Origin of the sequence: Castellaniella denitrificans (genome assembly GCF_027214045.1) — a bacterium.
Lineage (GTDB): Bacteria > Pseudomonadota > Gammaproteobacteria > Burkholderiales > Burkholderiaceae_B > Castellaniella > Castellaniella denitrificans_A.
Window position 1 is genome coordinate 57,126 of the sequence record NZ_JAPWHE010000003.1, and the last position, 51,032, is coordinate 108,157.

Genomic DNA, 51,032 nt, shown 5'->3' on the forward strand with positions numbered 1-51,032 from the left:
GGTCGGCCCGAACAGGTCGAGCTGGCGGCCGTCAGCGTTTCGCATAGCGCTCGGGATTGAGGCGCCGCATTTCGGCCTCGATCCAGTCGCGCACGGCGTCGTTCAGGGAAGTCGGCGTATGGCCCGCTGGATCGATGGCGGGTCCGAAAGACACGGTCACCAGCCCCGGTGTCTTCAGGAAGGCGTTGCGTGGCCAGCATTCGCCCGCGTTGTGGGCGACCGGGATCACCGGCACCCCGGTGCGGCAGGCCAGCAGTGCGCCCCCCTGTTTGTAGCGGCCGGTCTTGCCGGGCGCTACGCGGGTGCCCTCGGGAAACAGCACGGGCCAGCGGCCTTCTTCGAGGCGTTGGCTGCCGATCTTCACGACCTGGTCGAAAGATTCCTTGCCCTTGGTGCGGTCGATGGGAATCATGCTGAGCAGCGCCAGACTCCAGCCGAAGAAGGGCACGCGGTGCAGTTCCTTTTTGTACACGAAGACCACGTCGCGCGGCAGCTTCACCGCGAAATACAGGGTTTCCCAGGCGGACTGGTGCTTGGACAGGATGATGGCCGGCCCTTCGGCCGGCAGGTGCTCCCAGCCCTGCGCCCGGTAGCGCATGCCCAGGATCCAGCGGGCGCCCCACAGCGCCATGCGCGGCCAGCCCAGGGTCAAGCGGTAGCGCCAGGACAGGGGCAGCGGCGCCCACAGCACGCAGCACAGGGCGTAAGGGATCACCGTGACGACCAGGTAGGTCATGTAGAGCGCGGAGCGCAGGTAGGTCATGGCGCGGCCTTCAGCAGGGCGTCGGCGACGGCGGCCAGATCGTCCTGGATCTGGGTGCCGGCGGGCAGTTCCCCGCTGGTGCCCGAGGTTTCCCAAGTCTTGCGGCCCTTGCCGGTCAGGACCAGCCAGGGGGCGCAGCGCGCGGCGGCCGCGGCGCGCAGGTCGCGCAGGCTGTCGCCCACCAGCGGGACGCCGTCCAGGCGCACGTCCAGGCGCTGGGCGATGTCGTGCAGCATGCCGGGCAGGGGTTTGCGGCAGGCGCAGCCGTCGTCCGGACCGTGTGGACAGCAGAAAATGGCGTCGATACGGCCTCCCGCGTCGGCCACCACCTGGCGCATCCGGGCATGGATCGCACCCAGGGTCTCCATGGTGAACAGACCCCGGGCGATGCCGGACTGGTTGGTGGCCACCACCACGCGCCAGCCGGCCTGGCTGAGCCGGCCGATGGCTTCCGGGCTGCCGGGGATCGGCACCCATTCGTCGGGCGACTTGATGAACGCGTCGCTGTCCTGGTTGATGACGCCGTCGCGGTCGAGGATGATGAGTTTCACCGGGCGAGCCTCGACAGGTCGGCGACCTGGTTCATCAGACCGTGCAGGGACCGCAGCAGCGCCAGGCGGTTGGCCCGCACACGGGGGTCTTCGGCCATGACCATGACGTCGGTGAAGAACGCGTCGACGGCGGCGCGCGCCTGGGCCAGGGTGGCCAGGCTCGCGGTGAAGTCGCCGGCCTGCAATTGGGCGGTGGCCTGCGGTTCCAGGCGTCCGATGGTGTCGGCCAACTGGCGTTCGGCTGGCTCGACCAGCAGCGCGGGATCAAAGCCGGGTTGCGTGTCGTCGGCTTTTTTCAGCAGATTGCTGACGCGCTTGTTGGCGGCGGCCAGGGACTCGGCCTCGGGCAGCGCGGCGAATTGTTCGCAGGCCCGGACCCGCGCCGCGACCTGGTGCAGCGGCGGGCGCAGGGACAGCACGGCATCGATGGACGAACGGTCGAAGCCGGCCGCCAACTGGTTGCGGTAGCGTTCGTAGACGAAGTCCAGCACGGCATCGACCGTGCCCTCGGCCAGGGTGCCGGGTTCGAAGCCGGCCGACGCCTGCGCCAGCAGGGCCGACAGGCGTGCCGGGGAGTCCTGGCTGGCCTGAAGCTGGCCGCCGGCCGTGAGCTGTTCGTAGGCGCTGATCAGGCCCAGGGCCGCGCGGCGCAGGCCGTAGGGGTCGCGTTCGCCCGTGGGGGCCAGGCCGATGCCCCAGATCCCGACCAGGGTCTCGGCGCGTTCCGCCATGAACAGGATGGCGGCCGTGAGCGTGTCGGTGCCGACGGGTTCGTCCAGGCGGATGCGGTACTGGTCGCGCAGGGCGCGCACCACGTCGGCGGGCTCGCCGTCGTGAGCGGCGTAATAGGCGCCCATGATGCCCTGCAGTTCGGGAAATTCGCCCACCATCTGGGTGCCCAGGTCGGCGTGGGCCAGCAGGGCGGCGCGGTCGGCGGATCCGGCCTGTCCGCCCAGCAGCGGCGCCAGCCAGCGCGCCAGCGCGCGCACGCGTTCGGTGCGCCGCAGCTGGGTGCCGAGCTTGTTGTGGTAGACGCTGTTGGCCAGTTCGGCCACGCGCTCGGCCAGCGGCGTCTTCAGGTCGGTCTGGTAGAAGAACTGCGCGTCGGCCAGGCGCGGGCGCACCACGCGCTGATTGCCCTGGATGATGTGTGCCGGGTCGGCCGGCCGCATGTTGCTGACGATCAGGAAGCGGTGGGTCAGCGCGCCGGTGGCCGGGTCGAACAGGGGGAAGTATTTCTGGTTCAGCCGCATCGTCAGGATCAGGCATTCCGGCGGCACGGCCAGGAACGCTTCTTCGAACGCGCCGACATAGACCGTCGGGTATTCGACCAGGGCGGTGACCTCGTCGAGCAGGGCCTCGACTGCGGGATCCTGGCCGATGGTCGCGCCCAGCGAGGCGGAGGATTCGGCCAGTTGCCGGGCGATGAGCGCGCGCCGGTCGGCGAATGACGGCACGACGCGTCCTTCGTCGGTCAGGCGCCCGGCCCAGGTGTCGGCCGACTCGATGGACAGCGGGCCGTTTTCCAGGAAACGGTGTCCCAGGGTGGTCCGGCCGGATTCCAGGCCCAGCGCGCGCACGGGCACGACGTCGGCGCCCCATAGGGCCAGCAGCCGCTGGGCCGGGCGCACGAATTTCACACTGCTGCGCCCGTCGGCCAGCTGGTATTGCATGACCTTGGGGATCGGCAGGTGGGTGACGGCGTAGTCCAGGGCCTGTTGCAGGCCGTCGGCCAGCCGGGCGCCGGGCGCCGTGCCTTCGGCGTAGAGCACCTCCTGCTTGCCGTCGTGTTTGCGGGTCAGGTTGTCGACACCCAGATGCCCCAGGCCCTTGGCCTGGAGTTTCTTCTGCAGTGCGGGGGTGGGTGAGCCCGCGGCGTCCAGTCCGATGGACGCGGGCATGAGTTTTTCAGCGTAGGCCTGGTCGGGCGCCTGATCCAGGACGGCATCCAGCCGCACGGCCAGTCGCCGGGGCGTGGCGTAAGCGGCGCAGGCGCATGGCGAGGCCAGCAGGCCGAGTGCGTCGAGCGTCTTGCGGATGCCTTCCGCGAAGGCCTGGCCCAGGGCGTCCAGCGCTTTGGGCGGCAGTTCCTCGGTGACCAGTTCGACGACCAGCGGGCGCGTGTTCGGATTCATGCTCATGATCACGCGACCTCCCGCAGCATGGGAAAGCCCAGGCGTTCGCGCGCGTCGTAGTAGGCCTGCGCCACGGCGCGGGAAAGGGCGCGGATACGGCCGATGTAGGTGGCGCGTTCGGTGACGCTGATGGCACCGCGCGCGTCCAGCAGGTTGAAGGTGTGGGCGGCCTTGAGGGTGGCCTCGTAGGCGGGCAGGGCGAGCGGGACTTCGATCAGGCGCCTGGCCTCGGCCTCGTAGTCGTTGAAATGGGCGAACAGCATGGCGGTGGAGGCGAATTCGAAGTTGTAGGTGGACTGCTCGACCTCGTTCTGGTGGAACACGTCGCGGTAGTACACGGGCGTGCCGTCCGGACCTTGCGTCCAGACCAGATCGTAGACGGACTCCACCCCCTGGAGGTACATGGCCAGGCGTTCCAGGCCGTAGGTGATCTCGCCCATGGTCGGGTTGCAGTCCAGTCCGCCGACTTGCTGGAAGTAGGTGAACTGGGTGACTTCCATGCCGTTGAGCCAGACCTCCCAGCCCAGGCCCCAGGCGCCCAGCGTGGGGTTCTCCCAGTCGTCCTCGACGAAGCGGATGTCGTGCTGTTGCGGGTCGATGCCCAGCGCGCGCAGCGAACCGATGTAGAGGTCCAGGATGTCGAGCGGCGCCGGTTTGAGCACGACCTGGAACTGGTAGTAATGCTGCAGCCGGTTGGGGTTCTCGCCGTAGCGTCCGTCCTTGGGGCGGCGCGAGGGCTGCACGTAGGCGGCGCGCCAGGGTTCCGGGCCGATGGCGCGCAGGAACGTGGCGGTGTGCGAGGTGCCGGCACCGACCTCCATGTCGTAGGGCTGCAGCAGGGCGCACCCCTGGCGATCCCAATATTGCTGGAGCGATAAAATCAGTTGTTGGAATGTGAGCATGGCTTGGCGGGCCAGGCCCGCGATGGTTTCGTGTCGTCCGGCGGACACGGCCTGGGCCGCTTCCGGAACGGCCATTTTATCCACTTCTCTTTTTTCGGAGAAAACATGAGCGATTGCCTCGACGTGCAGCGCCTGGACGGCGTGCTGATCATGCAGCTCAACCGGCCCCAGGCGCGCAACGCGATCAACCTGGAGACCGCCCAGGCCCTGGCGGCGGCCCTGGATGTCCTGGACAACGATCCCGACCTGCGTTTGGGTGTGCTGACCGGATCCGGTGGGAATTTCTGCTCGGGCATGGACCTGAAGGCCTTCGCCGCGACCGGTCAGCGCCCCTACGTGGGCAGGCGCGGTTTCGCCGGCCTGTGCGAACAGCCGCCCGCCAAGCCGCTGATCGCCGCCGTCGAGGGCTACGCGCTGGCCGGCGGGTGCGAACTGGTGCTGGCCTGCGATCTGGTCGTGGCGGCGCGCGACGCCCGCTTCGGCCTGCCCGAGGTCCGGCGCGGCCTGGTGCCGGGATCGGGCGGCATGCTTCGCCTGCCGTCTCGCATCCCCTACCACGTGGCGATGGAGGCCGTGCTGACGGGCGAGGCGTTCGGCGCCGAGCGCCTGCACCAGCTCGGGCTGGTCAATCGCCTGGCCGAGCCCGGCGCGGCGCTGGACGAAGCCCTGGCGATGGCGCGCGTCATCGCCGCCAACGGCCCGCTGGCGGTGCGCACGGCCAAATCCATCGTTGCGCAGTCGCGCAACTGGCGCCCGGACGAGATGTTCGAGCGCCAGCGGCCCCTGATCGCCCACATCTTCACCTCGGAGGACGCCCGCGAGGGCGCGACCGCGTTCGCCGAGAAACGCCCCCCTGTCTGGAAAGGAAAATGACCACAATCACCGAAGACGATCTGATCCAGTCGATCGAGGACGCCGTCCAGTTCATCAGCATCTACCACCCGCTGGACTATATCCGGCACCTGGCGCGCGCCTACGAACTCGAGGAAAGCCCGGCGGCGCGCGACGCCATCGCCCAGATCCTGACCAATTCGCGCCTGTGCGCGGAAGGCCACCGCCCCATCTGCCAGGACACCGGCATCGTCAACGTCTTTCTGAAGATCGGCATGGACGTGCGTTTCGACACGCGCCGCAGCCTGCAGGCACTGTGCGACGAGGGCGTGCGCCGGGGCTACACCAACCCCGACAATCCGCTGCGCGCCTCGGTGCTGGACGACCCGCTGTTCACGCGCCGCAATACGCGCGACAACACGCCCTGTGTGCTGCACGTCGAACTGGTGCCCGGCGATACGGTGGATGTCCAGGTCGCCGCCAAGGGCGGCGGTTCGGAAAACAAGACCAAGTTCGCCATGCTCAATCCCAGTGAATCCCTGGTGGACTGGGTGCTCAAGACCGTGCCGCTCATGGGGGCGGGCTGGTGCCCGCCGGGCATGCTGGGCATCGGCGTGGGCGGTACGGCGGAAAAGGCCATGCTCATGGCCAAGCAGTCCTTGATGCAGGACATCGATATGTACGAGCTGCTGCAGCGCGGCCCGCAGAACAAGCTCGAGGAACTGCGCATCGAGCTGTACCGCAAGGTCAATGCCCTGGGCATCGGCGCCCAGGGACTGGGCGGACTGACCACGGTGCTGGACGTCAAGATCCTCACCTGTCCGACGCACGCCGCCTCCAAGCCGGTCGCCATGATTCCGAACTGCGCCGCCACGCGCCACGTGCATTTCACGCTGGACGGCAGCGGTCCGGCGGCGCTCCAGCCGCCCGCCTTGTCCGAGTGGCCGGAAGTCCACTGGAAGCCCGACTACAAGGCCTCGCGCCAGGTGAACCTGGACACGCTTACGCGTGAAGAGGTCGCCTCCTGGAAGCCGGGCGAGCGCCTGCTGCTGTCCGGCCGCATCCTGACCGGCCGCGACGCCGCCCACAAGCGCATCCAGGACATGCTGGCGCGCGGCGAATCCCTGCCGGTGGATTTCCGCGGACGCGTCATCTACTACGTCGGTCCGGTCGATCCGGTGCGCGACGAGGTCGTCGGCCCGGCCGGCCCCACCACCTCCACGCGCATGGATGCGTTTACCGATATGATGTTGGGACAGACAGGCCTGCTGGCCATGATCGGCAAGGCCGAACGCGGCCCCGATGCCATCGAGGCCATCCGGCGCCATGGTTCGGCCTATCTGATGGCCGTGGGTGGTTCCGCCTATCTCGTGTCCAAGGCCATCCGATCCGCACGGGTGCTGGGTTTCGAGGATCTGGGCATGGAAGCCATCTACGAGTTCGAGGTGCGCGACATGCCGGTGACGGTGGCCGTCGATGCGCAGGGCACCTCGGTCCACCAGACCGGGCCGCGCGAATGGCGTGACCGCATCGCCGCGCGCATCGTCCCGGCACAGGCCTGAACCGCGGTTTGAACGAAGGGGGATTTCCATGTCTGTGACCTTGATGCGCTCGGCGCTGTTCGTCCCGGCCAGCCGGCCGGAACGCATACCCAAGGCGGTCGCCAGCGGCGCGGACGCCGTGATCGTCGACCTGGAGGACTCCGTCGCGCCCCAGGCCAAGCCCGGCGCGCGCGACGCGCTGGCCCGCCATGCCGCGGCGCACCCCTCGGACCGCCTGTGGGTGCGCATCAACGACGGCACCACCCCCTGGTTCGAGGACGACCTGGCCCTGTGCCGGTCGCTGCCGTCGGTCGCCGGCATCGTGCTGCCCAAGGCCCAGACCGCGGAGCACGTCTACATCGTGTCCGGAGCGGGCAAGCCCCTGATGCCGGTGATCGAGTCCGCCGCTGGCCTGCGGGCGCTGGACCGGATCGCCGAGGCCCACGGCGTGGCGCGGCTGTCTTTCGGCAGCCTGGACCTGTTGGTCGAACTGGGGACGCGGCCGATGACGGAGGCATCCCGGTTCGTGCTCGGGCAGATCCGCTTCGACATCCTGAAGGCCAGCCGCATGCACGGGCTGGCCGACCCGCTGGACTGCGTCCATCCGGACTTCACCGACCTGGACGCGCTGGAACGTTCATGCACGATGGCCCGGGACATGGGGTTCGGCGGGATGATGTGCATCCACCCCGCCCAGATTCCCGTGGCGCACCGCGTCTACCAGCCGCTGCCCGAGGAAACCGACTGGGCGCGCCGGGTGGTGGCTCACGCCGATTCGACCGGCGAATACGCTTTCCGCCTGGATGGACGCATGGTCGACCTGCCCCTGATCGAACGCGCCCGGCGCATCCTGGAACGATCCACATGAAGGCTTATCTGGACCTGGTCCGCTCGATCTTCGACCAGGGTGCCTGGCAGGACAATCGCACCGGCGTGCGCACCCTGAGCCTGCCGGGCGCCTGCCTGCGCTTCGATCTGCGGCAGGGCTTTCCCGCCGTGACCACCAAGCGCCTGGCCTTCAAATCGGCCATGGGCGAACTGGTCGGCTTCCTGCGGGCGGCCGACAGCGCGGCGGACTTTCGCGCGCTGGGCTGCCGGGTCTGGGACCAGAACGCCAATGAAAACCGCGCCTGGCTGGACAGTCCCTGGCGCGATGGTCCCGACGACCTGGGGCCGGTCTACGGCGTGCAATGGCGCCAGTGGCCGGCCTACAAGCTGTTGCCGGCCGCCGACACCGCGCGCATCGAAGCGGCCCTGGGTCAGGGCTACCGCGTGGTCGGTCCGGTCGATGATCAGGGCGGGCCGTGCGTGCTGCTCTACAAGGCAGTGGACCAACTGCGCGCCTGTCTGGACACGCTGATCCGCGATCCGGGCAGCCGGCGCATCCTGTTCCACGGCTGGAACTGGGCCCAGCTCGATGAAATGGCCCTGCCGCCTTGCCATCTGCTCTACCAGTTCCTGGCGAATCCGGCGACGCGCGAACTGTCGTTGTGTCTGTTCATCCGCAGCAACGATGTGGGGCTGGGCACGCCGTTCAACCTGGCCGAAGGCGCGGCCCTGACGCATCTGGTGGCCCGCCTGACGGGCTACGAGCCGCGCTGGTTCACGTATTTCATCGGCGACGCGCACATCTACGAGACGCACGTGGACATGCTGCGCGAGCAGTTGAAACGCGACCCGCTGCCGCCGCCCAGGCTGCGGCTGTCGGACCGCATTCCGGCCTACGCGGACACCGGCCGCTACGAACCGGAATGGCTGGAACGCCTGGAACCCGGGGATTTCACGCTGGAGGATTACCGCCACCATGCGCCGCTGACGGCGCCGATGGCGGTCTAGGAGCGGGCGGGGCTTCCGCTTTGCGGGAGCGGTCGTGGCCGCGCCCGCGTCCCTTTCAGGCGGCGACGATCTCGATCGAATGCGTGATCTCGGCCGTCTTTTCCAGCATGGCGATGGCGGAGCAGTATTTCGTGTGCGACAGTTCCACCGCGCGTTCCACGGCCGCGGCGGGCAGGTCGCGACCCGTGATCCGGAACGCGTAGTGGATTTTCGTGAAGACCTTTGGTTCGGTGTCGGCGCGTTCGGCCGTCAGGGCGACCTGGCAGCCCGTCACGGCATGGCGGCCGCGTTTCAGGATCAGCACCACATCGTAGGCGGCGCAGCCGCCGGCACCCGTCAGCACGGTTTCCATCGGCCGGGGGGCCAGGTTGCGTCCGCCTCCGTCGGGGGCGCCGTCCATCGCCAGGACGTGGCCGCTGCCGGTGCGTGAGATGAACAGCATGCCCTCCGGGCCTTGCCAGTCGATGGTGCATTCCATGGTGAGTCTGTTTCCTGTGTGCGGCCCCGGACAACCGGTGTGGGGGCGGGTACTATACCCGCATCGTAATTAGGGTAATTCAGGCTTGAAATTCTCTGAAAGATTTATCATAGATCAATTCTATGCCTACAATAACGGGTTGCCAGGGCCGGATTTCCAGGCCCTGCACGTTTTTTGTCTCTCATCGGAAGCGCCGTGGATACCGTTACCGTATTACTCCTGACCTTCATATTATCCGTCACAGGGCTGGGTGTGTTCATCTGGTCTCTCAGGCGGAACATGTTCGACGAAAATCCCGAAGCCGCTTCGGTGATCTTTTCGACCGGCGAAATCGGCCATGTCGAGGATCCCTCCGCCACGCCCGAGCAGCGGGCCGGCCTGCAGCAGGTGGTGACGGAAGGCGGCAAGGCCGTCGTCGATGCGTCCCTGGCCGACCGGCTGAAAAAAGAACTGGCCGACCGCCTGGGGGCCGACCAGTCGACCGCCTACGTCACGTTCACCTTTCTGTGCTGTGCCATCGTCTGGCTGGTGCTGGCCTCGACTTTCGGCCTGATCAGTTCCATCAAGCTGCACAATCCCGAATTCCTGACCGAATACGCCTGGCTGACCTTTGGCCGCACACGCACGCTGCATCTGAACATGGTGGCCTACGGCTGGTGTCCGATGGCGGCCTTCGGTGTCGCGATCTGGATGCTGCCGCGTCTGCTTAAGACGCGCCTGTATGGCGGGCGCTTCGCGCTGCTGGGCTGCATGCTGTGGAACGCGGGCCTGATCGCCGGCCTGGGCAGCATCGCCGTGGGGATCAACGATGGTCTGGAATGGCTGGAAATCCCCTGGCAGATCAGCATTCTGCTGGTGCTGGGCGGCGCCCTGATCGCGCTGCCGCTGGTGTTCACCCTGCGCAACCGCAAGGTCGAGCACTTGTACGTGTCGATCTGGTACATGGGCGCTGCGTTGTTCTGGTTCCCGGTGCTGTACCTGGTGGGCAAGCTGCCCGGCGTCCACTTCGGCGTGGAGCAGGCCACCATGAACTGGTGGTTCGGCCACAACGTGCTGGGCCTGTACTACACCCCCATCGCGCTGGCCTCGGTGTACTACTTCCTGCCCAAGATCGTCGGCCGCCCGATCCAGTCCTACAACCTGTCGCTGATCGGCTTCTGGGCGCTGGCCTTTTTCTATGGCCAGGTCGGCGGCCACCACCTGGTGGGCGGCCCGGTGCCGCACTGGCTGATCACGCTGTCGATCGTCCAGTCCATGATGATGATCATCCCCGTGCTGGCGTTCTCGGTGAACCAGCACCTGACGATGCGTGGTCATTTCAAGACCATGTATTACTCGCCCACGCTGCGCTTCATCGTTCTGGGGGCCATGATGTACACCCTCAGTTCCTTCGAGGGTTCCTTCGAAGCCCTGCGCAGCGTCAGCACGGTGGCGCACTTCACTCACTTCACCGTCGCCCACGCCCACCTGGGGCTGTACGCCTTCTTCTCCATCGTGATGTTCGGCGCCATTTATTTCGTGATGCCGCGCGTCATGTCCTGGGAATGGCCGCATCCGAGGCTCATCAGCGTGCATTTCTGGCTGGTGACCCTGGGGATCGGCATCTATTTCGTCAGTCTGTCCATCGGCGGCTGGCTGCAGGGCCTGGCCATGCTGGACGCGACCAAGCCGTTCATGGAATCGGTCCGGGTCACGATGCCCTACCTCGAAGGCCGCACGCTGGGCGGCTCCCTGATGACCCTGGGCCATCTGGTGTTCGCCGTTCACTTCGTGATGATGGCCCTGCGCTACGGCACGAGCCGCGTGGGCCCCGCCCTGTTGCACAACCGTAAATCCTTGCCTGAGTCCCAGGCGATCGCAGGTGCCTGATCATGGAAAGCGAATACAAACTCCTCAGCGGCGCGATGGTGACCCTCGCGCTGGCCACCGCCACCCTGGTGGTGCTGCCCTATATGCAACTGTCCGACGTGCAGCCTCCCGAGGGCCTGAAGCCCTATACGGAACAGCAGTTGCGCGGTCGGCAGGTCTACATCGAGATGGGTTGCGTCTATTGCCATTCGCAGCAGCCCCGCAGCCAGTCCCAGGCGCCTGACTTCCAGCGCGGCTGGGGCCGCGCGCCGGTCGCGGGCGACTACTTCTACGACCATCCCCACCTGCTGGGCACCATGCGCACCGGGCCGGATCTGTTCAACATCGGCGCCCGACAGCCCAGCGTGGACTGGAACCTGGGCCACCTGTACGAACCGCGCGCCTACACGCCGGGCAGCAACATGCCGTCCTTCCCCTTCCTGTTCCGCCTGAAGGACAAGGCGGATCCGGGCGACAAGGTCGTCAACCTGCCGCCCAGTTTCGCGCCGGTCGGCAAGGTCGTCGTGGCGACGCCCGAGGCGCTGGACCTGGTGGCCTACCTGATCGGTCTGGATCACACCTATCCGGTCAAGCCGGGCGCGCAGTTGCCGGAACTGCCCCAGCAGGCCGGCGCCGAAGGAGCCAAGCAATGACCGATTCCCGATTCAACCAGCAGCGCCGCGAGCAGCCCGAACCGCACGAAGGCAGCCGGCCGGTGCCCAAGATCGTGCTGACGGTCATCGGCCTGCTGCTGTTGTGGGCGGTGATCCACCTGTACACCAGTTTCAACCCGATGCCCGCTACCGTCGGCGACGATCGCGTCGTTGCCGACTTCGCGGTCCCGGCGACAGCCGACGGCGGGCAGCTCTACACCGCCAACTGCGTGGCCTGTCACCAGGCCAGCGGCGCGGGCGTGCCGGGGGTGTTCCCGCCGCTGTCCAAGTCCGAATGGGTGGACGCGGCGGATCCGGGCATCATGATCCGCATCCTGCTGCATGGCATCCACGGTCCGCTGACGGTCGAGGGCGCGCAGTACAACGGCGAGATGCCGCACTTCTCCAAGTTCTCGGACGAGGAGATCGCCGCCCTGGTGACCCATGTGCGCTCCAGCTTCGGCAATGCCGCCTCGGCCACCGACGCCAAGACGGTCGCCCAGGTCCGCGAGGAGACCAAGGCCCAGCAGGGCCCCTGGAAGGGCGACGAGGATCTGCGTCCGTTGCTGGGCAAGTAGGCCAGGGCGGGGGCGGGCGTGCGCTGGATTCTCGCGCTGATGCTGGCGCTGGCGGCCGGCCTCGGAGCGCTGTACGGCCTGACCGGCGGCTTCACCGTCCTGACGGCCGAGGACGCCCGGCGCCAGGACGTGGCCCGGCATCCCAGGCCGATTCCCGCCGCCGAAGTGCTGGCCGAGGACGGCCGGGTCCTGGACCTGGGCCAGGATCTGAGCCGCGACGGGCGCATCGCCATCATCAATTTCTTCTATACCCGCTGTCTGTCGCTGTGCCTGGTCCAGGGGTCGCAGACGGAACGCCTGCAAGAGGCGATCGTGGCGCGCGGGCTGCAAGACCGCATCCGTCTGATCAGCGTCAGCTTCGACCCTCGCGACCGCGCGCCGGGCCTGGCCCGCTACGCGGTGCGCATGAATGCCGATCCGGCCGTCTGGCAATTCATGTCCTTTACCCGGGCCGCGCAGCGTGAAGCCGCGCTGGCCCTGTTCGGCATCACGGTCGTGCCGGCGCCCCTGGGCGAGTTCGAGCACAATGCCGCCTTCCACATCGTGACCCCCGATGGCAGTCTGGCGCGCGTCCTGGACCTGGATGAACCGGGGTTGGCCTTGATCGCCGCCGAGGCGCTGGCTGACGCCGGACACGGGGCGGGCTCCGCGGACCGCGCGGCGGACGGCTCGTAGCGAGGGGGCGCCATGGACATGTTCAAACTGAAGCCCGCCGGGTCGATGGCCTGGGGCGTCGCCGCCCTGATCTGTCTGGGCGTGGCTCTGGGGTTGAGCGGCCCGCTCACGGCGCTGATGAGCTTGCACATGCTGGTCCAGATTCCCTTGCTGGTGCTGGCGGGCCTGTTCGCGGAGCGGGCCTGGCGCGCCGGTCATCCGCCGCGGGCCGGCGCGCGGCCCCGGCCGGCCTGGTCCTATAATGAATATGGCATTCCAGGCCTGCTGCTGGTCAGCCTCGTCGGAGCGGGCTGGATGATTCCCAAGGCGCTCGACGACGCACTGACGGACTGGCGCGTGGCGGCGTTCAAGTATCTGGGCCTGCCGGTCTGCGGCTGGGTGCTGGGGGCTTCGCTGCGGCATTCCAACGTGGTCATCAAGCTCTTTTTCCTCGGCAATTTCTGCTGGATGAGCGCGATCGTGGGCATGATCTACCTGGATCAGCCCATCCGCCTGTGCAACGCCTATCTCCAGGACGACCAGGACTGGTCGGGCAGGGGATTGATCGCCCTGGCCATCGTCCTGCCGTCATGCTGGCTGCTGGCCGAGCTCAAGCCGGTCTGGCGCTTCCTCAATCGTTGACAAGGATTTCTCTCATGGAACAGGCGATGCATGGATCGGACCCTCGCGACGTGGCACCGGCCTGGCGCCGTCGTACCGGCTGGCTGGATAAGGCACTGACCGAGGCGGGCCGCGCCCTGCGGGTGCTGGACGGTTCCGTCGCCCACGAGCGGGCGAATCCGGCGGGTCCCGCCGCTGCCGCCGACGATCCGGCGCTCTCCGACGCCGAATCCCGTCACGCCGCCGGACTGATGCGGGTCAACCACGTGGGCGAGATCTGCGCCCAGGCCCTCTACCGGGGGCAGGCGCTGCTGTGCCGGGACGAGGGCGTGCGCCGGGTGCTGCTGCGGGCGGCCGAAGAGGAAGTCGATCACCTGGCCTGGTGCCGGCAGCGCCTGGACGAACTGCACAGTCGTCCGAGCTTGTTCAACCCGCTGTGGTATGCCGGGTCCTTTGGCCTGGGGCTGGCGGCCAGCCGGGCCGGCATTTCCTACAATCTGGGCTTCATGGCGGAGACCGAGCGTCAGGTCGAGGAGCACCTGGACGGTCATCTGAGCGCCTTGCCCGAGCATGACCGGCGCTCGCGGCGGATCGTCACGCAGATGCGCGACGACGAGATCGGCCATCGCGCCACGGCCGAACATCACGGCGCGGCGCCTTTGCCCGCCCTGGTGCGGGGCGCCATGCGCCTGATGTCCAAGGTCATGACGACCACGGCCTACCGGATCTGAGTCCGGCGCCTAAGTGCTTACCCTTGGTTGTTGTGCAGATACGACTAATCACTGGGTATTGTCTATTGACAATAAATTTATCTTGCATCGCAGCAAGTTTTATTTATATAATTTGCTTATCGGATGTCGAAACGTGATTGCAGCGGGAAAACCCCTAGTCACGATGGCTCGGAACCCAGGTTCTTCGCAGACCGGCATGCCCAGGTTGTCTCCTCCACCCTCCTCCTTTGGTGGATTTAGCCCAGGATCTTCGGATCTTGGGCTTTTTTTTTTCAGTCTTCGGCCCCCCACCTTGAGGGGAGGGCTCGTCGAGGCCGTGGCTGCCGGTGCGTGAGACTTACTGAAGAAAGGGGATCTGGGTGAAGATCTGCAGAATGGCGGCGTTGATCAGGTCCACAAAAAACGCGCCGACTAGTGGTACGGTCAGGTAGGCTTTGTAAGAGGGGCCGAAGCGGTCGGTCACGGCCTGCATGTTGGCGATGGCTGTGGGTGTGGCGCCCAGGCCGAAGCCGCAGTGGCCGGCGGCAACCACCGCGGCGTCGTAGTCGGAACCCATGAAGCGATAGGTGATGAAAATCGCATAAAGCATCATTACCACGACTTGCGCCGCCAGAATGACGGTCACCGGACCGGCCAGGCTGGCCAGTTCCCATAAGCGCAGGCTGATCAGCGCGATGGCCAGGAACAGCGATAGCGAGACGTTGCTGAACACATCGATCGCGCGGTCGAACATTTGAAAGCGGAAGATGTGGGTCAGTACGTTGCGGAGCACCACGCCGCTGGCCAGCGCCCAGATGAAGGTGGGCAGTTCGAGCGCCGTGCCTTGGGTCCAGCGTCCGAGCAGGTCGGCACTGGTCAAGCAGGCGGCAAACATGGCCAGAGTCTCGATTGCGGCGTAGGCCGTGATCAGGCGCGGCTGGTCGAAGAGCTCGAACGTCAGGCGGTTCGCTTCCTCGCTTTCCGTGCCTTGTTCATGACGCGGCGTGCCGGAAATAGCCTCGATGCCAGTGCGCTCCCGCGCGTTCCGCACCGGCTCGCGGTGCTGGCTGCGGACCAGGTGGCGCGCCACCGGTCCGCCGATCAGTCCGCCGAACACCAGACCGAACGTTGCCGTGGCGATTCCCAGCGTGGTGGCGCCAGCGATGCCGTATTGCGTTTCCAGAACCGGGCCCCAGGCTCCCGCGGTGCCGTGGCCCCCGGTGAGCGTGATCGAGCCGACCATCAGGCCGATCAGGGGCTTGAGACCCAGTAGCGCCGCCAGGCTTACGCCGATGATGTTCTGCACGACGATGAAAACAGAGACCAGCGCCAGCAGCATGACGAGAGGCTTGCCGCCTTTCTTCAGCCGAGTGAAATCCGCACCCAGGCCGATCGAGGCGAAGAACATCAACATGAAGGTCGTCTGCAGTTCGGTATCGAGTTTGAGCGTAAGACCCGTGGCGGCGTTCAGCAATGTGATGACGAGCGCCGCCAGCAGACCCCCGGCCACGGGCTCGGGGATATTGAACGCGGACAGGAATTTGATGCGGAAGACCAGCCAGTGCCCGATGAGCATCACGAGTGCTGAGGCGATCAGGGTATTGTAACTATTGAGAACGATTTCCATTGGATATCCGGGTGTGTTGCCCGGTTATTGTAACCAACGGTGGCGTCTGCCTCACCGCTCTCGCCAGGCCCCGAGCCGTTCCGACAGGCGGTCGGCCAGTTTGCGGATCGCGTCCCCGGCGCGTGCTTCGAGCGCCGGGTTGGCCTCCAGTGAGCGGATGCTGACCGCCACCCCGGCCACGGCCTCGGGGTGGCGCGAATCGAAGACCGGTGCGCCGAAGCAGTACATGCCGTCGCGCACCGCTTCGCGGTCGGTCGAATAACGCCGCTGGCGGATCCGGCGCAGTTCGGCGATGGCCGACGCGGTGTCGCGCAGTCCATGGTCGGTCAGGGGCGCGGGCCAGCCTCCGGGGAGTGTGTCCAGCAGCTTGCGCACACTGGCATCCGGCAGGGTGCTGAGCATGGCCAGGCCGGTGGCTGTATAGACCGCCGGCAGCCGCATGCCGGGGTGGAACCGCAGGCCGAGGGGATGCTTGCCGTTGCGGCAGGCGATGTACACGACCTCGGCGCCGTCGCGCACCGACAGCGTGATGGTCTCTTCCGGCAGGACGCGCATGTCGTCCCATGACGCGAAAAATTCCTGCGTGATGTCCAGCCGCGCCATGAAGGCATTGGCCCACATCATGACGTGCGGCCCCAGCGCCATCTGGCCGCCATCCAGTCGCGTGATCAGGTTCAGTTGCTCCAGCGTGGCGCACAGGCCATGCAGGCTGCTTTTGGGCAGTTGCAGGGTTTTGGCCAGTTCGGCCAGGGCGACGGGCCGGCCTGCCCGGGCCAGAAGATCCAGCACGGCGGAGGCGCGGGCGACGGCCGGCGCCAGGATTTTATCGGTGCTCATGGCATGGGCCGTCGGCAAAGGGATGAGCCCGCGAGGCGCCCGTCCGGATGCGTCGGAAACGGGGTCTTTCGGCGGATTGACGCCTGACGAGGCCGGCCGGTATGATCATTTCGTTCATTCTAACAAACATCGTTCATTATATTGAACGATCAACTGGGGTACAAGTATGCTGGCACTGAAAAAACCGGACCTGCTGCGTCAGCAGGCCTATCTCAATGGCCGGTGGTGCGATGCGGATTCCGCCGAAACCATTGTCGTCACCAATCCGGCGACGGGCGAAATGCTGGGGGCCGTGCCTCGCATGGGCGCGGCGGAGACCCGCCGGGCGATCGAGGGCGCGCAGGCCGCCTGGGGCGCCTGGCGGGCGATGACCGCCAAGGAACGCGCGGCCATTCTGCGGCGCTGGTTCGACCTGATGACCGCGCACGCCCAGGACCTGGCCTTGATCATGACGGCCGAACAAGGCAAGCCGCTGAGCGAATCCCGCGGCGAGATCGCCTACGGCGCCGCCTTTCTGGAGTGGTTTGCCGAAGAGGGCAAGCGTGCCTATGGCGACGTGATCCCCACGTTCGCCCGGGACCGCCGGATTGTCGTCACCAAGGAGCCCATCGGGGTGTGCGCCGCCATCACCCCCTGGAATTTCCCGTCCTCCATGATCACCCGCAAGGCCGGCGCCGCGCTGGCGGCGGGATGCCCGCTGGTCGTCAAGCCCGCGGAACAGACGCCCTTTTCCGCGTTGGCTCTGGCTGTGCTGGCGGAAGAGGCCGGGGTGCCGGCGGGCGTGTTCTCCGTCCTGACCGGCGACGCCCCCGCCATCGGCGGCGAAATGACGTCCAATGACCTGGTGCGCAAGGTGTCCTTCACCGGCTCCACCGAGGTCGGGCGTTTGCTGATGCGCCAGTGCGCCCCGTCGATCAAGAAACTGTCGCTCGAGCTGGGTGGCAATGCGCCCTTCATCGTCTTCGACGACGCCGACCTGGATGCCGCCGTGGAAGGCGCCATCGCCAGCAAATACCGCAACGCCGGGCAGACCTGCGTGTGCACCAATCGTTTCTATGTGCAGGATGCGGTCTACGACGCGTTCAGCCGCAAACTGGTGGAGGCGGTCGGCAAGCTGCGTGTCGGCAACGGCGTGGAGGATGGCGTCACCCAGGGCCCCCTGATCGACGAGGCCGCAGTGGCCAAGGTCCGGGAACACATCGCGGACGCCGTCGCCCAGGGCGGGCGCATCCTGGCCGGCGGCCAGCCTCACGCGCTGGGGCATACGTTCTTCGAGCCCACGGTGCTGGCCGACGCATTGCCCACGATGAAGCTGGCCCGCGAGGAAACCTTCGGCCCGCTGGCGCCATTGTTCCGTTTCAGCGACGACGCCGAGGTCATCCGCATGGCGAACGATACGGAATACGGCCTGGCCGCCTATTTCTACAGCCGCGACATCGGACGCGTGTGGCGCGTGGCCGAGGCGCTCGAATACGGCATGGTGGGCATCAACACCGGGCTGATCTCCAACGAGGCCGTGCCCTTCGGCGGGGTCAAGCAATCCGGCCTGGGCCGCGAGGGCTCGCACTATGGGCTGGATGACTATCTGGTCGTGAAATACCTGTGCATGAGCGGTCTCTGATTGCCTGACCGGACAGGGCCGCGGCGTGGCTTGTCCACGTCGCGGCCCTTTTGTTGCATCTGTATCCGCTGCGCCGCACCACAAGTTACAAAATTGGCCGATAATTTCGTTTTCCCTGGATCAAAACGAATTGAACGCCTCCCATTTGTCCGCGACGCTCGGCTGGCCTATTATCGGGATCGTCGCCTTCATGGTCGGCGGTCTGATCGTCGTGTCGGAACGCTGGCACGGTCGCCTGACGGGCGACACAGACATGCACAAGCCCCAGGCCATGCATGCGCACGCGGCGCCCCGGGTGGGCGGCCTGGCGGTGGTGGCGGGCAGCCTGGCGGGCCTGCTGGTGCTGGGCCCCAGCAACATGACCCTGACCTGGCTGTGGCCGGCGCTGTTCGTGTCGGCGTTGCCGGTGTTCGTCGCCGGCTTGCTGGAGGACATCACCAAGGACATCGGTTCCGGCAAGCGCCTGCTGGCGGCTTTTGTGTCGGCCGCCATCGCCTGGTGGCTGCTGGGCGGGGTTTCGCGCGTGGGGCTGTCGTGGGCCGATGCGTTGCTGTCCTCATGGCCGATCATTTCGCTGCTGTTCACGATGGTGGCGGTCGGCGGCTGCACGCACGCGCTGAACATCATCGACGGCATGAACGGCCTGGCGGGCATGATCGCCACCCTGATGGCGGTGTCGCTCGCCCTGGTCGCCTGGCAGGTCCAGGACATGCCCATCTTCCTCATCGCCACGGCCCTGGCTTCGGCCACCCTGGGTTTCCTGGTCTGGAATTTTCCTTTCGGCCGGGTCTTCCTGGGCGACGGCGGGGCGTATTTCGTCGGTTTCATGCTGGCCGAACTGGCCGTGCAACTGGTCGTGCGCAATCCCGGGGTGTCGCCGTTCTATGCGCTGGCCGTGCTGTTCTATCCGGTCTTCGAGACCCTGTTTTCCATCTGGCGCCGCAAGTTCAAGCGCGGCGTGCCGGTCGACCAGCCCGACGCGCTGCATCTGCACCAGCTGGTGTTCCGTCGCCTGGTGCGCATCACCTTCAGCCGCGACCGCCGCCATGCGCTGCCGGCGCTGTGCAACGCCATGACCTCGCCCTATCTGTGGGTGCTGGCCCTGATCGGGCTGGTTCCCGCCACGCTCTGGTGGGACAACGCCTGGATGCTGTGTCTCAGCATGGGCGTCTTCGCCGGGGCCTACATCTGGCTGTACATCCGCCTCGTCACCTGGCGGCGGCCGCGCTGGCTGCTGCTGCCGTCCTTGGGCCGCAGCGGACGGCGAGATTAAAATTCCATCCTTTCAAATCGGCGCTGATGCCGGGGAGAACCAAATGAACATTCAGGACGTGCGCCTGGCCGTCGTCGGTCTGGGATACGTGGGCCTGCCGCTGGCGGTCGAATTCGGCAAGCACCGCGATGTGCTGGGCTTCGACATCAACACGCGGCGCATCGATGAATTGCGCGCCGGGCGCGACCACACGCTGGAAGTCGACGGTCCGGAACTCGCCCAGGCGAAGCATCTGCGCTATTCGGCCGATCCCGCCGAACTGGCCGCCGCCAATGTGTTTATCGTCACCGTCCCCACGCCCATCGACGAGTACAAGCAGCCGGACCTGACGCCCCTGGAGCGCGCCAGCGAGACCATCGGCCGCATCCTCAAGCGCGGCGACATCGTCATCTACGAATCCACGGTCTATCCCGGCGCGACGGAAGAGGTCTGCGTGCCGGTGCTGGAACGCATTTCCGGCCTGAAGTTCAACGTCGATTTCTACGCGGGTTACAGTCCCGAGCGCATCAACCCGGGTGACAAGCAGCACCGCGTCTCCACCATCCGCAAGGTCACTTCGGGCTCCACGCCCGAGGTCGCCGACCTGGTCGACGAACTGTACCGCCAGGTCATCACGGCAGGCACGCACAAAGCGCCCTCGATCAAGGTCGCCGAGGCCGCCAAGGTCATCGAGAACACCCAGCGCGACGTGAATATCGCCCTGATCAACGAACTGGCCCTGATCTTCAACCGCCTCGGCATCGACACGCTGGACGTGCTCCAGGCCGCGGGCACCAAGTGGAACTTCCTGCCCTTCCGGCCTGGCCTGGTGGGCGGGCACTGCATCGGCGTCGATCCGTACTATCTGACCCACAAGGCGCAGTCCATCGGCTACCACCCGGAAATCATCCTGGCCGGCCGCCGCCTGAACGATTCCATGGGCGGCTACGTGGTGTCCCAACTGGTCAAGGCCATGACCAAGCGCCGCATCCAGGTGCAGGGCTCGCGCGTGCTGGTGATGGGCCTGACCTTCAAGGAAAACTGCCCCGACCTGCGCAATACCCGGGTCGTGGACATCGTGCGCGAACTGGGCGAATACAGCATCGACGTGGACGTCTACGATCCCTGGGTCGACGCGGCCGAGGCGCAGCACGAATACGGCCTGACGCCGGTCGCCAAGCCGGTCGTGGGCGCCTATGACGGCATCATCCTGGCGGTGGCGCACGAGCAGTTCGCCGCCATGGGGGCCGCCGCGCTGCGCGCGCTGGGCAAACCCGAACACGTGCTGTACGACCTGAAATACGTGCTCGCCGCCGGCGAGTCCGATCTGCGTCTCTGAGGCTCCGGCATGACTTCCCGCTATGAATCCGTCCGGGCCGAACTGCGGGCGCGGCCCCGCACCTGGCTGGTGACGGGCTGCGCCGGCTTCATCGGCTCCAACCTGCTGGAAGCCCTGCTGGGCCTGGACCAGACTGTCGTCGGCCTGGACAATTTTTCCACCGGCTACCAGCACAATCTGGACGAGGTCGAATCCCGCGTCGGCCCCGCGCAATGGGCGCGTTTCCGCTTCATCGAGGGCGACATCCGGGATCTGGACACCTGCGGCCAGGCGGTCAAGGGCGTGCATCACGTGCTGCACCAGGCGGCGTTGGGCTCGGTGCCACGCTCGCTGAACGATCCGATCACCACCAACGCGGTCAATGTCGGCGGCCAGCTCAACATGCTGGTGGCCGCGCGCGACGCCCGGGTCGAGTCCTTCGTCTACGCGGCTTCCAGCTCCACCTACGGCGACCATCCCGGCCTGCCCAAGGTCGAGGATCTGATCGGCAAGCCGCTGTCGCCCTACGCGGTCACCAAGTACGTCAATGAGCTGTACGCCGACGTCTTCGCCCGCGCCTATGGTTTCAAGGCCGTCGGCCTGCGCTATTTCAACGTCTTCGGCCAGCGCCAGGATCCGGATGGCGCCTATGCGGCCGTGATCCCGAAATGGGTGTCGTCCATGATCCGCGACCAGGAGGTCGTGATCAATGGCGACGGCGAGACCAGCCGGGATTTCTGCTACATCGACAACGTCGTCCAGGCCAACATACTGGCGTCCCTGGCCGGCCCCGAAGGGGTCAACCAGGTCTATAACGTCGCCTTCAACGCCCGCACCTCGTTGAATGAGTTGTTCGGGTACCTGCGCGACGTCCTGGGACGCAACGGTGTGGCCTACGCGCGCGCGCCGCGTCACGCCGACTTCCGCGCGGGCGACGTGCGCCATTCCCAGGCCGATATCGCCAAGGCGCGCGGGCTGCTGGGGTACGAGCCGCAGTTCGACATCCTGCGGGGCCTGGAAGTCGCCATGCCCTGGTACGTTCAGTTCCTGAGCTGACCGGGACGTGCGAGCCGGACCGTCATTCGCGAGGCTGACGTGATCGCGCCGTTGAAGCGCCGACTGGCGGGTCTGCACGCCGATCACCGCCGCATCGCCCTGGGGGCGGCCCGCGTGGCCTTTTTCCTGCTGATGGGCAAGGCCGTGGGCGCGGTCAAGGAAATGGCGGTGGCATACCGTTATGGCGTCAGCGACGCCGTGGACGCCTATCAATTCACCCTGACGATCGCCAATTGGCTGCCGGTGACGCTGGTCGGCGCCTGCTCCGTGGTGCTGATCCCGGCCCTGGTGCGCAGCCGCCGGGGCGAGCCCGCCGCGCACGGGCGGTTTCTGGGCGAACTGCAGGCCTGGACCTGGGCGCTGGGCGCCGCCGTGGCCGTCCTCCTGGGCCTGGCCTGGCCCATGGTCCTGGACGTGGCGGGACGGGGCCTGTCGGCCACGGTCCGCGACATGAGCCTGCTGCTGATCCTGGGCTTTGCGCCGGCCGCCTTCTTTACGCTCTGGACGGGCCTGGGCGCGGCGCGCCTGCGGGCGCACGAGCGTCACATCAACACCCTGCTCGACAGCGTGCCGGCCCTGGCGATCCTGGTCTGCGTGCTGGCCGCGCCCGCCGGCGCCGGGATCCTGCCGCTGCTCTGGGGCACGCTGCTGGGCTATGTCATCCAGGCCGTGTGGCAGGACGTCCTGGCGCGGCGCGCGGACCGGGTGCCGGCGCGCCTGCGCCTGAGCCGGCGTGCGCCGCAATGGTCCAGCCTGGCCGCCGCCGCCGGGATCATGCTGGTCGGGCAGCTGGCCATGAGCTTCGTGGGCCCCATCGACCAGTACACGGCGGCGCAACTGGGCGCCAACGCCAACGCGACGCTGGGTTACGCGGCGCGGCTGCTGTCGCTGATGATCGGGCTGGGCGCGGCCTCGGTCGGCCGGGCGGCCCTGCCGGTGCTGGCCGACATCCAGGCCCGGGGGGACGCGTCGCATGCCCGCGCCATGGCGCTGAAATGGTCGTTCGCCTTGCTGGGCATCGGCGCTTTCGCGGTGCTGATCGGCTGGTGGCTGGCGCCCTGGCTGGTGTCGCTGCTGTTCGAGCGCGGCGCCTTCACGGCGCAGGACACGGCCGCCGTGGCGCATGTGCTGCGCTGGGGCATGTTGCAGCTCCCGTTCTATTTCGGCGTGTTGATCCTCGTGCAGTTGCTGGCCAGCCAGAACCGTTACGGCTGGATGGCCGCCATCGCCGTCCTGAATTTCTGTCTCAAGGCCTGGATGAACACTGTGCTGGCGCCGGTCATGGGGACGGCGGGCATCATGCTGGCGACCGCCCTGATGTACGCGCTGTCCTACCTCTGTTACTTGGGCCTGGCCTGGCGCGCAAGCCCGTTGAAGGAATGAATCGAGTGAGCGCGGACCGGATCGACCTGATGATCGTGATCCACTCGCTGCGGGGCGGCGGGGCCGAGCGCGTGGCCGTGGACCTGGCCGCCTGCTGGCAGAGTCGTGGGTGCCGGGTGATGATCGTGACCCAGACGGACGATCGCCAGGACGCCTATCCGCTGCCCGACGGTGTGCGCCGCCATGCCCTGGGGCTGGCGGGCGACAGCGCGGGTCCCGTGGGCGCCCTCTGGGGCAATCTGTTGCGTGTTCTGGCGCTGCGCCGGCTGGTCCGGCGCCACCGCCCGTCCGTGGTGCTGGGCATGATGACCCGGGGGTCGGTGCTGGCGGTGCTGGCGGCGCGCGGGCGCGCCCGCGTGATCGCCACCGAACACGCCCACCCGCCCAGCCTGCCGCTGCCGGCATTCTGGGAACGGTTGCGCCGCTGGACCTACCCGCGCGCCGACGCGGTCGTCGCCCTGACCCGGGGGACGGCGCAATGGCTGGACGAACATTTGCCCGGCGTGCGCGCCCAGGTCATCCCCAACGCGGTGCGCTGGCCTTTGATCGATGGCGAGCCCGTGCTGGAACCGCCGCCGCGCCCGCCGGGCCGTCGCCGGCTGCTGGCCGTGGGCCGGCTGCACCCGGTCAAGGGGTTCGATGGTCTGCTGCGGGCCTTCGCCCAACTGGCGGCACCGTTTCCCGATTGGGATCTGGTCATCCTGGGCGAGGGCGATCAGCGCGGGGAACTGGAAGCCTTGCGCGACGAACTGGGCCTGGACGATCGCGTCAGCCTGCCGGGCCGGGTCGGCAACATGGCGGCCTGGTACGGCGCTTCGGACCTGTATGTGCTCAGTTCCCAGGCCGAGGGCCTGTCCAACACGCTGATCGAGGCCATGGCCTGCGGTCTGCCGTGTGTCGCCACCGATTGCGACACCGGTCCCCGGGAGATCATCCGCGAGGGTCTGGACGGTGTGCTGGTCCGGCCGATCGACGATCCGGACGCCCTGGCGGCCGGACTGGCCGGGCCGATGGCCGACGCCGTGCTGCGGGCGCGCCTGGGCGGCCGCGCCGTCGATGCGCGCGACCGCTTCGGCACCGCGCGCATCATGGCCTTGTGGGAGCAGGTGTTCCAGGGCCGGAGGATCAACTGAGATGCGGCGCCTGTTTCTCGTCAGTTCCATGCACGGCGGCGGCGCCGAGCGCGTGGCCGCGACCCTGGCCAACGCCTGGGCGCGGCGCGGCGACGAAGTCACCCTGGTGTGCTGCTATTCCGGGCGCGGGCGCTGCGATCAGACCCTGGATCCGGGCGTTCGCCTGCTGTGGCTGGCCGACCGGGTGCGAGGTCCCGCCTGGCTGCGCCCCCTGGCCAAGCTTGCCGCCCTGCGGCGCCTGGCGCGGGAATACCGGCCCGACCGGGTGCTGTCTTTCCTGACCAACGTCAACGTGACGGCGCTGCTGGCCCTGTGCGGTCTGGGCCTGCCGATCGTCGTCGGCGAGCGCACCGATCCGGCCCACAGCGTCAACCTGGAACCCAGCCTGCGCCGGCTGCGGCGCTGGACTTATCCCCGGGCGCGCCGCGTCGCCGTGCAGACCCGGCGCGCCGCGCACCATCTGCGGCAGGTCGCGCCGGGCGTGCGCCGCATCGCGGTGATCCCCAATCCGCTCCCCGAGGGGCTGCCTGGTATCCGGCCGCACGAGCCGGCGGGGCCCCGCCGCACGCTGGCCGCCCTGGGACGCTTCAATCCCGTCAAACAGTTCGACCGGCTGATCGAAAGCTTCGCCGCGATCGCCCCGCACTGTCCGGATTGGGACCTGTGCATCTGGGGGGACGGCGCACAGCGGGAAGCCTGCCTGCGGCGTGTCCGCGAACTGGGGCTGGAGGCCCGCATCCGGCTGCCCGGCTTCAGCCGGACCCCCTGGCAAGACCTGTCCACGACCCATGCCTTTGTCCTGAACTCCCGCGTCGAAGGCTTTCCGAACGCGCTGCTGGAGGCCATGGCCCTGGGGCTGCCCTGCGTGGCGACCGACTGTCCTTCCGGGCCGTCCGAACTGACTCAGGGCGGCGTTCTGGCCGAACTGGTGCCGCTGGGCGACGCGGCGGCCCTGGAGCGGGCCTTGCTGCGCGTGATGCGCGCCAGCCCCGCCGAGCGCGAGGCCCGGGGCCGGACTGCGGCGGAGTCGGTGAGGGCCCGCTATGGGCTGGACGCCGTCCTGCGGGCCTGGGATGATGCCTGGACGGACGCGGACGGGACGGTCGGCGCCGAGGACGATGAAGACGCGCCCCGGCCGGCGCGCTGATGGCCTGGATGATGCCGATGGCCGAGGAAACCGCATGAACGGAAACGAAATGGACGCCCCTGCCACTGCTCGATCAACCAAGGGGGCCGTCTCCGTGGCGGCACCACCGTCCCTGAGGGTCATGCACGTGATTTCGGGCCTGCTGCACGGCGGCGCGGAAACGGTGCTGTTTCGGCTGGCCACGGCCCCCGGCGGCACGGTCCGGCATACGGTGGTGTCCATGCGTGGCGAAGGCGTCATGGGCGCCCGGCTGCGCGAGGCCGGCGTCGAGGTGATCTGCCTGGACATGCAGGGCTGGACCGGAAACGTCCACGGCCTGTGGCGTTTGTACCGGCTGCTGCGCGAGCGCCGGCCCGATGTGGTGCAAACCTGGATGTACCACGCCGACCTGATCGCCGGTCTCGTGGCGCGGCTGGCCGGCATCCGCGCCGTGGCCTGGGGCGTGCGCAATTCGGGCGTCAGCCTCGGAGAAAGCAGCCGTTCCTCCCGCATCGCGGCCTGGGCCTGCGCCCGCGTGTCGGCCTGGGTCCCGGGCGTCATCGTCGCTTGCGCCCGCAAGGCGGCCGAAGTCCACCGGGCCTGGGGCTACCGCGCCGACCGGGTGCTGGTCGTGCCCAACGGCTACGACCTGGACGTCTGGCATCCGGACGCCGCGGGCGTCGCCGAACTGCGCGCCCGCTGGGGGGTGCCCGAGGGCGCGCCGCTGCTGGGCAGCGTGGCGCGCTGGAATCCCTTGAAGGACCACGAGAACCTTCTGGCGGCGCTGGCCCTTTCCGTGCGCACCCATCCGGACCTGCGCTGCGTGCTGATCGGGCTGGGGATGTCGCGCGACAACGCGGACCTGATCGCCATGGCGCGTCATTACGGCCTGCTGGACCATCTCATTTTCCTGGGACGTCGCGACGACGTGCCGGTACTGATGCGGGCGCTGGACATCCACGTGTTGTCGAGCAAGGCCGAGGGCTTTCCCAACGTGGTGTCCGAGGCCATGGCCTCCGGCGTGGCCTGCGTGGTGACCGACGTGGGCGACGCGGCGGACATCGTGGGCGAGCACGGCTGGGTCGTGCCGCCCGGGGACGCGTCGGCCCTGGCGGGCGCCATCGACCAGGCGGTGGAAGCCGTGCGCGATCCGCAATGGCCGGCGCGCCGCGACGCTGCCCGGGCCTCCGTCGAACGCCGCTACAGCCTGCGGACCATGGTGGACCGCTATGAAACCGTCTGGCGCCGGCTGGCCGCCGATTTTCCTGCGGCCGGGCCGGGGCGAGGGGCGGCCGACGCGGTGATTTCGGCGGCGCCGGCCTCGGCGCCCCGGCTGCTGTTCTTCATCACCAATCCGGCGTTCCTGGTGTCGCACCGGCTGCCGGTCGCACTGGCCGCCCGTGACGCGGGCTACGAGGTGCACGTTGCGTCCATGGGCGGCCCTGCCGTCGCGCAACTCGAGGCGTTGGGCCTCACGCACCATGTCCTGCCTCTGTCGCGCACCAGCATGCGGCCCTGGACCGAGGCCCGCAGCCTCTGGGCCATCTGGCGCCTGTTTCGCCGGGTGCGACCGGATCTGGTGCATGCCGTCACCCTCAAATCCGTGCTGTACGGCGGTATCGCCAGCCGTCTGGCGGGGGTGCCCGCCTATGTGGCGGCGATTTCGGGGCTGGGCTATGTCTTCATCCAGGGCTCGGGCGCGCGCGCCGCGCTCAAGCGCCTGGCCCTGGTTCTGTACCGCCTCGCCCTGGGGCATGCCAACAGCCGGGTGATTTTCCAGAACGCCTCGGACCGGGACGTGCTGGTGCAAGCCGCAGCGGTGCGGCCGGAGCAGGTCGTGATGGTGCGGGGCTCGGGCGTGGACCTGGATCGTTTCGCGCCGGCTCCCTGGCCGGATGGCCCGGTGACGGTCGCCATGGCCAGCCGGCTGCTGCATGACAAGGGCGTGCGCGAATTCGTCGAGGCTGCGAGGCTGTCCGCATCGCGCGGCGAAGGGCTGCGGTGGCGTCTGGCCGGCAGCCTGGATCCGGAGAATCCCGCATCGGTGACCGCCTCCGAACTCGAGGCCTGGCGGGCCGGGGGGATGATCGAGTACGTGGGCGAATGCGCGGACGTTGCGGGCTTCTACGCGCAGGCGCACATCGTGACGCTGCCGTCCTATCGCGAAGGCCTGCCCAAGTCCCTGATCGAGGCGGCCGCGTGTGGCCGGCCGGTGGTGGCCACGGATGTGCCCGGCTGCCGGGACGCGATCGAACCCGGGGTCAGCGGCGTACTGGTGCCGCCCCGGGATGCGCGGGCGCTGGCCGCCGCAGTCGCGGCCCTGGCCGAAGACGAGGCCTTGCGGACCCGCATGGGCGACGCGGGGCGGGCGCTGGCGGAACGCGATTTCAGCTTGGACCGGATCGTCCGGGCGCATCTGGACGTGTACAGGGACCTGGCGCCTCCGGCCCGCTGAATCTGTTTCCAGCCCGCCGCATGATGATGTGCCACAGACCCCGCCCGAGAGGCGGGGTCTGTACGTTTTGGGGGATCGCGGCCGCGAGTCCGTGTTTTCCCTAGTAGTGCATTTTCCATACGAAACTATAATTTGTATACAAAAATTTGGTTTGTATAAAAAATCCATGGACAGTACACAGAAAAAACAGACAGCACAGTCCGTTTACGAGGATGTCAGGGCGCTGCTCGGCAACATGATGCAGGACATCACAGAGCCGGTTCGTGTCCGGGAAGAAGACCTCGCCAGTCAACTGGGGGTCAGCCGCACACCCGTGCGCGAAGCGCTGATCCGGCTGGAGAGCACCGGCCTGATCAGCTTGCGCCCGGGGCGCGGTGCCTTGCTCTCGCCGGTGACGGACGCGGAATACATCGAGTGGCTGCAGTTGCGCGAGATGCTCGAAGGATTTGCCGCGCACGAGGCCGCGCTGAACGCGTCGCAGCGCGATGTGGAACGCCTGCGGGCGCTGTTCGAGCCTTTTCTGGCGGTGGCGCCCGGAGAGCGGGATGCGGATGCCTATGCGCAGGCCAATGTGACCTTCCACGCGGAAATCATCGCGCTGGCGAACAATCGCCTGCTGGAAAAAGTGTGGGCCGCCTTCGGGCATCGCCAGACGACGTTCCGGCGGCAGACGATCAAACGGCTGCATCGCGGCGAGGATTCCTTGCGCGAGCATCTCGCCATGATCGAGGCGATCGCGCGGCGAGACGCGGCCCTGGCGGAACGGCTGGCGCGCGATCACGTGCATAGCCTGCTCGTGGCTTTCAGGCGGTTCACTCAGGGCGGGGACTCGGCGTCCGACGCCTGAGCCGTCTCATCAGTGTGTGGCAAGAGGTGATCTTAGAATGAAATTCCTGAGTTTTCTTGATCAAGGACGGTCGAGGCTCGGTCTGTTGAAGGACGATGGCAAGGTCGTGGATCTTTCCGCGTTGCTGGCCGCGCGTGCCGGCCACGGCCTGCCGTCCGTGCCGGCCGATGTGGGCGAACTGATCGAATTGGGCGGGGCGGCCCTGGATGCCATCGAGGCCTGCCTGGAGGGGGCGGATGCGTCGGCCGCGGCGGGGCGGGATCTCGCCGAACTGCGCGTGACGGCACCCCTGCGCATGAGAAAGAACCTCTTTTGCGTGGGCCGGAACTACCGGGATCACATCATCGAGGGCAATCTGGCGCGTGGCCGGCCTGCGGATCAGTTTCCGACCGCCATCGAGTTCTTCACCAAACCGCCCACGGCAATCATCGGACACGGCGAGCGGGTGCCGAGGTACGCCAGCCTGACGGACAGCCTGGATTACGAGGTCGAGCTCGCCATCGTCATCGGTCGCCGTGGACGGGACATCGCCCGCGCCGATGCGCTGGACCATGTGTTCGGTTACACGATCGTCAACGACATCACCGCCCGCGACTTGCAGCAGCGCCATGGGCAGTGGTTCAAGGGCAAGGGGCTGGACGCCACCTGTCCCATGGGGCCGGTGGTCGTCCATCGCTCCGCCATCGCCGATGCGAACGATCTCGATATTTCGCTGACCGTGAACGGAGCGTTGCGGCAGTCGGACAACACATCGTCGATGATCTTCGACGTGCGGACGATCATCGAGCAGCTTTCGGCGGGGATGACGCTGGAACCGGGCGATGTCATCGCCACCGGCACGCCCAAGGGCGTGGGCTTCGCGATGACGCCTCCCGCCTGCCTGCGGGCGGGGGATGTCGTCTCGGCCACCGTGCAGCATATCGGCACGCTGACCAATATCGTATCGGAGTGATGCGCCGGCAATCGTGCCGCCATCCGCACACAGGGGAAACACATGACTCTGCCTGAACATCTGGCGCCGTTCGCGAGCGGCGAACTGGCCTCCCGCTATGTCGACGTGGGCACGCTGCCCTGGAAGCCGACGCCCACGCCCGGCATCGACATGAAGATCCTGCTGGACATCCCGGAAACCGGCCTGATGACCGCGCTGTTCCGCTGGCAACCCGGTACTGCCTTGCCGCTGCACGAGCATGTGGAGATCGAGCAGACCTATGTGCTCAGCGGCAGCATCGTCGACGATGAGGGCGAAGTCCGGGAAGGCGATTACGTCTGGCGTCCGAAAGGCAATCGGCACATCGCCCGTTCTCCCCACGGGGCGCTCGTGCTGTCGTTCTTTCTGAAACCGAACAAATTTCTCGAAGGCGCGTTGGCCGGGCAGGAACTGAGGTGATCCGGCCACGCGGGGTGGCGGACTTTAAAAATCAAAGCATAGGAGACGAATCCATGTCGTTCAAAGTGAAATCATCGACCACGGCCTGCCTGACCGCGGCGTTGCTGGCTTGCGTGGCCGGTCAGGCGTCGGCCGACATCCAGGACCGCAACATGAAATTCAGCTACGCGGTCAGCGCCAGCAATCCCGTGGGCCTGGCTGTCCAGAAATTCGTCGATGTCGCTCAAGAGAAGAGCGGCGGAAAGTTCAAGATCACCGGCTATCCCGACGCCCAGTTGGGTAACGAACTCCAGTCCATGTCCTCCGCGCAAGGCGGCATTGTCGAGCTGTCGGTGGTGTCCACGGCCGGCGCCGCCAGCAACGTCAAGGAACTGGGGATCTTCGACCTGCCGTTCCTGTTTCACAGCGTCGAGGAAGCCGACGCGGTCATCGACGGGCCCGTCGGCCAGCGCCTGCTGGAGAAGTTCTCCGCCAAGAACCTCGTGGGCCTGTGCTATTGGGACTACGGCTTCCGCCAGGTCACCAACAGCAAGCATCCGATCCGCAAGCTCGAGGACCTCAACGGCCTGAAGCTGCGGGTCTTGCAGAACCGCATCTACATCGACACGTTCAAGGCCTTGGGTGCCAACCCGCTGCCGCTGCCCTACCCGGAGACCTATACGGCGCTTGAAAGCAAGGCCATCGACGGGCAGGAAAGCTCCTTTCTCGTCACCAAGAGCAGCGGCTACCAGGAAATCCAGAAATACCTGACGGAAACCAAGCACGTCTTCCTTCCCGCCGTCGTGATGGCGAGCAAGCGGTTCTGGGATCGCCTGAGCGCGCAAGAGCGTACCGTGCTGCGCGATTCCTGCGCGGAATCGGTCACGTATTTCCGGGAAGTCAGCCGCAAGATGGAAAAGGATGTCGTCCAGGAACTGGTCGGCGCCGGCATGGAGTTCAACGCGATCGATCCGGCGGAAAAAGCCCGCATGGTCGAGGCGACGGCCTCCGTGACCGCGAAGTACAAGACGGAACTTGGCGCCGAACTCGTCGACGAGACGCTGGCGACCATCCAGAAGGTCCGTGGGCGGCAATAAGGACCCTCGAACCCCGCATGTACGGCCGGCTCGACGAGCGTCCGGTCGGCCGCGCATGCCTTTTTGATTGGAGCGTCCATGTCAAAACTGATCAGGGCCTACGACACGCTGCTGAAAATCATCATCGTCGCTTGCCTCGTCGCCATGGTCGTCATGGTGTTCGCCAACGTTGTGATGCGCTATGCCTTCAATACGGGGTTGCCTGTTTCGGAGGAACTGGCGCGCTGGTGCTTCGTCTGGCTGACCTTCCTGGGGGCGATCCTCGTGTTGCGCGAGCGTTCGCACCTCGGTGTCGACCTCGTGGTGCGTGTCCTGGCACCCAGGGCACGCAAGCTGTGCCTGATCGTGGCCTGCCTTCTCATGATCTATGCCACCTGGCTGATTCTCATGGGCAGCATTGAACAGACGCGCCTGAACTATGAAGCGACGGCGCCAGCCTCCGGGCTTTCGCAGGCCTGGTTCTTCGGTGTCGGGATCGTGTTCGCGGTGTCGACCGGCTGCATCCTGCTGCATCAGTTGCATGTCCTGGTCAGGACGCCTGCCGGCCAACTGAGCGTCGGGACGGAAAACACCTCCCAGGGAGCCGATTGATGACGCTCGCCTTGTTCGTTGTCGTGTTGTTCGCCGGGCTCGCGATCGGGCTGCCCGTTGCCTACGCCTTGATCCTGACGGGCGTCGCCCTGATGTACCAGCTTGATTTTTTCGATGCGCAGATCGTCGCCCAGAACCTGCTCAACGGGGCGGACAGTTTTCCTCTGATGGCGGTGCCGTTCTTCATGCTGGCGGGCGCCATCATGAATGCGGGCGGGCTGTCGAGGCGCATCGTGAACCTGGCCCTGGCCCTGGTCGGGCACATCCGGGGCGGCCTGGGCTATGTGACCATCCTGGCCGCCAGCATCCTGGCGAGCCTGTCGGGCTCCGCCGCCGCGGATGCGGCCGCCTTGTCGGCCCTGCTGGTCCCGATGATGATGAAGGCGGGAAACTCCAGGGGGCGTTCCGGGGGGCTGGTCGCCTCGTCGGGCATCATCGCCCTGGTGATTCCGCCGTCGATCGGCCTGATCCTGATCGGTGTGACCGGAAACATCTCGATCACCGGCCTGTTCATGGCGGGGATCTTTCCCGGCATCCTGATGGCGCTGTGCCTGTGCGCCACTTGGTTCCTGGTCTCTCGCAAGGACGATATCCGGCCATTGCCCAAAGTGCCTGCGAAAGAAGTGCTGGTCTTGCTGGTCGAGAGTTTCTGGGCCCTGCTGCTGCCGGTGATCATCATCGTGGGCCTGCGGTTCGGGGTCTTCACCCCGACGGAAGCCGGGGTCGTGGCCGCTGTCTATGCGCTGCTGGTGGCGACCTGCGTTTACCGCGAACTGCCGCTGCGCGATCTCTACGCCGTCTTCCTGGAGTCGGCCAAGTTGAGCGCCATGGTGATGTTCCTGGTGGCGGGGGCGCTGGTGTCGGGCTGGATGATCACGGTCGCCGGCCTGCCCCAGCAGGTGGTCTCCATCGTGGAGCCGCTCAAGGACTCGCCGACTTTGCTGATGCTGGCGGTCATCGGCCTGGTCCTGGTGGTCGGAACGGCCATGGACATGATTCCGATTGTGCTCATCCTGATCCCCGTCCTGCTGCCCGCCGTAGTGGCCGCGGGTATCGATCCGGTCTACTTCGGCATCGTATTCATGCTGGCGTGCTCGATCGGTCTGATCACCCCGCCGGTGGGCGCCGTGCTCAACGTGGTGGCGGGCGTGACCAGGGCCAGGATGATCGAGATCATCGTGGGCGTCTGGCCCTTCCTGGCGGCGCAGTGCATCGTGTTGTTGTCGCTGGTGCTGTTCCCGCAGCTCGTGCTGGCGCCTTACCGGTGGATCATGGGCTAGGGCCGTGGCTGGCCGCGCCGGAAAACGAAGGAGGCATATCGTGCGTGAGTTAAACGGAGTGCAAGGGTACCGGGTCATGATTTCGGCCGGTGCGTCGGGTATTGGCCTGGCCATTGCGCGCGCCTTCCTGGGGGCAGGGGCGCGCGTGCAGGTCTGCGACCTGTCCGAGGCCGCGCTGCGCGAGGCGGAGCGCGGCCTGCCGGGTATCGGGACGTTTCGCGCGGATGTCTCCGATCCAGCCGCCGTCGATCAGTGGTTCGACCATGCGCTGGAGGCTCTGGGCGGTCTCGACGTGCTTATCAACAATGCGGGGATCGCGGGGCCGACCGTGGCGCTGGAGGATCTGTCCGTGGACGACTGGGACCGTACCCTGAGCGTCAATGTGCGGGGGCATTTTCTTTGCACCCGCCGGGCCATCCCGGCGCTGAGGCGCTCGGGCCGGGGCGCGATCATCAACGCGAGTTCGGTGGCGGGGCGCCTGGGGTATCCGTTCCGCGTTCCTTACGCGGCTTCCAAATGGGCCGTCGTCGGTATGACGCAGAGTCTGGCGATCGAGCTGGGAGGCGATGACATCACGGTCAACGCGCTGCTGCCCGGCATCGTGGAAAGCCGGCGCGTGGACGAAGTCGTGGCCGCGAAGGCCCGCGTCCGGGGTATTTCCGAAGACGAACAGCGGGCCGAGATGCTGGAGCATGTGGCCCTGCGCCGCATGGTGCCCATGGATCACATTGCCGGCATGGCGCTGTTCCTGGCCTCGCCCGCGGGGCGCAGCATCACGGGGCAGAGCATGAATGTGTGCGCGGGTGTGCAGACCTTGCGGTGAGCGCGCCGATACGCGTGGCGGTATCGCGGGCGCAGGCCGGCGAAGCCGATGGATTTCGAGGAGAAGTGGATGAACATCGATTATTTGCAGGAAACTTTCGGCCTGCGGGGGCGGACTGCGCTGATCACCGGTTCGGGGTCGGGCCTCGGCCATGCCATCGCCGCCAGCCTGGGGCAGGCGGGCGCGCGGGTCGTGATCAATGACCTGGACCTGCCACGATGCGAGGCGGCCGTGCGGGAACTGGCGCGGCAGGGTGTGGAGGCCCGGCCCGCGCCGTTCGACGTGTCCGATCATGAGGCGGTGCGGCAGGCCGTGGCGGACCTCGCGGCGGCGGGGTGGGCGGTCGACGTGCTGGTCAGCAACGCAGGGAACCAGAACCGCATGCCCCTGGTCGATCAGGCGCCCGAAGCCTGGCGGTCCCTGTTCAAGGTGCACGTCGACGGCGCCTTCAATTGCGTGCAGGCGGTCCTGCCGCACATGGCGGCCCGGGGAGGCGGATGCATCGTCCTGATGTCGTCCGTGGCGGCGGTGGCCAGCATGCCGGGCATCTCGGCCTACGCTTCCGCCAAGGGGGCGCTGGCCGCACTCACGCGCTCCGTGGCCGTCGAGTATGGTGAAAAGGGCGTGACCTGCAATGCGCTGGCGCCCGGCTTCGTCAGGACGCGTTTCACTGAGGCGCTGCAGGAAAAGGCGCAGTTCAACGCATTCCTGGAGGATTCCGTGCCCCTGAAGCGCTGGGCCGAGCCGGAGGACATCGCGCCTGCCGTTCTGTACCTCGCTTCCCGGGCGGGGCGTTTCGTGAACGGCCACCTGCTTGCCATCGACGGCGGCCTGTTGGCCAGGATGTGAAGGAGGTTCGGGGATATGGACGAATCGGGTACGTTCCTGCATGTCGTGATGATGGCGTTCGAGGAAGGCGTCGACGAGCGCTTCCATCGGCAGGTCGAGGCGCATGCGCGGCGGGTGAGGCGGGAGTGCACGGGTCTCCTGGTGTACCACTATGGCGAGAATGTCGCCGACCGGTCGCAGGGGTTCACGCATGCGACCAGTGCGCTGTTCGTTGATGCCGCCGCGCATGACGCCTATCAGACGAGTCCGGCGCACGTCGAGATGAAGCGATTCATGATGGGGCGCATCGCCCGCATCGCGGTGTACGACGGTCTGATCCCGCCCGGCGCCTGCCCGGGTTGATTGTCCCTTGCCAGCCGCTTTGGCCAGTCCCCGCGCAACCCCTTTTCCGGAGCATCCGCATGTCCGCACTCCACAATTCTTTCAAGGCCGCCCTGCGCGGCGATGGAATGCCGCGCATCGGTCTGTTTCTGGGGCTGTGCAATCCCGACTCGGCCGAACTGCTGGGCGGCACCGGTTTCGACTGGTTGCTGATCGACGGCGAGCATGGTCCGAACGACCTGCGCACGATCCTCGCACAGTTGCGGGCGCTTCAGGGCGGTCAGGCCGATGTCCTGGTGCGCGTCGTCGACCATGATCCCGCGCGCATCAAGCAGATGCTGGACATCGGGGTCCAGTCCCTGCTGGTGCCGATGGTGGAGTCGGCCGAACAGGCCCGCGCCCTGGCGCTGGCCGTCCGCTACCCGCCCGCCGGAGTCCGGGGCGTGGGCACGGCGATGGCGCGTGCGGCGCGCTGGAACGGGGTGCCGGACTACCTGCGGCGTGCCGACGGCGAAATCTGCCTGATCGTCCAGGCGGAATCCCGCGCCGCCCTGGAGGCCCTGGACGATATTCTGGCGGTGGAGGGCGTGGACGCGGTGTTCATCGGCCCCTCGGATCTGGCCGCATCGATGGGGCATTTGGGTCGGCCGGACCATCCCGAGGTCCGGACCGCAGTGCTTGGGGCCATCGAGAAAATCGCCCGGAGCGGCAAAGCCGCCGGTGTGTTCGCCACCCGGCTGGACGCCGCCCGGGCCTACGGCCAGGCGGGCGCCCGGTTCATCGCCCTGGGCACGGACACGCTGCTGCTGCGGCAGTCGGCCACCAGCCTGGTCCTGGCTTTCCGCGAGGGCGCCGACCAGGCAGCGGGGACCGGCTACTGACCAGGGATCAGAACGGCAGATCCCGCCCCGGCAGCAGCTCGGCGATGGCGGCGCGGAATTCGTCCTGGATCCGCGCCAGGGCCTCGGGCGTGTCGCCCTCGAAGCGCAGCACCACCACGGGCGTCGTGTTCGACGCGCGCGCCAGGCCGAAGCCGTCCGGGTATTCGGCGCGGATGCCGTCGATCGTGACGCGGTCCGTGGCGCCGGGGAAGCGGCCCTCGGACTGAAGCCGGCGGATGAAGGCATGCGGTTCGCCTTCGGCCATGGGCAGTTTCAGTTCCGGTGTGGAGATCCCCTGGGGCAGGGCCTCCAGTTCCCTGCCTGGATCGTCGCTGCGCGACAGGATTTCCAGCAGGCGTGCGCCGGCATAGAGGCCATCGTCGAAACCGTGCCAGCGTTCCTTGAAGAAGATGTGGCCGCTCATTTCGCCGGCCAGCGGGGCGCCGGTCTCGGCCAGGCGGGCCTTGATCAGGGAATGCCCCGTCTGCGACATCAGCGGCGTGCCGCCGGCTTCCTGGACGGCACGGCCCAGGTGGCGGCTGCACTTGACGTCGAAGAGGATGGGGGCGCCCGGCTGGCGTTGCAGAATGTCGCGGGCGAACAGGATCATCTGGCGGTCGGGCCAGATGATCTGGCCGGATCGGGTGACGACGCCCAGGCGGTCGGCGTCGCCGTCGAAGGCCAGGCCCAGTTCGCAGTCGGTGCCTTGCAGATGGGCGATCAGGTCCCGCAGGTTGGCCGGGTCCGCCGGGTCGGGATGGTGGTTTGGAAACAGGCCGTCGACGTCGCAATACAGTTCGTCCACCGTGCAGCCCAGCGCCCGGAACAGGCGGGCGGCGGCCACGCCGCCCACGCCGTTGCCGCAGTCGATGGCGATGCGCATGGGGCGCGCCAGGCGGATGTGGCCGGCGATCTCGCGGATGTAGGTGTCGATCAGGTCGGTGACGACGCTGATGCCCGGCGTCATGCCCACGGGCGCCTGGATGTCCTCCATGGCCAGGCGCAAGGCCTGGATGTCGTCGCCATGGAGGGTGCGCCCCGCCATCATCATCTTGAAGCCGTTGTAGTCGGGCGGGTTGTGGCTGCCGGTGATGGCGACCCCGGAACCGCTGCCGTCGCGCTGGGCGGCGTAATACACCAGGGGCGTATGCGCCAGGCCCAGGTCCACGGTATTGATCCCGCCCGCGTGCAGGCCGGTCTTGACGGCGTGGGCCAGCCCACGGCTGCTCAGGCGCCCGTCGTAGCCGACCGCCAGGCTGCGCACGTTCTCGCGCCGGGCCTGGGCGGCCAGGGCCAGGCCCAGGCGGTGGGCGAAGGGCTCGTTGATCTGTCCGGGCACGGTGCCTCGGATGTCATAGGCCTTGAAGACGGCGGAGGGCAGAGGGGTATTCATGGGGCTTCCGGCGGAAAGATCGGCTGGCGCCATTATCGCCGATTACAATCGAGGGTTCTTTCCATCAGCAGGATGCGGGACTACGAAAGCCATGGATCATCTGGATGCTTTGCGCGCGACGGTCGGCGCCGCGCAGGTGCTGACCGGGGCGGATGCGCTGCCCTGGGAAACGGACTGGCGCGAACGCTATCGCGGCCGGTCGCTGGCCGTGGTGCGACCGGGTTCGGTCGACGAGGTCGCGGCGGTCGTGCGTCTGTGCGCGCAGGCCGGGCTGCCCGTGATTCCCCAGGGGGGCAACACGGGGTTGTGCGGCGGGGCGACGCCCGACGATTCGGGCCGCGCGGTGATCCTGTCGCTGCAGCGCCTGAGCCGGATCCGCGGCATCGACACCGACAACGACACGATGGAGGTCGAAGCCGGCTGCGTCCTGCAATCCGTGCAGCAGGCCGCGCGCGAGGCAGGCCGGCTGTTCCCCCTCAGCCTGGCGGCCGAGGGCAGTTGCACCATCGGCGGCAACCTGGCCACCAATGCGGGCGGCACCCAGGTCCTGCGCTACGGCAACATGCGCGAACTGGCCCTGGGGCTGGAAGTCGTCACCGCCCAGGGCGAGATCTGGCACGGTCTGCGCGGCCTGCGCAAGGACAACACCGGCTACGACCTGCGCGATCTGTTCATCGGCAGCGAGGGCACGCTGGGCGTGATCACGGCGGCGACGCTGAAGCTGCATCCCCTGCCGGTGGCGCGCTGCACCGCCCTGCTGGCCCTGGATTCGATCGAGTCCGCCATCGCCATGCTGGGCCGCGCCCGCGCGGGCCTGGGCGCCTCGCTGACCGGCTTCGAACTGATGGCGGGCGATTGCCTCCAGGACGTGGTGCGCTGCTTCCCGCAGCAGCGCCTGCCCTTCGAGGGGCCGTCGGCCAACATGCCCTGGTACGCGCTGCTGGAATTGTCGGACAGCGAATCCGAGGCCCATGCCCGCGAGCGCTTCGAGGTCGTGGTGGGCGAGGCCATCGAGGCCGGCGTCGTCCTGGACGCGGTGATCGCCGAATCCATGGCGCAAAGTCATGCCTTGTGGCATCTGCGCGAAAGCATCCCCCTGGCCGAAAAGGAATCCGGCAAGAGCATCAAGCACGACGTCTCGATCCCGGTGTCGCGCATGGCCGAGTTCGTCCTGGGCACCAACGCCGCGCTGCAGGCCGCGTTCCCGGGGATCCGTCACGTGATCTTCGGCCACCTGGGCGACGGCAATCTGCACTACAACGTCGCGCGCGGGGCGGACTGGGCCGAAGGCCAGCTGCTGGCGCGCCAGGACGCGGTCTACGAGCTGGTGCACGGGCGCGTCCACGCGGTGGGCGGGTCGATCAGCGCGGAGCACGGGGTGGGGCAGCTCAAGCGCGACGTGCTGCCGCGCTACAAGGACCCGGTGGAAATGGCCCTGATGCACCGCATCAAGGCGGCCCTGGATCCCCAGGGCGTCATGAATCCGGGCAAGGTGCTGGGCGCCGCCTGAGCGGGTCTCCGCGCCGCGCTTGCTTGGCACCGGGCGGGCCGTCCCGTCGGGGTTCCGGCTATGATGGCGCCTTCCTTCACTCACATTGGAAGCTGTCTTCATGACCATTCAGCGCATCGAACCCGGCCCCCGCATGAGCGGGGCCGTCGTCCACGGCAATACCGTCTACCTGTCGGGCCAGGTGGGCCACGAGGGCGACGACATCCAGACCCAGGCGCGCACGGCGCTGGCCGAGGTCGACCGCCTGCTGGCCCAGGTCGGCAGCCACAAATCCCGCATCCTGCAGGCCACGATCTGGCTGGCCGACATGGCTGATTTCGCGGCCATGAATCCGGTCTGGGAAGCCTGGATCGACCCGGCCAACCCGCCGGCCCGCGCCACGGGCGAGGCGCGTCTGGCCGACCCGGGCCTGAAGTTCGAAGTGATCGTCGTCGCCGCGATCAATTGACTCCGGCGGCCCGGGTGGAAGTCAATCAACGTTTCTGGCAGCCCGGGCAGAAATAGGTGGCGCGCTGGCCCTGGACAATGCGCCGGATCGGTGTGGCGCAGCGTGGGCAGGGCCGGCCATCGCGTTCGTAGACGGCCGCGTGCAGCGTGAAATACGCGCCCGGCGCGCCCTGGGCGTTGACGTAGTCGCGCAGCGTGCTGCCGCCCGATTCCAGCGCCTGGCCCAGGGTCGTCAGGATCGCGGCGTGCAACCGCGCACAGCGCGGACGCGACAGGCGGCCGCCCGGCAGGCGCGGGTCGATGCCGGCCAGGAACAGCGATTCGGACGCGTAGATGTTGCCCACGCCCACGACGATCTTCCCGCCCAGCAGCAGTTGCTTGACCGACTGGCGGCGCCCCTGCAGTCCCGCGTGCAGGAGATCCGGGGTGAAGGCCGGGTCGAAAGGCTCGATGCCCAGGCCGGCCAGCAGCGGATGGGCCTCGATCGGGCCGGCCCCCGCCGGGTGCCACAGGACGGCGCCGAAGCGGCGCGGGTCATGCAGCAGGAAGCGCGCTTCGTCGAACAGCCATTCCACATGGTCGTGCTTGCGCGGCGGTTCGTTCATCGGCGCCCGCCGCAGAGAGCCCGACATGCCCAGGTGCACGATCTGCGTACCTCGTGTGAACCGGATCAGCAGGTATTTCCCCCGGCGCTCGCAGGCCAGGACCTCGGCATCGCGGACCTGGGCCGGCAGGTCGTCCGGCACGGGCCATCGCAGGCGGGATTCATGCACGATCAGGCGCCGCAGGACGCGCCCGGGCATGATCGTGGCAATTCCACGACGGGTTGTTTCGACTTCTGGCAGTTCCGGCATGGCGGGGTGATAACATCCACTTTCGACGATGCAATTTTGCCACCAGACGCGGTTTTGTCCTGCGTTCCGGCCATGGTTACCGCAAATGAGATTTCCCGCTTCCGTGATTCCCGTGGTGCTGGCGCTGGCCGCAGCACACGAGACGGCGTGGGCTGCGCCTCCCGCAGCCGCGCCGGCCGATCCGGTCGAGACCATTCATCTGCGTAGCGGCGAGCCGCCCGCCGTCAATCTCACCCCCGAACTCCTGTACCGCCTGCTGGTGGCCGAACTGTCCGCCCAGCGCGGGCAATACGACGACGCCGCCCAGGAACTCCTGTCCCTGGCGCACGACACGATGGATCCCCGGCTGGCGCAGCGCGCCTTCCAGATGTCCATGACCGGGCGCAATCTGGCGCTGGCGCTGCGCTCGGCCCGAGAATGGGCCGCCCTGGATCCATCCAATCCCGAAGCGGTGGCCGCCTCCCTGGCGTTGTCGGCCTCCAGCGGCCAGACCGACGGCCTGGCCCAGACGCTGTCGCGCCGCATCGCCTCGGCCGACGATCAGGACCAGGCCATCGTCCAGGCGGCCGGTATCGTCTCCAAGATGACGGACAAGCGACTGGCACTGGACGTACTGGACAAGGCGCTGGCGGGCGTTGCCGGCACCTCGTCGCTGGCCCGCCTGGCCCTGGCCGATGCCGCCTGGGCGGCGGGCGAACCCGTGCGCGCCGTCGGCGAGGCCCGCCGCGCCCAGGCGCTGGACCCGGACTCCCAGGATGCCGCCCAGCGGGTGCTGGAATACGGCCTGCGGGTCGAGCCCGTCCGGGCCATCAAGGAGACCTACGCCTTCCTGGACAGCCATCCCGACCGGCGCGGCCTGCAACTGCTGCTGGTCAGCCGCCTGACCGGCATGGGGGCGTTCGACGAGGCCCTGGGCCTGCTGGACCGCATGCGCAGGCGCGCCCCTGAAGACTTCGATCTGCTCTACACCGAGGCCGAGGTCAACGCCCGGGCCGGCCGTTACGACGCGGCCAAATCCCTGCTGAACCAGTACATCGCGATCCAGCAACAGCGGCGCAAGGCCATCCGCGACGGCGCCACCAACGCCCAGGCCGACGTATCCGACGCGCGGCTGCTGCTGGTGCAGATCGCCGAACGCCAGAACGACCTGCGCGAGGCCATCCGCCAGTTGCGCAACATCGACGAGCCGACGCTGCTGTTCCAGGCGCGCACCCACGAGGCCGTGCTGTACGGCAGGCTGGGCGACCTGAGCCAGTCGCGGGCGATCCTGGACGCCATCAAGCCCGCCGACCGCCGCGAGCGGGCCGTCCTGCGCCTGACACTGGCTTCCATCTACCGGGACGCGGGGCGCACCGACCAGGCGGTCGATCTCCTCAAGGCGGCCGATCTGGAGATGCCCGACACGCCTGAAATCAAGTACGACCTGGGCATGCTGCTGCACCAGCAGGGCAAGACGGCGGAATTCGAAAGCCTGATGCGCCGCGTGATCGAGCTCGATCCCGACAACGCCAACGCCTACAACTCGCTGGGTTACACCTACGTCGAGCAGAACCGGAACCTGGACGAGGCGCGCGGCCTGCTGGAACGGGCGCTCGAACTCGAGCCCGACAGCGCCTACATCCTGGACAGCGTGGGCTGGTATCTGTTCCGCATCCGCGACTACCAGGGGGCGCTGGAATACCTGCGCCGCTCCTATGACCAGTTGCCCGCCGCCGACGTGGCCGCGCACCTGGGCGAGACCCTGTGGGCGTTGGGCCGTCACGACGAGGCGCGGCGCATCTGGGCCGAAGGCCGCAAGGCCGATCCCGACAGCGCGGCCCTCAAGGAAACGCTGGACCGCCTGGGGGTCAAGCTGCCATGATCGGGCGCCTACGGCGTGTCTGGCCGGCATTGGCGCTGACCGGTCTGCTGGCCGCCTGCGCCGCGCCTCAGCGGATCGGCGGCCAGGGGCCCGCCTTCGAGCGGCAGGGCCGCTTCGCGGTGAACCTGCAGCCGGCGGGCGCCGCGCCCTACGCGGCCCAGGGCGGCTTTTCCTGGCGCGACGATGACCGCGTCCTGCGCCTGGATCTGGTCTCTCCGCTGGGCAGCGTTCTGGCGCGGATCCGGGTCGAGCCCGGCCTGTCCATGCTGGAACGCGCCGATGGCAGCCGCGAATCGGCGTCTACGCCGGACGATCTGCTGGCCCTGGTCTGGGGCCACCCCATGCCCGTGTCGGGCCTGCGGCACTGGATGCGCGGAGAGCCCGCGCCCGGACTCGTCGTCGATGCGCAGCGGGACGGCCGGGACCGCTTGACGTCGCTGCGTCAGGACGGCTGGGACGTGCGCCTGTCGGCCTATGACGACCAGGGGCCCGGGCGCGTGCGCCTGTCGCGCCTGGACGATCAGGGACAGTGGCGTCTTCAACTGATCGTGGACCGGCCTTAGCGGGCGACGCATGGCGGCCCTGTACGATGTGCCGGCTCCGGCCAAGCTCAACCTGTTCCTGCACGTGGTGGGGCGTCGTCCCGACGGCTATCACCTGCTGCAGACGGTCTTCCGTTTCGTGGACCTGTGCGACACCCTGGATTTCGAGGCCACGGCCGACGGCGCGATCATGCGCGAGGGCGAGGGCCTGGCGGGGCTGCCGGCCGACCAGGACCTGGTGCTGCGCGCCGCCCGCGCCCTGCAGCGGGCCACGGGCGCGCGGCGGGGCGCGCGCATCCGCTATGACAAACACATTCCCGCCGGTGGCGGCCTGGGCGGCGGGTCCAGCGATGCGGCCACGACGCTGATCGCATTGAACCGCCTGTGGGGCACGGGCCTGACGCGCGCCGAGCTGATGCGCCTGGCCCTGCCGCTGGGGGCGGACGTGCCGGTCTTCGTCTTTGGCCGCGCGGCCTTTGCCCAGGGTGTGGGCGAGGACCTGACGGCCGTGGACCTGCCCGAGCGGTCCTATTGGATCGTGCGCCCGACCGCCCATGTGGCGACGGCGGATGTGTTTCGCGATCCCGATTTGACAAGAAATTCCGAATCGGTAAAAATTGCGGTCTTTACTGATTGGCAAACAGGGTGCGGCGCAGGCGAATTTTTCGGGCGCAACGACCTGGAAGCCGTGGTCTTTCGGCAGCATCCGGATATCGCCAGGCTTGCGCAGGCGATGCAAGGCACGGAAAACGCGACAGTCGAAGTCCGCATGACAGGTTCGGGTTCGTGCCTGTTCGCGGAATTCCAGGACGCGGCCCAGGCCGGGATGCACCGGGATCGAATAATCGGTAAAATGAAAAACCCGCCCGATGGGGCGATCGAAAGGTCCTGGATCTGCCGGGGTCTGGTTGATCACCCGTTGATTGGCTGGGTCGCTGATTGAATTATTGGGGAATCGCCAAGCTGGTTAAGGCACCGGATTTTGATTCCGGCATGCGAAGGTTCGAATCCTTCTTCCCCAGCCATCCTTTCCGCGCCAGCGCGCATGCTACCAGGCTGTTGAACCGGTCCTCCCCCTGCGGGAAGGCTGTCAACAGCCTTGTCATTTGACACATTGGTTCAATACCATGGCACAAGACAGATTCATGATCTTCACCGGCACGGCCAATCCTCGTCTGGCCGTCGACGTCGTGAATCACCTGGACATGTCCCTGGGCAAGATGACCGTCGGCCGCTTCTCCGACGGTGAAGTCATGGTGGAAATCAATGAAAACGTCCGCGGCAAGGACGTCTTCGTGCTGCAGCCCACCTGCGCGCCGACCAACGACAACCTGATGGAAATCATGGTGATGGTCGATGCCCTGCGCCGCGCCTCCGCGCGCAACATCACCGCCGCCATTCCGTATTTCGGCTACGCCCGCCAGGACCGCCGGCCGCGTTCGGCCCGCGTGTCGATCTCGGCCAAGGTCGTGGCCAACATGCTGCAGGTCGTGGGCGTGGACCGCGTCTTGACCATGGACCTGCACGCCGACCAGATCCAGGGGTTCTTCGACATCCCCGTGGACAACATCTACGCCGGGCCGATCCTGCTGGGCGACATCTGGAGCCGCAATTTCCAGAACCTGGTGGTCGTGTCCCCCGACATCGGCGGCGTGGTGCGCGCCCGGGCCCTGGCCAAGCAGCTCGAGTCCGACCTGGCCATCATCGACAAGCGCCGCCCGCGCGCCAATGTGTCCGAGGTCATGAACATCATCGGCGACGTGAACGGGCGCACCTGCCTGATCATGGACGACATGGTCGACACCGCCGGCACGCTGTGCAAGGCCGCCCAGGCCCTGAAGGACCGGGGCGCGGGCTCCGTGTACGCCTATTGCACGCACCCCGTGCTGTCGGGCGAGGCCATCAAGCGCATCCATGAATCCGCCCTGGACGAACTCGTCGTCACCGACACCATTCCGCTGAACGAAGCCGCGCGCGCCTGCGCGAAGATCCGCCAACTGTCCTGCGCGTCCCTCCTGGGGGAGACCATCCTGCGCATCTCGACGGCGGAATCGGTCAGTTCCCTGTTCGCCGACTGACGGCGGACGCGTTTCACCTTGTGGCCCCGCGCTGGTCGCGGCGCGGGGCGTTTTCGCAGCTTCGGCTGCTTTGTCGTCAGGGGTCTTGCAAGGCCCCGTTTTGGAGTTTTCCATGAAATTCACCGCCACTTCGCGTAGCGTCCAGGGTTCGAGTGCGAGCCGCCGCCTGCGCCGCGCCGGTCGGGTGCCCGCCATCGTCTACGGCGGCAAGTCCGCCCCGGCCAACATCGAGCTCGACCACAACGAGATCTACCACGCCCTGAACAAGGAAGAATTCCACGCTTCCATCCTGGACATGGTCCTGGACGGCAAGACCGAGCCGGTCCTGGTGCGCGCCGCCCAATGGCACCCCTACAAGGCCCAGGTCCTGCACGTCGACTTCCAGCGCGTGGACGCCTCCCAGGCCGTCACCACCAAGGTCCCGGTGCACTACCTGAACGCCGACACCTGCCCGGCCGTCAAGCTGGCCGGCCAGATCGTCACCCACGGTCCGACCGAACTCGACATCACCTGCCTGCCGGCCAACCTGCCGAAGTTCATCGAAGTCGACCTGGGCGGCCTGGTGGGCAACGCCCGCCTGCACCTGTCGGACATCACCCTGCCGATGGGCGTGAAGTTCATCCCTCACGGCGAGGACACCAACCCGCTGCTGGCGCAGGCGAACGCGGCCAAGGGCACGGCGTCCGAAGGCGCCGCCGACGCGCCGGCCGCCGAATAAGCACCGGCCCGCAAGTCCCCACGAAGCCCCCGTCCGGCCGCAAGGCCGGCGGGGGTTTTGTCGTATGATGAGGGCTTTTCGGACCCTCTTTTCGATGACGACAGCGCCCATCCGCCTCATCGTGGGGCTGGGCAACCCCGGCCCCGAATACGAAGCCACGCGCCACAATGCCGGTTTCTGGCTGGCGGACCATTTCGCCGACGACCTGCGGGTCGATTTCACCCTCGAAAAACCGTTCTTCGCCTGGGTCGCGCGCGCGCGCCACGCGGGCCAGGCCGTGGTCCTGGCCAAGCCGGCCACCTTCATGAACAAGTCCGGACAGGCCGTCGGCGCGCTGGCCCGTTTCTACAAGCTGCAACCCGAGGAAATCCTGGTCCTGCACGACGAACTCGACCTGCTGCCGGGGGCCGTCAAGCTCAAGCTCGGCGGCGGCCATGCCGGCCACAACGGCCTGCGCGACATCCAGGCCGCGCTGGGTTCCCCCAATTTCTGGCGTCTGCGCATCGGCATCGGCCATCCCCGCAGCCTGGGGCTGGCCCAGCAAGTGGTCAACTTCGTCCTGCATCCGCCGCGCAAGGACGACATGCCCGGGATCGAGGACGTCATCAACCGCTGCCGCATCGTCCTGCCGCAACTGCTGGACGGCGCCTTCGATCGCGCCACCGAACGCCTGCACCAGGCCAACCACGCCTGACCCCGATCATGTTCCCGTTCCAGCGTCCTCCAGGCCTGCCCACCATGGGCCAGGAAATCGTCGATTTTCTGCGCTTCGTCGTGCATCCGCGCCCCGGGCCGAGGCTGGGGGGACGGCATGCCGGTTCCTGCATGCGGGCGGACCTGAGCCTGAACGCCCCCTGGTGGCGGCTGGCGCACTGGGCCGTGCTGCTGTGGATGGTGAACATCTTCGTATTCGCCCCGCTGGCCCTGTCGGCGGCCGATGCGGGCGGGGCGCAGCACCGGCTGGACATCCACAACCTGCCCTGGATGACGGCGCTGATCTGGGCGCCGATCGTCGAGGAACTGACCTTCCGCTACGCGCTGCGCCGTCCGGCCATGCTGTGGTGGTTCGTCCCCCTGATGGCGTCCATCCTGGTCCAGGGGGCGGGCGCCGCCTCGGTTCTGATGGCGGCGGCCGCGGCCTTGCTGGCGCTGGCGCCGGCCTGGTATCCGGCCGACCACCGCTGGCGGGCCGGCTGGCGGACGTCCTGGCGCCGCAGGCGGCTGGCGCGGCGCGCCTATCCCTGGATGTTCCATGGCGCCGCGCTGGCCTTCGCCGCCGTGCACCTGTTCAATTTCCGTCTGAACGCCATGGCGCTGGTGCTGCTGCCGCTGCTGGTGCTGCCGCAGTGGGTCACCGGCCTGGTGCTGGGCTGGATGCGCGTGCGCCGGGGCATCGGCGCCTCGATCGCCCTGCACGCCATCTTCAACGGCGGGCCGCTGCTGCTGATCGGCCTGGTGCTGCATTTCGCGCCGCAGCTGGCGGTGGGGTGAGCGGGGCGGCGACGCGCCCCATCCCGTTCAGCGCGTTCCCAGGACTTGTTCGATGGCCAGGCCGACGTCCAGGATGCGCGCGTCGGTGCGGGCGGGGCCCGCGACCATCAGGCCGACCGGCGCCTCGCCCGGGGCATGGCAAGGCAGGCTCAGGGCGCAGCCATCCAGGAAATTGATCAGGGTGGGATTGCGCAGGATCAGGCCATTCGCGGCGAAATAGGCCTCGTCCGAGGCCCGCAGGGACTCGATGGTCGGCGCGATCACGGGCACGGTGGGCAGCAACAGGGCGTCATAGTCCCGCAGCCGGTCCTCGACCGCGGCGATCCAGCTTGCGCGCCGCGCGTGCAGTTCGATGTAGTCGGCGGCATCGATGTCGCGGCCACGCAGGATGCGCGAGGACACCCGGGGATCGTATCGGTCGATCTTTTCGCCCAGCGTGTCGCGATGGACCGCGTAGGCTTCCGCGCAGACCAGGCCGCCCTTGCGGTTGATGTGCGCCAGCGCCTCGAATTCCGGCATGTCCAGCGTGTCGATGGCGATGCCCGCCGCGCGCAGCCGCGCGACCGCGGCGTCGAAGGTGTGCCGCACCGTGTCGTCGGCGCCGTCCATGACCAGGGTGTTCGCCACGGCGAGCCGCAGCCGGGAAAGCGGGGGGGCGGCCGGCGGCCGGCGGGCCTCTTCGCCCGACAGCACGCCGTCCAGGATCGCACAGCACGTCACGGAGGCCGCCAGCGGGCCGACGGAGTCCAGGCTGGTCGCCAGGGGGAAAGTGCCGCCGGAAGGCACCCGCGATGCCGTGGGCTTGAAGCCCGTCAGCCCGCAGAACGCCGACGGAATGCGGATCGAGCCGCCCGTGTCCGTGCCCAGGGCGGCCACCGCCATGCCGTCGGCGACCGAGACGCCCGCGCCCGAGGACGAGCCGCCCGGAATCCGGCGGCTGGTCCTGTCCCAGGGGCTGCTGGGCGTTCCGTAGTGGGGATTGATCCCCAGGCCGGAGAACGCGAATTCCGTCATGTTGGTGTGCCCGATCAGCACGGCGCCCGCCCGCGCCAGGCGCTGCACCGGCTCGGCGTGGCGCGTGGCGGGCGCCTCGTTTTCGCGCACCCTGGAACCCGCGCGCGTGACCTGTCCGGCGACGTCGAACAGGTCCTTGATCGAGACGGGCAGGCCTTCCAGGGGGGAGCGGGCCTGGCCGGCGGCCCGCAGCGTGTCGGACGCCCGGGCGGCGGCCAGGGCCTGTTCCGCCCAGACCGCGGTGAAGGTCCGCGCGCCCTCGCCGCCGGGGTCGGCGATGCGCGCCAGGGCGGCCCGGGTCAGTTCGACGGATGTGATTTCGCCTTTGTCCAGGGCGGCTTGCAGGGCGGTCAGGGTGGGCAACATGGTGGTTCCGGGACGGGAGAGGGCGGGTCAGGCGACTTCGGGCAGGACTTCGACGCGGTAGGCGTGGCGGATGCGGCGGTCCAGGACCGGATCGAACAGCTCCATCTCGAACGACGTCGACGGGCGGATGCCGCCGATGGCGGCCATGGTACCGCAGGTCATCCCGGCGTCCGCCGGCATTCCGGCGGTCCCGAAGCAGCCCTCGATCAGTTCGGCGGGCGGGCGCAGCGAGGCCAGGGTGCCTTCCTGGTAAAGGACGCGCTGGCCGTCTTCCTCGATCCACGAGCTCAGGATCAGCGAATCCCAGTGCGCGGCCACCTCTTCGAACGGCCAGGCCGCCCGCGCGACGGGCTTGACGCAGAGCTGCTTGGACAGGGCCACGCTGACCGATTCGAGCTTGCGATCGGTGTGGTCGGAGGCCAGGCTCACCATCAGCCGCCCGTCGTGCATGAAGACGAAGACCTCGGCCTCGCCCGAGGAGTGCGGACCCACCGCCTGCAGCTCGCCATCCTGGCTGACCTGGTTGGCGGCGATGCGGTAGTACAGGGGGACCGCGCTGGGGCGCGGCACACCCAGGGCGGCCAGTTCCTCGATGTGGTGCTCGATGGCGGCCAGGTCGCGGCCGGCCCAGCCGGCCACGATGCATTGGTTGATGTCCACGGCCACGGATTGCGTGGCCGTCCGGGTGGAGATCAGGTCGAAAAGCAGTTTCATGCGGTGTTCCAGTGAGGGGGGATATGCGGGCTCAGCCGAAGACGCGGGGCACCCAGAGCGCGATGTCGGGCGCGATCGCCAGCAGGGCGACCATGACCAGCATCATGATCACGAAGGGGAGGGCGCCGGCGATGACTTCGTTCATGCTGCCCGAGGTGCGCAGGCTCTGGACCACGAACAGGTTCAGGCCGACCGGCGGGGTGATCAGCGCGCATTCAACCAGGATGATGATGACGATGCCCAGCCACACCGGGTCGAAGCCCAGGGCGAACATGATGGGCGCGACGATGGGGATGGTGGTGATCATCATCGCCAGGGTCTCCATGAAGCAGCCCAGCACCAGGTAGAACAGCACCAGAACCAGCAGCATGACCGTGGGCGAGACGCCCAGGCCGCTGATGGTGTCGATCAGCGCGTTGGTCAGGCCGGTGGCGGACATGATGAAGTTCAGGAAGGCCGCGCCGATCACGATGAGCATGATCATGGCCGAGGATTTCATGGTGCCCTCGAGGGCGTCGCGCAGCATCGGCCAGTTCAGGCGGCCCTGGAACAGGGCCAGGCACAGCGCGCCGACCACGCCCAGCGCCGCCGCTTCCGTGGGCGTGGCGATGCCGGCGTAGATCGAGCCCACCACCAGCAGGAAGATGCCGATCGGCGGCACGAGCTGGACCAGGCTGCGGGCACGCGCGCCCCAGGACGCCCTGACCCGCTGGCCGCCCCATTGCGGTCGCAGGAGGCAGGCGGTCGCGATGGCCAGCATGAACATCGCGGCCAGGGCCAGTCCCGGGACGATGCCCGCCAGGTAGAGCTTGGGCACCGACGTGTTGGTCAGCACGCCATAGATCACCAGATTGATGGACGGCGGGATCAGGATGCCCAGCGTGCCGCCGGCCGCGATGCTGCCCAGGAACAGCGACGGGTTGTAGCCCTGCTTTTTGATCTGCGGGATGGCGACCGTGCCGACGGTGGCCGCCGTCGCCACGCTGGAGCCGGACGTGGCGGCGAACAGCGCGCTCGCGCCGATGTTGGCGTGCATCAGGCCGCCGGGCAGCCACGACAGCCACAGGCTCATGGCGCCGTACATGCTTTCGGCCATGCCCGAGCGCAGCAGGATTTCGCCCAGGAGGATGAACAGCGGGATGGCGACCATCAGGAATTCGTTGCTGGTGCTCCAGGACACCTCGCCCATGGCCTGGGTGAGGGGCAGCATCGAATACAGCGGATCCAGGATCAGGCCGAGCACGCCGAGCGCGGCGCCGACCGGGATGCTCAGGCCCAGCAGGGCGAGCAGGAGAATGAGGGCGGTGGCGATCATGGCGCGTCCCCTTCGACCAGCCGCTTGCCGGCCTCGGCCTCGGCGTCGGCTTCTTCCTGGGTGCTGCGTACGCCGCAGATGTCGCGCACGGTGCGCAGGTCGCCCGTCACCAGGGCGATGGTCGAACGCAGCAGCATCAGGGCCAGCACCACGCACAGCCACAGCAGGCCCGCGACCCACAGGATTTGCGGGATCCACAGTGGCGTGGCGAAGGTCGTGTTGGCGGTCGACTGGTTGTCCCAGGACAGGCCGGCGACCGTGGCGGCATAGCGGGTCCAGTACACGATGAACACGCCCAGGACGACCAGGGCGAGCCAGTCGAAGACGGCGCCCACGCGCGGCGGCAGGTATTGGTACAGCGCGTCGATGCGGATGTTGGCGCGTTGCAGGGTGGCGAACGACAAGGCCCAGGCGATGCTGATGGCAAAGGCGTAGCCGGACAGCTCGTCGGCGCCGCCCAGGGGTTTGCCCAGGAAATAGCGCGCCAGCACGTCGCCCGTGATGTAGAGGGCGCTGGCCAGGGTCAGGCCGCCGGCCACCCAGATGGCGGCGCGGGAGAGCGCGTTCGCCTTGCGCAGCAAGCCGTCGAGCGCGCGGTATCGGTCGGATGTGTTCATGATGGGTCCGGGATCGGAGCGGGCCGGCGGGGGGGGGCCGGGGCGGGGGGGGGGGGCCCCCCCCCGGCCCCCCCCCCCCCGTAGTGGCCGCGGATGACCCCAGAATTGGCGAGCGGGCGCGGGTGTGGGGGGGAAGTTTTAAAAA

At 67.8% G+C, this 51,032-nt stretch carries 51 protein-coding genes, 1 tRNA gene and 1 pseudogene (1 of these 53 only partly in view); 39 read left to right on the plus strand and 14 right to left on the minus strand.

Annotation, left to right across the window (positions count from 1 at the left end; all coding sequences use genetic code 11):
• The 5 genes in view from O4H32_RS06060 to glyQ are tightly spaced (at most 8 nt apart) and all read right to left on the minus strand, a layout consistent with a single transcriptional unit that may run on beyond the window.
• Positions 1 to 45: the 5' end (the start) of a M48 family metallopeptidase gene (locus tag O4H32_RS06060; RefSeq protein ID WP_269357651.1), read on the minus strand. 885 nt of this gene lie to the left of the window's left edge; 45 of the gene's 930 nt are visible here — the first part of the coding sequence; its start codon is at positions 43 to 45; the stop codon falls past the left edge of the window.
• On the minus strand, positions 32 to 763 hold the full coding sequence (locus O4H32_RS06065; RefSeq protein ID WP_269357652.1) for a lysophospholipid acyltransferase family protein: 732 nt from the start codon (positions 761 to 763) through the stop codon (positions 32 to 34). The genes O4H32_RS06060 and O4H32_RS06065 overlap by 14 nt, the downstream gene beginning before the upstream one ends.
• On the minus strand, positions 760 to 1,314 hold the full coding sequence (gmhB, locus tag O4H32_RS06070; protein WP_269357653.1) for a D-glycero-beta-D-manno-heptose 1,7-bisphosphate 7-phosphatase: 555 nt from the start codon (positions 1,312 to 1,314) through the stop codon (positions 760 to 762). The genes O4H32_RS06065 and gmhB overlap by 4 nt, the downstream gene beginning before the upstream one ends.
• Entirely contained in the window at positions 1,311 to 3,449 is a 2,139-nt protein-coding gene (glyS, locus tag O4H32_RS06075; RefSeq protein WP_269357914.1) for a glycine--tRNA ligase subunit beta, read from the minus strand. The genes gmhB and glyS overlap by 4 nt, the downstream gene beginning before the upstream one ends.
• Before the next feature lie 8 nt (positions 3,450 to 3,457).
• The gene (gene glyQ, locus O4H32_RS06080; protein ID WP_269357915.1) at positions 3,458 to 4,351 is read right to left on the minus strand and encodes a glycine--tRNA ligase subunit alpha; all 894 of its coding nucleotides are present in this window, start codon (positions 4,349 to 4,351) and stop codon (positions 3,458 to 3,460) included.
• 105 nt (positions 4,352 to 4,456) lie between these two features.
• Here glyQ and O4H32_RS06085 point away from each other — a divergent pair, with 105 nt between their 5' ends.
• The 4 genes from O4H32_RS06085 to O4H32_RS06100 are packed head-to-tail and all read left to right on the plus strand — an operon-like array spanning position 4,457 to position 8,559.
• Positions 4,457 to 5,224 carry a crotonase/enoyl-CoA hydratase family protein gene (locus O4H32_RS06085; RefSeq protein WP_269357654.1) on the plus strand — a complete coding sequence of 256 codons (768 nt, stop codon included), beginning with the start codon at positions 4,457 to 4,459 and terminating at the stop codon, positions 5,222 to 5,224.
• Positions 5,221 to 6,744: a fumarate hydratase gene (locus O4H32_RS06090; protein ID WP_269357655.1), complete on the plus strand. Its 1,524-nt coding sequence runs from the start codon at positions 5,221 to 5,223 to the stop codon at positions 6,742 to 6,744. The genes O4H32_RS06085 and O4H32_RS06090 overlap by 4 nt, the downstream gene beginning before the upstream one ends.
• A 28-nt stretch (positions 6,745 to 6,772) precedes the next feature.
• Positions 6,773 to 7,591, plus strand: coding sequence for an HpcH/HpaI aldolase/citrate lyase family protein (locus O4H32_RS06095; protein ID WP_269357656.1), 819 nt, complete (start codon positions 6,773 to 6,775; stop codon positions 7,589 to 7,591).
• A complete protein-coding gene (locus O4H32_RS06100; protein WP_269357657.1) occupies positions 7,588 to 8,559 on the plus strand; it encodes a thymidylate synthase in 972 nt (323 codons plus the stop codon). The genes O4H32_RS06095 and O4H32_RS06100 overlap by 4 nt, the downstream gene beginning before the upstream one ends.
• A 55-nt stretch (positions 8,560 to 8,614) precedes the next feature.
• On the opposite strand, the gene O4H32_RS06105 is transcribed toward O4H32_RS06100, so the two are convergent.
• Positions 8,615 to 9,037 (minus strand): OsmC family protein, encoded by a 423-nt coding sequence (locus O4H32_RS06105; RefSeq protein WP_269357658.1) that lies wholly within the window; start codon positions 9,035 to 9,037, stop codon positions 8,615 to 8,617.
• A 195-nt stretch (positions 9,038 to 9,232) separates the two neighbouring features.
• Between O4H32_RS06105 and O4H32_RS06110 the strand changes: the two genes are divergently transcribed.
• Genes O4H32_RS06110 through coq7 form a run of 6 tightly spaced genes read left to right on the plus strand, consistent with a single transcriptional unit; the run spans position 9,233 to position 14,122 of the window.
• Entirely contained in the window at positions 9,233 to 10,906 is a 1,674-nt protein-coding gene (locus tag O4H32_RS06110; RefSeq protein ID WP_269357659.1) for a cbb3-type cytochrome c oxidase subunit I, read from the plus strand.
• 2 nt (positions 10,907 to 10,908) lie between these two features.
• On the plus strand, positions 10,909 to 11,538 hold the full coding sequence (locus O4H32_RS06115) for a cbb3-type cytochrome c oxidase subunit II (protein ID WP_269357660.1): 630 nt from the start codon (positions 10,909 to 10,911) through the stop codon (positions 11,536 to 11,538).
• On the plus strand, positions 11,535 to 12,116 hold the full coding sequence (locus O4H32_RS06120) for a c-type cytochrome (protein WP_269357661.1): 582 nt from the start codon (positions 11,535 to 11,537) through the stop codon (positions 12,114 to 12,116). The genes O4H32_RS06115 and O4H32_RS06120 overlap by 4 nt, the downstream gene beginning before the upstream one ends.
• Before the next feature lie 18 nt (positions 12,117 to 12,134).
• Positions 12,135 to 12,791 (plus strand): SCO family protein, encoded by a 657-nt coding sequence (locus O4H32_RS06125; RefSeq protein WP_269357662.1) that lies wholly within the window; start codon positions 12,135 to 12,137, stop codon positions 12,789 to 12,791.
• Between the two features lie 12 nt (positions 12,792 to 12,803).
• Positions 12,804 to 13,412 (plus strand): hypothetical protein, encoded by a 609-nt coding sequence (locus O4H32_RS06130; protein ID WP_269357663.1) that lies wholly within the window; start codon positions 12,804 to 12,806, stop codon positions 13,410 to 13,412.
• Between the two features lie 14 nt (positions 13,413 to 13,426).
• On the plus strand, positions 13,427 to 14,122 hold the full coding sequence (gene coq7, locus O4H32_RS06135) for a 2-polyprenyl-3-methyl-6-methoxy-1,4-benzoquinone monooxygenase (RefSeq protein ID WP_269357664.1): 696 nt from the start codon (positions 13,427 to 13,429) through the stop codon (positions 14,120 to 14,122).
• A gap of 337 nt (positions 14,123 to 14,459) precedes the next feature.
• Here coq7 and gltS read toward each other — a convergent pair whose 3' ends face one another.
• The gene (gltS, locus tag O4H32_RS06140; protein ID WP_269357665.1) at positions 14,460 to 15,728 is read right to left on the minus strand and encodes a sodium/glutamate symporter; all 1,269 of its coding nucleotides are present in this window, start codon (positions 15,726 to 15,728) and stop codon (positions 14,460 to 14,462) included.
• A gap of 51 nt (positions 15,729 to 15,779) precedes the next feature.
• The gene (locus O4H32_RS06145; protein WP_269357666.1) at positions 15,780 to 16,565 is read right to left on the minus strand and encodes an IclR family transcriptional regulator; all 786 of its coding nucleotides are present in this window, start codon (positions 16,563 to 16,565) and stop codon (positions 15,780 to 15,782) included.
• Between the two features lie 166 nt (positions 16,566 to 16,731).
• Here O4H32_RS06145 and gabD point away from each other — a divergent pair, with 166 nt between their 5' ends.
• From gabD to O4H32_RS06235, 19 genes and pseudogenes are all read left to right on the plus strand, one after another.
• Entirely contained in the window at positions 16,732 to 18,186 is a 1,455-nt protein-coding gene (gabD, locus tag O4H32_RS06150; protein WP_269357667.1) for an NADP-dependent succinate-semialdehyde dehydrogenase, read from the plus strand.
• 190 nt (positions 18,187 to 18,376) lie between these two features.
• The gene (locus O4H32_RS06155) at positions 18,377 to 19,459 is read left to right on the plus strand and encodes an MraY family glycosyltransferase (RefSeq protein WP_269357916.1); all 1,083 of its coding nucleotides are present in this window, start codon (positions 18,377 to 18,379) and stop codon (positions 19,457 to 19,459) included.
• 43 nt (positions 19,460 to 19,502) lie between these two features.
• On the plus strand, positions 19,503 to 20,777 hold the full coding sequence (gene tviB, locus O4H32_RS06160) for a Vi polysaccharide biosynthesis UDP-N-acetylglucosamine C-6 dehydrogenase TviB (RefSeq protein WP_269357668.1): 1,275 nt from the start codon (positions 19,503 to 19,505) through the stop codon (positions 20,775 to 20,777).
• 9 nt (positions 20,778 to 20,786) lie between these two features.
• Positions 20,787 to 21,812 carry an NAD-dependent epimerase/dehydratase family protein gene (locus O4H32_RS06165; RefSeq protein WP_269357669.1) on the plus strand — a complete coding sequence of 342 codons (1,026 nt, stop codon included), beginning with the start codon at positions 20,787 to 20,789 and terminating at the stop codon, positions 21,810 to 21,812.
• A 42-nt stretch (positions 21,813 to 21,854) separates the two neighbouring features.
• On the plus strand, positions 21,855 to 23,195 hold the full coding sequence (gene murJ, locus O4H32_RS06170) for a murein biosynthesis integral membrane protein MurJ (protein ID WP_269357917.1): 1,341 nt from the start codon (positions 21,855 to 21,857) through the stop codon (positions 23,193 to 23,195).
• Entirely contained in the window at positions 23,192 to 24,328 is a 1,137-nt protein-coding gene (locus tag O4H32_RS06175; RefSeq protein WP_269357670.1) for a glycosyltransferase family 4 protein, read from the plus strand. Before murJ ends, O4H32_RS06175 begins: the two co-directional genes overlap by 4 nt.
• 1 nt (position 24,329) lies before the next feature.
• Positions 24,330 to 25,475 carry a glycosyltransferase family 4 protein gene (locus O4H32_RS06180; protein WP_269357671.1) on the plus strand — a complete coding sequence of 382 codons (1,146 nt, stop codon included), beginning with the start codon at positions 24,330 to 24,332 and terminating at the stop codon, positions 25,473 to 25,475.
• Positions 25,476 to 25,596: 121 nt separating this feature from the next.
• Positions 25,597 to 26,580: pseudogene (locus O4H32_RS14980) on the plus strand (glycosyltransferase); the annotation flags it as partial.
• Positions 26,581 to 26,757: 177 nt separating this feature from the next.
• Positions 26,758 to 27,909 carry a glycosyltransferase family 4 protein gene (locus tag O4H32_RS14985; protein ID WP_331284280.1) on the plus strand — a complete coding sequence of 384 codons (1,152 nt, stop codon included), beginning with the start codon at positions 26,758 to 26,760 and terminating at the stop codon, positions 27,907 to 27,909.
• A 166-nt stretch (positions 27,910 to 28,075) separates the two neighbouring features.
• On the plus strand, positions 28,076 to 28,756 hold the full coding sequence (locus tag O4H32_RS06190) for a GntR family transcriptional regulator (RefSeq protein ID WP_269357673.1): 681 nt from the start codon (positions 28,076 to 28,078) through the stop codon (positions 28,754 to 28,756).
• Between the two features lie 37 nt (positions 28,757 to 28,793).
• Positions 28,794 to 29,708, plus strand: a complete 915-nt coding sequence (locus O4H32_RS06195) for a fumarylacetoacetate hydrolase family protein (RefSeq protein WP_269357674.1) — start codon at positions 28,794 to 28,796, stop codon at positions 29,706 to 29,708.
• A gap of 42 nt (positions 29,709 to 29,750) precedes the next feature.
• Positions 29,751 to 30,146, plus strand: coding sequence for a cupin domain-containing protein (locus O4H32_RS06200; RefSeq protein ID WP_269357675.1), 396 nt, complete (start codon positions 29,751 to 29,753; stop codon positions 30,144 to 30,146).
• Positions 30,147 to 30,199: 53 nt separating this feature from the next.
• On the plus strand, positions 30,200 to 31,222 hold the full coding sequence (locus O4H32_RS06205; protein ID WP_269357676.1) for a TRAP transporter substrate-binding protein: 1,023 nt from the start codon (positions 30,200 to 30,202) through the stop codon (positions 31,220 to 31,222).
• Between the two features lie 78 nt (positions 31,223 to 31,300).
• The gene (locus tag O4H32_RS06210) at positions 31,301 to 31,813 is read left to right on the plus strand and encodes a TRAP transporter small permease (protein ID WP_269357677.1); all 513 of its coding nucleotides are present in this window, start codon (positions 31,301 to 31,303) and stop codon (positions 31,811 to 31,813) included.
• The gene (locus O4H32_RS06215) at positions 31,813 to 33,093 is read left to right on the plus strand and encodes a TRAP transporter large permease (RefSeq protein WP_269357678.1); all 1,281 of its coding nucleotides are present in this window, start codon (positions 31,813 to 31,815) and stop codon (positions 33,091 to 33,093) included. Before O4H32_RS06210 ends, O4H32_RS06215 begins: the two co-directional genes overlap by 1 nt.
• 76 nt (positions 33,094 to 33,169) lie before the next feature.
• Positions 33,170 to 33,916 carry an SDR family oxidoreductase gene (locus O4H32_RS06220; RefSeq protein WP_269357679.1) on the plus strand — a complete coding sequence of 249 codons (747 nt, stop codon included), beginning with the start codon at positions 33,170 to 33,172 and terminating at the stop codon, positions 33,914 to 33,916.
• A gap of 69 nt (positions 33,917 to 33,985) precedes the next feature.
• Complete coding sequence (locus O4H32_RS06225) at positions 33,986 to 34,765, plus strand: SDR family NAD(P)-dependent oxidoreductase (protein WP_269357680.1); 780 nt, start codon at positions 33,986 to 33,988, stop codon at positions 34,763 to 34,765.
• 15 nt (positions 34,766 to 34,780) lie between these two features.
• Entirely contained in the window at positions 34,781 to 35,107 is a 327-nt protein-coding gene (locus tag O4H32_RS06230) for a Dabb family protein (RefSeq protein WP_269357681.1), read from the plus strand.
• 59 nt (positions 35,108 to 35,166) lie between these two features.
• Positions 35,167 to 35,967 carry an HpcH/HpaI aldolase family protein gene (locus O4H32_RS06235; protein WP_269357682.1) on the plus strand — a complete coding sequence of 267 codons (801 nt, stop codon included), beginning with the start codon at positions 35,167 to 35,169 and terminating at the stop codon, positions 35,965 to 35,967.
• 7 nt (positions 35,968 to 35,974) lie between these two features.
• On the opposite strand, the gene O4H32_RS06240 is transcribed toward O4H32_RS06235, so the two are convergent.
• On the minus strand, positions 35,975 to 37,360 hold the full coding sequence (locus O4H32_RS06240) for a phosphomannomutase/phosphoglucomutase (RefSeq protein ID WP_269357683.1): 1,386 nt from the start codon (positions 37,358 to 37,360) through the stop codon (positions 35,975 to 35,977).
• 91 nt (positions 37,361 to 37,451) lie between these two features.
• On the opposite strand from O4H32_RS06240, the gene O4H32_RS06245 reads away from it, so the two are divergent.
• Both O4H32_RS06245 and O4H32_RS06250 read left to right on the plus strand, forming a co-directional pair.
• Positions 37,452 to 38,870, plus strand: a complete 1,419-nt coding sequence (locus O4H32_RS06245; protein ID WP_269357684.1) for an FAD-binding oxidoreductase — start codon at positions 37,452 to 37,454, stop codon at positions 38,868 to 38,870.
• A gap of 100 nt (positions 38,871 to 38,970) precedes the next feature.
• Entirely contained in the window at positions 38,971 to 39,318 is a 348-nt protein-coding gene (locus O4H32_RS06250; RefSeq protein ID WP_269357685.1) for a RidA family protein, read from the plus strand.
• Positions 39,319 to 39,343: 25 nt separating this feature from the next.
• Here the strand turns inward: O4H32_RS06250 and mutM are convergent, their stop codons facing one another.
• The gene (gene mutM, locus O4H32_RS06255) at positions 39,344 to 40,171 is read right to left on the minus strand and encodes a bifunctional DNA-formamidopyrimidine glycosylase/DNA-(apurinic or apyrimidinic site) lyase (RefSeq protein ID WP_269357686.1); all 828 of its coding nucleotides are present in this window, start codon (positions 40,169 to 40,171) and stop codon (positions 39,344 to 39,346) included.
• An 85-nt stretch (positions 40,172 to 40,256) separates the two neighbouring features.
• On the opposite strand from mutM, the gene O4H32_RS06260 reads away from it, so the two are divergent.
• From O4H32_RS06260 to O4H32_RS06295, 8 genes are all read left to right on the plus strand, one after another.
• Positions 40,257 to 42,032, plus strand: coding sequence for a tetratricopeptide repeat protein (locus O4H32_RS06260; RefSeq protein WP_269357687.1), 1,776 nt, complete (start codon positions 40,257 to 40,259; stop codon positions 42,030 to 42,032).
• A complete protein-coding gene (locus O4H32_RS06265) occupies positions 42,029 to 42,595 on the plus strand; it encodes an outer membrane lipoprotein LolB (protein WP_269357688.1) in 567 nt (188 codons plus the stop codon). Before O4H32_RS06260 ends, O4H32_RS06265 begins: the two co-directional genes overlap by 4 nt.
• A 10-nt stretch (positions 42,596 to 42,605) precedes the next feature.
• A complete protein-coding gene (gene ispE, locus O4H32_RS06270) occupies positions 42,606 to 43,517 on the plus strand; it encodes a 4-(cytidine 5'-diphospho)-2-C-methyl-D-erythritol kinase (RefSeq protein WP_269357689.1) in 912 nt (303 codons plus the stop codon).
• A 5-nt stretch (positions 43,518 to 43,522) separates the two neighbouring features.
• A tRNA-Gln gene (locus O4H32_RS06275) sits at positions 43,523 to 43,599 on the plus strand.
• A 102-nt stretch (positions 43,600 to 43,701) separates the two neighbouring features.
• Positions 43,702 to 44,652 carry a ribose-phosphate pyrophosphokinase gene (locus O4H32_RS06280; RefSeq protein ID WP_269357690.1) on the plus strand — a complete coding sequence of 317 codons (951 nt, stop codon included), beginning with the start codon at positions 43,702 to 43,704 and terminating at the stop codon, positions 44,650 to 44,652.
• Positions 44,653 to 44,764: 112 nt separating this feature from the next.
• A complete protein-coding gene (locus tag O4H32_RS06285) occupies positions 44,765 to 45,370 on the plus strand; it encodes a 50S ribosomal protein L25/general stress protein Ctc (protein ID WP_269357691.1) in 606 nt (201 codons plus the stop codon).
• 94 nt (positions 45,371 to 45,464) lie between these two features.
• Entirely contained in the window at positions 45,465 to 46,064 is a 600-nt protein-coding gene (gene pth, locus O4H32_RS06290; protein ID WP_269357692.1) for an aminoacyl-tRNA hydrolase, read from the plus strand.
• A gap of 8 nt (positions 46,065 to 46,072) precedes the next feature.
• On the plus strand, positions 46,073 to 46,861 hold the full coding sequence (locus O4H32_RS06295) for a CPBP family glutamic-type intramembrane protease (RefSeq protein WP_269357693.1): 789 nt from the start codon (positions 46,073 to 46,075) through the stop codon (positions 46,859 to 46,861).
• Positions 46,862 to 46,888: 27 nt separating this feature from the next.
• Here the strand turns inward: O4H32_RS06295 and O4H32_RS06300 are convergent, their stop codons facing one another.
• Genes O4H32_RS06300 through O4H32_RS06315 form a run of 4 tightly spaced genes read right to left on the minus strand, consistent with a single transcriptional unit; the run spans position 46,889 to position 50,887 of the window.
• Positions 46,889 to 48,241, minus strand: coding sequence for an amidase (locus tag O4H32_RS06300; RefSeq protein WP_269357694.1), 1,353 nt, complete (start codon positions 48,239 to 48,241; stop codon positions 46,889 to 46,891).
• A 27-nt stretch (positions 48,242 to 48,268) separates the two neighbouring features.
• On the minus strand, positions 48,269 to 48,955 hold the full coding sequence (locus tag O4H32_RS06305) for a DUF2848 domain-containing protein (RefSeq protein WP_269357695.1): 687 nt from the start codon (positions 48,953 to 48,955) through the stop codon (positions 48,269 to 48,271).
• A 31-nt stretch (positions 48,956 to 48,986) separates the two neighbouring features.
• Positions 48,987 to 50,270, minus strand: a complete 1,284-nt coding sequence (locus tag O4H32_RS06310) for a TRAP transporter large permease (protein WP_269357696.1) — start codon at positions 50,268 to 50,270, stop codon at positions 48,987 to 48,989.
• Positions 50,267 to 50,887, minus strand: a complete 621-nt coding sequence (locus O4H32_RS06315) for a TRAP transporter small permease subunit (RefSeq protein WP_269357697.1) — start codon at positions 50,885 to 50,887, stop codon at positions 50,267 to 50,269. The genes O4H32_RS06310 and O4H32_RS06315 overlap by 4 nt, the downstream gene beginning before the upstream one ends.
• Between the last annotated feature and the right edge of the window lie 145 nt (positions 50,888 to 51,032).

Excerpts from the sequence above, each read along its gene's own strand:
- O4H32_RS06065 (WP_269357652.1), bottom strand. The coding sequence starts at position 763 with ATGACCTACCTGCGCTCCGCGCTCTACATGACCTACCTGGTCGTCACG.
- glyS (WP_269357914.1), bottom strand. The coding sequence starts at position 3,449 with ATGAATCCGAACACGCGCCCGCTGGTCGTCGAACTGGTCACCGAGGAA.
- glyQ (WP_269357915.1), bottom strand. The coding sequence starts at position 4,351 with ATGCTCACATTCCAACAACTGATTTTATCGCTCCAGCAATATTGGGAT.
- O4H32_RS06085 (WP_269357654.1), top strand. The coding sequence starts at position 4,457 with ATGAGCGATTGCCTCGACGTGCAGCGCCTGGACGGCGTGCTGATCATG.
- O4H32_RS06090 (WP_269357655.1), top strand. The coding sequence starts at position 5,221 with ATGACCACAATCACCGAAGACGATCTGATCCAGTCGATCGAGGACGCC.
- O4H32_RS06095 (WP_269357656.1), top strand. The coding sequence starts at position 6,773 with ATGTCTGTGACCTTGATGCGCTCGGCGCTGTTCGTCCCGGCCAGCCGG.
- O4H32_RS06100 (WP_269357657.1), top strand. The coding sequence starts at position 7,588 with ATGAAGGCTTATCTGGACCTGGTCCGCTCGATCTTCGACCAGGGTGCC.
- O4H32_RS06105 (WP_269357658.1), bottom strand. The coding sequence starts at position 9,037 with ATGGAATGCACCATCGACTGGCAAGGCCCGGAGGGCATGCTGTTCATC.
- O4H32_RS06115 (WP_269357660.1), top strand. The coding sequence starts at position 10,909 with ATGGAAAGCGAATACAAACTCCTCAGCGGCGCGATGGTGACCCTCGCG.
- O4H32_RS06120 (WP_269357661.1), top strand. The coding sequence starts at position 11,535 with ATGACCGATTCCCGATTCAACCAGCAGCGCCGCGAGCAGCCCGAACCG.
- O4H32_RS06130 (WP_269357663.1), top strand. The coding sequence starts at position 12,804 with ATGGACATGTTCAAACTGAAGCCCGCCGGGTCGATGGCCTGGGGCGTC.
- coq7 (WP_269357664.1), top strand. The coding sequence starts at position 13,427 with ATGGAACAGGCGATGCATGGATCGGACCCTCGCGACGTGGCACCGGCC.
- gltS (WP_269357665.1), bottom strand. The coding sequence starts at position 15,728 with ATGGAAATCGTTCTCAATAGTTACAATACCCTGATCGCCTCAGCACTC.
- O4H32_RS06145 (WP_269357666.1), bottom strand. The coding sequence starts at position 16,565 with ATGAGCACCGATAAAATCCTGGCGCCGGCCGTCGCCCGCGCCTCCGCC.
- gabD (WP_269357667.1), top strand. The coding sequence starts at position 16,732 with ATGCTGGCACTGAAAAAACCGGACCTGCTGCGTCAGCAGGCCTATCTC.
- O4H32_RS06155 (WP_269357916.1), top strand. The coding sequence starts at position 18,377 with ATGGTCGGCGGTCTGATCGTCGTGTCGGAACGCTGGCACGGTCGCCTG.
- tviB (WP_269357668.1), top strand. The coding sequence starts at position 19,503 with ATGAACATTCAGGACGTGCGCCTGGCCGTCGTCGGTCTGGGATACGTG.
- O4H32_RS06165 (WP_269357669.1), top strand. The coding sequence starts at position 20,787 with ATGACTTCCCGCTATGAATCCGTCCGGGCCGAACTGCGGGCGCGGCCC.
- O4H32_RS06175 (WP_269357670.1), top strand. The coding sequence starts at position 23,192 with ATGAATCGAGTGAGCGCGGACCGGATCGACCTGATGATCGTGATCCAC.
- O4H32_RS06180 (WP_269357671.1), top strand. The coding sequence starts at position 24,330 with ATGCGGCGCCTGTTTCTCGTCAGTTCCATGCACGGCGGCGGCGCCGAG.
- O4H32_RS06190 (WP_269357673.1), top strand. The coding sequence starts at position 28,076 with ATGGACAGTACACAGAAAAAACAGACAGCACAGTCCGTTTACGAGGAT.
- O4H32_RS06195 (WP_269357674.1), top strand. The coding sequence starts at position 28,794 with ATGAAATTCCTGAGTTTTCTTGATCAAGGACGGTCGAGGCTCGGTCTG.
- O4H32_RS06200 (WP_269357675.1), top strand. The coding sequence starts at position 29,751 with ATGACTCTGCCTGAACATCTGGCGCCGTTCGCGAGCGGCGAACTGGCC.
- O4H32_RS06205 (WP_269357676.1), top strand. The coding sequence starts at position 30,200 with ATGTCGTTCAAAGTGAAATCATCGACCACGGCCTGCCTGACCGCGGCG.
- O4H32_RS06210 (WP_269357677.1), top strand. The coding sequence starts at position 31,301 with ATGTCAAAACTGATCAGGGCCTACGACACGCTGCTGAAAATCATCATC.
- O4H32_RS06215 (WP_269357678.1), top strand. The coding sequence starts at position 31,813 with ATGACGCTCGCCTTGTTCGTTGTCGTGTTGTTCGCCGGGCTCGCGATC.
- O4H32_RS06220 (WP_269357679.1), top strand. The coding sequence starts at position 33,170 with ATGATTTCGGCCGGTGCGTCGGGTATTGGCCTGGCCATTGCGCGCGCC.
- O4H32_RS06225 (WP_269357680.1), top strand. The coding sequence starts at position 33,986 with ATGAACATCGATTATTTGCAGGAAACTTTCGGCCTGCGGGGGCGGACT.
- O4H32_RS06230 (WP_269357681.1), top strand. The coding sequence starts at position 34,781 with ATGGACGAATCGGGTACGTTCCTGCATGTCGTGATGATGGCGTTCGAG.
- O4H32_RS06235 (WP_269357682.1), top strand. The coding sequence starts at position 35,167 with ATGTCCGCACTCCACAATTCTTTCAAGGCCGCCCTGCGCGGCGATGGA.
- O4H32_RS06240 (WP_269357683.1), bottom strand. The coding sequence starts at position 37,360 with ATGAATACCCCTCTGCCCTCCGCCGTCTTCAAGGCCTATGACATCCGA.
- O4H32_RS06245 (WP_269357684.1), top strand. The coding sequence starts at position 37,452 with ATGGATCATCTGGATGCTTTGCGCGCGACGGTCGGCGCCGCGCAGGTG.
- O4H32_RS06250 (WP_269357685.1), top strand. The coding sequence starts at position 38,971 with ATGACCATTCAGCGCATCGAACCCGGCCCCCGCATGAGCGGGGCCGTC.
- mutM (WP_269357686.1), bottom strand. The coding sequence starts at position 40,171 with ATGCCGGAACTGCCAGAAGTCGAAACAACCCGTCGTGGAATTGCCACG.
- O4H32_RS06260 (WP_269357687.1), top strand. The coding sequence starts at position 40,257 with ATGAGATTTCCCGCTTCCGTGATTCCCGTGGTGCTGGCGCTGGCCGCA.
- O4H32_RS06265 (WP_269357688.1), top strand. The coding sequence starts at position 42,029 with ATGATCGGGCGCCTACGGCGTGTCTGGCCGGCATTGGCGCTGACCGGT.
- ispE (WP_269357689.1), top strand. The coding sequence starts at position 42,606 with ATGGCGGCCCTGTACGATGTGCCGGCTCCGGCCAAGCTCAACCTGTTC.
- O4H32_RS06280 (WP_269357690.1), top strand. The coding sequence starts at position 43,702 with ATGGCACAAGACAGATTCATGATCTTCACCGGCACGGCCAATCCTCGT.
- O4H32_RS06285 (WP_269357691.1), top strand. The coding sequence starts at position 44,765 with ATGAAATTCACCGCCACTTCGCGTAGCGTCCAGGGTTCGAGTGCGAGC.
- pth (WP_269357692.1), top strand. The coding sequence starts at position 45,465 with ATGACGACAGCGCCCATCCGCCTCATCGTGGGGCTGGGCAACCCCGGC.
- O4H32_RS06295 (WP_269357693.1), top strand. The coding sequence starts at position 46,073 with ATGTTCCCGTTCCAGCGTCCTCCAGGCCTGCCCACCATGGGCCAGGAA.
- O4H32_RS06300 (WP_269357694.1), bottom strand. The coding sequence starts at position 48,241 with ATGTTGCCCACCCTGACCGCCCTGCAAGCCGCCCTGGACAAAGGCGAA.
- O4H32_RS06305 (WP_269357695.1), bottom strand. The coding sequence starts at position 48,955 with ATGAAACTGCTTTTCGACCTGATCTCCACCCGGACGGCCACGCAATCC.
- O4H32_RS06310 (WP_269357696.1), bottom strand. The coding sequence starts at position 50,270 with ATGATCGCCACCGCCCTCATTCTCCTGCTCGCCCTGCTGGGCCTGAGC.
- O4H32_RS06315 (WP_269357697.1), bottom strand. The coding sequence starts at position 50,887 with ATGAACACATCCGACCGATACCGCGCGCTCGACGGCTTGCTGCGCAAG.